The organism is Sorangium sp. So ce367 (assembly GCF_051520455.1).
GTDB classification, from domain to species: Bacteria; Myxococcota_A; Polyangia; order Polyangiales; family Polyangiaceae; genus Sorangium; species Sorangium cellulosum_B.
The window spans coordinates 3,047,897-3,092,500 of sequence record NZ_CP150334.1; the positions used below are offsets into that span (position 1 = coordinate 3,047,897).

The following is a 44,604-nucleotide window of genomic DNA, read 5'->3' on the forward strand; positions in this document are numbered from 1 at the left end:
TGCATCGACGACATCCGCCTGGACGACCCCCAGTTCAAGGCCGCCGCGCCCGTGGCCGAGGCCGCGGCGCCGAAGGTCGCCGTGAACCAGGTCGGGTATCTGCCCGGCGCCATCAAGATCGCCACCGTGAACAGCGCGGCGACCGCGCCGGTCGCCTGGGATCTGCTCGACGCCTCCGGCAAGTCGGTCGCCCACGGCCAGACCAAGGTCTTCGGAAAGGACGCCGCCTCCGGCGATCACGTCCACCTCGTCGACTTCACGGCCGTCAAGGCGCCTGGCCAGGGCTACGTGCTCAAGGTGGGTGAGGACAAGAGCTTCCCGTTCGACATCGGAACGGGCCTTTACCAGAAGCTCAAGTACGACGCGCTCGCGTATTTCTACCACAACCGGAGCGGCATCGAGATCAAGATGCCGTTCGCCGGCAAGCCCGAGCTGGCGCGCCCGGCGGGGCACCTCCACGACAAGAGCACGCGCTGCCTGAAGGACAGCGGCTGCGACTATGCGCTCGACGCGTCCCGCGGCTGGTACGACGCCGGCGACCACGGCAAGTACGTCGTCAACGGCGGTATCTCGGTGTGGACGCTGCTCAACTGGTACGAGCGCACGAAGCACATCGGCGCCTCGAGCGCCGACTTCGCGGACGGCAAGCTCAACATCCCCGAGGGCAAGAACGGCGTGCCCGACATCCTCGACGAGGCGCGCTGGGAGCTCGAGTTCCTGATGGGCATGCAGGTGCCGGAAGGCAAGCCGCTCGCCGGCATGGTCCACCACAAGATGCACGACGAGTCGTGGACGGGCCTCGGCCTCGCGCCGCACGAGGACAAGCAGGCGCGCTTCCTCCACAAGCCGAGCACCGCGGCGACGCTCAACGTGGCGGCCACGGGGGCGCAGTGCGCGCGAATCTGGAAGACGGTGGACGCGGCGTTCTCGGCCAAGTGCCTGAAGGCCGCCGAGCGCGCCTGGGCGGCGGCGAAGCAGAACCCGGCCCTCTACGCGCCGCCCGGCGGCGACAAGGGCGGCGGGCCCTACGACGACAAGGACGCCAAGGACGAGTTCTACTGGGCCGCGGCGGAGCTCTTCGTCACGACGGGGAAGCCGGAATATAAGCAGTTCCTGCAGGCCTCGCCGCTCAACGCGCGGTTCCCGATGGAGATCTACTGGGGGGTCACGGACGGGCTCGGCCAGATCTCGATGGCGATCGTGCCCGGCCACGTGGACGCGGCGTGGCAGCAGCAGATCCGCGGCCGCATCGCGAAGGCGGCCGACCAGTACCTCGCCATCGCGGACAAGGAGGGGTACCGGACGCTCGTCGCTCGGACGCCTGAAGGCAAGTACGACTGGGGCTCGAACTCGGCCGTGCTGAACAACATGCTCGTGGTGGCGCTCGCCCACGACTTCACCAAGCAGCCGAAGTACCTCGACGGCGTGGTGCTGGGCATGGACTACATCCTCGGGCGCAACCCGCTCGGGCAGTCGTACGTGACCGGCTACGGCGACAAGCCGCTCGAGAACCCGCACCACCGGTTCTGGGCGCACCAGGCGAACAGCAAGTACCCGAAGGCGCCGCCCGGCGCGGTCTCCGGCGGCCCGAACTCCTCGCTCCAGGATCCTTACGTCCAGAGCGCCGGCCTCAAGGGGTGCGTCGCGCAGCGGTGCTTCGTGGACAACATCGAGGCCTGGAGCGTGAACGAGATCACGATCAACTGGAACGCGCCGCTCGCGTGGGTGACCGGCTTCCTCGACGAGAAGGCGAAGCCATAGCCGCGTTGGCCGAGGGCGGGGTCTTTTGAACCGCCAAGTGCGCCAAGGACGCCAAGAGAAACACAATAATCTTGGCGTCTTGTGGCGCCTTGGCGGTTCCATCCTTCCGGCAGGGTGGGGGAGTTCCCCCACCGCCTGACGGCAGGCTCCGCCGGCCGCGGTGCAGCCGCCGGCGCGCCGGTGGTACCATCCGCTTGGTCCTCGTGGAGCTCCGACCCGACGCCGTCATCGCGGACAAGCTGCACCTGCTGAGGCCTCTCGGGCAGGGCGGGATGGGCGTCGTGTGGGCGGCGCGGCACCTCGCCCTCGACACCGACGTCGCGGTGAAGTTCATCCGCCCCGAGCGGGCGGCGGAGCGTCCTGCCCTCGTCGCGCGCTTCCAGCGCGAGGCGAGGGCCACGGCGCGGATCGCGCACCCGCACGTGGTGCAGGTCATGGACTACGGCGTCGTCGACGGCGCCGTGCCGTACCTCGTGATGGAGCTCCTGCGCGGCTTCTCGCTGGCCGAGCTCCTCGAGCGCGGCGGCCGCCTCAGTTTCGCCACCGCGAGGTCGCTCGTGCGGCAGGTGGGGAGCGCGCTCGAGAGCGCCCACGAGCTCGGCATCGTGCACCGCGACATCAAGCCCCACAACGTCTTCATCACGGAGGGGGGCCAGGGATACCCGCTCTTCGTCAAGGTGCTCGACTTCGGCGTCGCGAAGGTGGCGGGCGACGCGGCGGTGCCGGCGGCGAACCCCGCGCTCACCGAGACCGGGATGGTGATCGGATCGGCCCCGTACATGAGCCCCGAGCAGCTCGAGGGGAGCAAGGACGTCGATCTCCGCTCCGATCTCTGGTCGCTCGGCGTCATCCTCTACGAGGCGCTGACCGGCGCGCAGCCGTTCCAGGGCAGCTCGTTCGTCTCCGTCGGCGCGGCGGTCCTGAAGGGGAGGTTCCGCCCCGCAAGCGAGCAGAGGCCGGGCCTGCCGGCGTCGATCGACGACTGGTTCTCCAAGGCGCTCTCCGTCGATCCGACCTGCCGATTCCAGTCGGCGCGCGAGATGGTCGATGCGTTTCCGAGCCTGGAGGTCCGGACGGCGGACGTCGACGCCCCCGCGGGCCGCCATCACCCGGCCGCGTTCGCCACGACCGTGGCCGCGCCGGTCGCCCTTCTGGGCGCGCCCCACGGCGCCGACGAGCTCGCGAGAGAGCCTGTCACCTCAGGCACGCTCGCGAGCTCGAGCGCGCTCGCGGGCGACCCTGTGACGGCGGCCCCTGTCCCTGACACCGCGGCTGGCCACACCGTGCTCCACCAGCGCGCCGCGGAGCGGCCCGCGGCGCGGGGCCGCGGAGGCGGCGAGCGCGCGCGAGAGAGGCGCCTCCGCCGCGCCGCGCCGCTCGCCGCCGCCGCGTGCGCCGCGTGCGCGGGGGGGTACCTCTTCCTGCGCGAGCCGTCGGCCGGATCGGGCGGCTGCCCGGCCGGCATGGTGCTCGTCGAAGGCACCGAGTTCCAGATGGGCTCCGACGCGGACGCGGAGACGCCCAGCGACGAGACGCCGCGACATGGCGTGACCGTGGGTCGGTTCTGCCTCGACGTCACCGAGGTGACGGTGAAGGCCTACTCGGACTGCGAGGCCTGCGCTCGCCCGCAGAAGACCGTCGAGTCGGAGGGGCTCACGCCCAGCGGCCGCTCCTTCTGGAGCCAGTTCTGCAACGGCCCCGAGGCGCTGGACCACCCCATCAACTGCGTCGATTGGTACCAGGCGAAGGCGTATTGCGCCGCCTCCGGCAAGCGGCTGCCCACCGAGGCGGAGTGGGAGCTCGCGGCGCGCGGCGAGGACGCTCGGACCTACCCCTGGGGCCACGCGCCTCCCTCGGGCGAGCGCCTCAACGCCTGCGGGCCCGAGTGCAGCCGGATGCTGACGGAGCGGCTGGAGAAGGTAGGGAAGGGGCCGTGGCCTCGCATGTACAACGACGGCGACGCGGCCCCGGCGACCGCCCCCGTCGGACGATCGCCGGCCGGGAGATCGCCCGCCGGCGCCCTGGACCTGGCCGGCAACGTCTGGGAGTGGACCGAGAGCCATTATTGCCCTTACGACAGGGACGATTGCGACGACTCCCGCCGTGTGCTCCGCGGCGGCGGGTGGGATACGGTCGAGAGCCAGTATGTGCGCTCCGCACACCGCCGCCCGAGCGCTTCCACGGCGCGCGGCTGGAGCATCGGCTTCCGCTGCGCCAAGGACCCCTAGTACTACAGCCGCACCTCGACATCGATCTAGTTGGACCCAGGATCCGCCCATGGATCCGGGGGCAAGCGGGCTGCCAGCAGCGGCCGCGTGGGACGCGCTGGCAGCAGATTTTGAGGCATTTCACGCGCGATTCGCGGGGCTGTTCGCGCGCAGCGAGCCGCGCGAACAGGCGATCAAGTACGTGCGCTCGCTGATGGGGCCGGTGGCGCGCCGGAACGGTTGGCAGCTGGCCGAGGCCATCGGGGATCCGACGCCCGATCGCGTGCAGCGGCTGATGTACAGTGCGGACTGGAGCGCGGACGCGGCGCGCGATCTGCTGATGGACTTCACGATCGAGCAGTTCGGCGATCCGCAGGGCATCGGCGTACTGGACGAAACGGGCTTCCTTAAGAAAGGCACCAAGTCCGTCGGCGTTGCGCGGCAATACAGTGGGACGGCAGGCAAGATCGAGAACTGCCAGATCGGTGTGTTCCTCAGCTACAACGGCCCACGTGGACATGTGATCCTTGACCGTCGTCTTTACTTGCCAGGATCGTGGTGCAGCGATCCGGAGCGGAGGCAGGACGCTCACGTTCCGGAGGATGTCGCGTTCCGGACCAAGCCGCAGCTGGCGATGCAGATGCTGCATGGCGCCTGGCAGCGAGGTGTACCGATGGCGTGGGTCGCCGGCGATGAAGTCTACGGGGACGACCCCGTGCTTCGCGATGGCATCGCCGCGCAGGGCCATCGGTATGTTCTCGCGGTCGTCTCGAGCACGCCGGTGTGGCCCGAGCGACCGGAGGTTGCGGAGCCCCCTACCGAACGCGAACACCCTCGTGGTCCGCTCCGCACGCGCACTCGTCTTGCACCGGGCGCGCCGCACGCCTCCACTGTGGCGAAGGTGGTCGCGCAGTGGTCGCCGAAGCAATGGCATCGCCTTGCCGTCCATCAAGGCGAGAAGGGACCCATCGAGTACGACTGGGCCCGCGCGCGCGTCGTCGACAGTCGTCGGCGCTTACCGACCGACGAGATCTGGCTCCTGGCTCGCCGCTCGGTCTCGAATCCGTCTGAAGTGGCCTACTACCTGTCCAACGCTGGAGCCGCCACGCCGCTGGCAACGCTCGCGCACGTGGCCTCCACGCGTTACACGATCGAGCAGTGCTTCGAGGAGGCGAAGGATGACGTCGGCCTCGACCACTACGAGGTCCGCACGTGGCCGAGCTGGCATCGGTACATCACGCTCGGGATGATGGCCCTGGCGTGGTTGGCTTTCGTGCGCGCGAAGCTTCCCGCGGAGGGCGCGTTCCCGTACGCCCCGGCGATGAGCCCCGAGTTCGTGCCCAAAGCGGCGCGCCCGGGGCCGGGAAAGAACGCCGAGCGCATGCAGAAGGCGGCGCTTGACACGTCGGGGAAAAAAAGCGCGCCACGCCCGAAGAAAGCGACGCTCCGCCGACGCTGGCGCCCTGGAGCATTCCCGAAGTCCGTCGCCTAATGGAGCTGGTGCTTCCGTTGCCCGCCCATTCGCCCGAGTTCCGATGGGCATGGTCATGGTGGCGACGCCGAAAGCGCGCTCAGGCTCGCGCCTGCTGCTACCGGCGCCGCCGCAACCGGCCGAGCGCCCGCGCCCGGGCTCCCTAACCGCGGCTGTAGTACTAGAACACCGATCACGTTGAAACCCGGAGAATTTTCACAGGGAGGCGAGGAGGCGGGGAGGAAGAAAGAATGAAGTTCTTTCTCTTGCCGTCTCTCGCTCCCCGCCTCCCCGTCTCCCTGTGAATTCCTGCTTTTTCTCGTGGTTTCAACCCATTTGTCGCTCTAGAAGATCGGGAGTTCGCTGTCGGTCGAGGCGGGCACGATGCGCCGTGAGTCCCAGTGCTCGACGATGGCGCCGTCGTCGACGCGGAACAGGTCATATATACCGTAGGCGCCTCCGCCGCGCGACACTTCGGAGAGGGTGAATACGAAGTTTCCATCGGCGACGACGTGATGCACCTTGTGGTAGGTGAGGTAGTCCCTCTCCACGTACTCGATGAGCGCCGCGGGGCCGGTCGCTGTGGCATAGCGGTGCTCGACGTAGCTCGCGTCAAGGAACTCGGATACGCGCGCGTGCTCCCCGTCGACGAGCACGGCGTCGATGAAGCTCAGCGCGAGCGCGCTGTTCTGCGCCGTGAGCGCCTCGTCCTCGATCTCCGTCGGGCCGGCGGCATCCGAAGCCTCGGCCGTGTTGGAGTCCCAGTGCTCCACGATCTTATCGTCTTTGACGCGGTACATGTCGAAGATCACGCCGGCGTCCGAGTAGCGGCCATGCACGACCACCAGGTCGCACTCGGCCAGCGTGCGCAGGCGCTCGTAGCCGAACCCCAGCGACGCGACTTCATAGCTCATCAGGGTCCTGAACGCCGCGAGGTCGCTCGGCGCCCCCGGATGGTGCCGGAGGTACGGGTCGGCCCAGTAGCGATCGACCGCCGTGACATCCTTGTCGACGAGCAGCTCGTCGAGGGCCTGCCCGACGAGGGCCTTGTTCGCGCGCGCGAGCTCCGGATCACAGCCGCTTCCCCCCGCACCGCCCCCACCGACGCCGGCTGGGCTGCCGCCGCCCGCGCCGCCGCTCGCCGCCATCATCGTGTCACTGGCGGCGCCGCCGCGTCCGTCCGGAGGGTCGTCCCGCTCCCCGGAGCACGCCACGAAGAAGCAGATTGCTGCCAGTCCGAGCCAAGGAGCGAAATGCATTGATACCGCGTATCGCATCGCGCGCCGGGAGGCAATCCGCGGCGCGCGGACCTCGAATCGATCTCGCCCTCGCCGCGCCAGCCCACGGGCTGCCTCCGCGGCGCGTCGCGCGCTGATCCGTGACATGTCACGCTCGATCCGTGACATGTCACGCTCGATCCGTGACATGTCACGCTCGGGCATGACTGCTCGCCTCGCGCGGCGGAGCGAGCGCCGGGCGCCGGGCGAGGCGGTCGCTCGGGGACCAATCCCCGGCGACAAGGAGATGCTCTCAGCGCGGCGTAGGCAATGATCCACAGCCGAGTGAACCCGTTGAATCTGTTCGTTTATATAGGCGGATCCGTACCTTTTGTACGTTGTGTCGACTGCCGGTCGTCGGCGGAAAATTCTGGGTCGGAATGGCTTTGCGCGGGCTATCGTCCCGCCTCCTCCTCCCGTCTTCATCTCTCGTCCGGCGTGCGCGTGCGCACGTGCCCTCGCGTCCGCGGCGTCGTCGAAGCACGAGCCACGCTCGCGCGCCCTCGTTGAGCGATCGCCACCCCGCGTCCCGAGCTCACCCACCAGGAATGGAACTTGCTCTGGGCCTCGCTGCGCTCGCAACTCCGCGAGCGCGTTGTCCGCTGCGCAGCCCGGCACGTCGATCGCGATTGCGGCCGGGCGCGGCGCTTCTTTCAGTCCCGTGTTGAGACGCAGGAGAAGAGCATGATTTCTCGACGAAAACTGTTGACGGGCGCCGGCGCGCTCGCCGCCGCAGCGGCGTTGCCTGGCCGGCCCGCCTGGGCAGATGGCCCGGTGGGGGAGTCCTGGGCCCCGTATCCGAGCGTGGCCACGTGGGGTGGGCCGAAGAAGATCCTCGAGATCTTCCTCTACGGGGGGCTCTCCGCGTGGGAGTCGTTCCATGTCGATCTGCGAGATACCCTGTTCAAAGAGAACCTGCTCAGCGCATTCAATTCGACGGCGCTGCTGACGCACTGCGGAAGTACCCAAACTGGAGCGACCGTGCAGACGCTCGGGGGGATGAAATGGAGCGTCGCGACGTCCCCCCTGTGGAGCCGGCCCGACCTCCTGGCCCGTACGCGCGTCGTCACGATGACGCACGAGTTCTCCGCGCATCCTGTGGCGATCCCGCTCGCGCTCACGGGACGTCCTCTGGGCGATGCGCGCGCGGCGAGCCTCGGGGCCGCGATCAAGCGCCGCCACCCGGAACAGCACACATCCTACGTCCTGATGCCCGACAGCGGGCGCTTCTTCGGCGGAGACGACAAGGCGTTCTCCGCGTGGCTCTCGGTCGGCGCGCACGGCTCCGCGGCGCGGCCCGTGCTCGTCCCCATGAGCTCCGGCGTGAGCGAGATGGCCGACTGGGCCTCGCGGACCGGCGTCAACGCGGGAGCCGATGTGCTGACGAGCTACTACGCCGACCTCTATGAGACCAACCTCGACGGATCTCGATCTCGCGGGTACGGCGCTTACAGGGCCGCGCTCGACAGCCTGCCCGGGAGCCCGAGCCTCACGGGCGTGTTCAACTCGAGCCTCCGCGGCGAGGGCGCGTCGCTCGCGCATTGCTCGACGAACGTGCGCCAACCTGGAACGCCGTTCAACACGACGGCGGCATGCCTCGATATGGCGGCGTGGCTCTTCAACACGAAGGACACGCGTTACGTGGGCATGGTCGATGTCGGCCTCGGAACTGACACCTTTGCCGCTTACGACGGCCACGGGCATACCGCCGGCGTGACGTTCGGCAACTTGTTTCTGCTCCTCAAGGAGCTGTCTCGGGTGACGAGCACGGCCACGCCGCAGGCGAACCGCATCAGCGTCGACGACACGCTGATCATCCTCAACACGGAGTTCGGCCGCACCCCGGACCCGGAAGGAATCGCCGGCACGGGCCGCAACCACTACGGTCGAGGCTACGTGGTCGTGCTCATCGGTGGTCCCATCCAGCCCACGGCCTCGGGGGAGCCGAAGCTGATCGGCACCATGGACTGGACGGCTGGTCCTCCGGCCGGCAGATACACGCCGGCCAACCTCGCGTGCGTGGCCCTCACCGCGGCCGGCATCGATCCGCACGGCACGGACAACTTTGCGTTCCAAGAGCTGCCGCCGGGGATGCCGTCGTCGTACGAGCAGCCGTTCTTCCAGGCGTGAGAGGAGATCGTATGAAACTCAAGATGTTGGAGTCGGCGCGGGGAGCGCTCGCCGTGCTGCTCGCCGGTGGTTTGCTGGCGGGCTGCAGCACGACCGAGCCGCAGCCGCAAGAAGCCCCTCCCGGCGTGAGCCAAGCGGCGCTCGCGCCGGAGCCTACGTCCCCTGGTGGAGTGGACGCGGGCGACGCGGCCTGGGTCGAGCAGGTCGTCCCGGCGCTGCTCGGCAGGCCTGTGCGCAGCTTCGGCGAGCTCAAGTTCCTCACCGTCATGACCGCGCGCGTCGGCCGCGCCCGCATGGCCGAGGCGCTCATGGAGCATCCGGCCTTCGTCGATCGCTGGACCGGCGTGCTGCTCGACCGCATGCGCGTGGATCGGGAGGGGGCGCGCAGCCAGTCGGACTGCTTCTCCCAGCCGCTGCTGTCGAGCGATAACGACAAGATCAGGGCGGCGAAGGTCGTCCTCTACACGCGGCGCCTCGGGAACGCCACCTCCTTGTCGGATGCCGTGGCGGAGCCCCCTGTTCCGGCGTCCCCGGGCACGTACAACATGGCCGATGTCGTGCGCGGGTCGCTCCTCATGGACAACGTCTTTCCGGCCTACCGCGGGTTCGTCTTCGCGCTGGTACGCCAGTATGGAACCGATGATGCAATGCCGCACGAAAAGCAGCGCCAGATCGCGGATCATTTCACGCAGGTCTATGCGAACAAATCGATGGAATGCATGAAGTGCCATCGCACGCACTTCAGCTCGGTGTCGTCGTCGTCGGCGTCCCTCTTCACTCCCGGTTACGACTGGGCGAAGGGGCAGGAGGGGCGCGTCTTCTCGGGCCTCTCGGCATGGGCGACCGCCGGTTCGCCCCAGGCACCGACGGACGCCGACTGGGTAGGGTCGTTCCGTCAGTCCCTGGGGACGAACGTCCCCTTCGCCGGCTGGGACGGGGCGAGCTGCGGCAGCTTCTCGAACGACACGTCGACCCAGACACCGGGCGGGACCGGCCTCCTGCTCCCCGACGCGAGCAGCACGACGGTGTGGGCGCTCGATGATCGGCTGAAGGAGGGGTTCCTCGCGCTGCGGAAATCGTACGACTCCGGTGATCTCGACACGGGGGCGAACCATGCGAATCAAGGCCGCACGCTCGGCGCTTTCTGGCTCGCGGCCGCCTTCGCCAACGACGTCTGGAGGGAGTTCTTCGGCGCTCCGCTGACCATCTCGAACTTCACCTCACGCAACACGCACGAGCACAAACTGCTCTGGAACCTCGCCGAGAACCACGTCGTCGGGCGGGGCTGGTCGCTCAAGGGGTTGCTCACCGAGATCGTCACGTCGCCCTACTTCAACCGCTTGCCTGAATCGTCGGCGACGATGCCCAAGGTCTTCGAGCCGTTCATCGATACGCCGGCCCAGGACTACGTGGGCGACGCCGTTCATCGACGCTCCGCGGATCTGCTCTTTCGGATGAAGGCGTCGGCGCTCCAGTGGAAGGTCGGCGGCAAGCTCTGGGTCACTCACTTCCCCCAATCGACCACGTACCCGACGCCCTCCCAGGCGGAGGCGATGGGCCTTCATCTCTCGCGCCTGAGCACGGCGAACCCGACGTCATCGCAGTACTCCATGCTCGGGTGGGAGGCCTCCGCGGGCCGCTGCGATCGACCGGCGGCGATCTCGCGCGACTGGATCGACGCGCTCACCGACCGCGCCATGACCGGAGGGGTCACCGTGCGCGGCGCCGTCGAGGCGCTGCGCTTCCGCCTCCTCGGGCGCGGCCTCTCGGCCGGTTCCGGCGAGGCGACGGCTCTCAGCACGTTCCTCGGGAAATCGATGACCGCGACGTTTGCGAGCGCGTACACCACGGCGGCGCTGGGGAATGCCGCCCTGAGAGATCTCTGCGAGGTGTTCGTCAAGACGCCGCAGTTCATGCTGGAGGGCGTCCCCCACGGCGTCGGGGTCTCCGAGACCGACTTCGATTCGCCCCCGCAGCTCCAGGTGGGTGACATGAAGAACGACGGCACGCTCGCCGCTGACACGCCCTCCGCTGCCTGCGAGAGCTGGGTCGATCCGCAGACGGCGTTCGATGGCATCTCGGTCAACTGCGCGGACGAGTCGTTCCCTCAGAACATCGACTGGTCGAAGATCTGCCCCTCCGGGGGGTGCGTCTACCGAGAAGCGGTCCTGCCCGATCTGCCGCGGCCGTGGCCCTGCCTCAGTTGCTCGTTCGACTCGGACTGGTTCACGACGCTCCCGCCGCCGGTGGATCCGCGTGTGGTGACCGACCTGCCGATGCCGATGATGCCGGCGCGCGGCGGCGTCTTCCTGGCCTGGGCCGAGGGGGCGACCATCGTGCAAGTGAGCGGACAGGCGCGGTTCGTCTACGCGCAGGGGCAGAGCACGCCGGCTGCGCCGGGCATGGTGCTGCAGCTTGGCGACAGCCTGGAGCTGTGGGCGGGAGATAAATTCAAGGTCGTGGCGCCCAACGGGCAGGTATTCGAGAGCCCCACGGGAGGCATGCCCGCCAATCAGAGCGGGCAGACCTATCTGTTCATGGCCACCGGCCCGAACGGCCTGCCCGATCCCACGGAGATGACGCCGACAACCGTCGACATGAACACGGCGAGCACCATCAAGGAGGCGATGCGCCAAGCGGCGCGCAACGAGGAGGCGGGGTCCGTCTCGTTGTTCCACGACGTGACGTCCACGACGGGTAGCATGAGCCACATCGATCATCCGGCGCTCAACGGGAAGCCGAATCTTATCCTCCTCGTGGCACCCGTCGCCGGCACCGTCAGCAACGACCACCACGTGGGCGTCTGGTACGACACAGTGTTGCAGCGGTGGGCCGTCTACAACGAGGACCTCGCCGCGATGCCGCTGGGCGTGCGCTTCTCGGTCCGCGCGATGTCGCCCAGCGACAGCGTCTTCATCCATGAGGTCACGGTTGCCAACAAGCCCACGGGCTCGAGCTCGACCATCGATCATCCAGCGCTCAACGGGCGCTCGTCCATCGCCGTGCAGGTGAGCCGCCTCTGGAACCTGCCGGGATCACCGGGCGTTTACAACAACCATCCTGTGGGTGTCCGGTATGATACGAGCGTGCAGAAGTGGGTCGTCTACAACGAGGACCAGGGCACGCTTCCGCCCGGAGCGTTGTTCGCGGTCAAGCTGGGCGGCGACTTCAAGGTGACATCGAGCCCGGCGACACGGGTCGGTAACGCCCTCGTCATCGACGAGCCGAACATCAACGGTGTGCCCGACGCCCGCCTCTTCTTCACGCACAGCTTCAGCGGCACGGGCACCCTGCACACGAAGCGGAGCGCGCTGCGCTACGACACGACGCTCCAGAAGTGGACGATCATCAACCGCGACGGCACCACCGTCGCGAACAACCTGGTCTTCCACGTGCACCGCGGCTACTGACGGCCCTTCCCGTAGGTCCTTTCCGCGGCGAAGAGGGCCTGCTGCAGGGCACCTCCATGCGCCCTGCAGCAGGCCGAGTCGGTGCCGCTGCGCTCACGCCGGGCGAGCGCATGGGGCCGTTTCATAGCAACGCCATCGCTCCGATCCCGGATCTCCTCGTCCAGCAAGCGGTGGAGCTCGCACCGGTACTGGCTCGCTTCGCCCTTGCACCGCGGCGCAGGCGAACCGTTGCGTTCCGTCGTCCCCTCCACGCGCCCCCGACCCGCCGGAGAGGCGGCGACTGCCGCCGGAGCTTGACGGATCTTGTCACCCGGGCCGCTCGAGTTCACCGGCGACATCGATCCAGTTGAAGATGGAAAGACTGAAGTTTCCTGACATCCACAGAAGCGCTTGGACCTCCTGCCCGCCCAGGTCGCGCCGTGGCACACGCCGTCGAGCGCCTTCCGTTCCCGTGGGTCGAGCCTCATGACAGGCGAGTCGCCGCGCGGTGCGCCCGCGCCGCCGGCGACCACGAGCACGCGCGCGATGGAGGCAGCATGAAAACGAACCGGACTCGCCTGGGGATCTCTGCGCTCTTTGCCATGGCTTCCTTCGGGCTCGCGATCGCGGGCTTCACCGACACGACGGAACGCACGGAGGACGAGAGAGACGTGGACTGGAGGGCCTGCCAGCAGCTGCATGCCCGCGCCTCCGGCCAGGTGGAGCGTGTCCGGGCCGCTTACCGGGCATGCGCTTCCGACAACGATTGCGTCATGGTCGATACGAGCACCGAGTGCGGCGGCACCTGTGGTGAGGTGGTCAACCGGGCGGGCGTCCACCAGATGAGGCGCCTCGTCGTCCACCTCGACGCGACCGTATGTCGCGAGCATCGGAGGATGGGCTGCCCCTACGCCACGCCTGCGTGCCTCGCATCCAGGCCCGTCTGCGCCGCCGGTGCGTGCACGTTCGCCCCTCTATAGGCGACGTCGCGCGACCCGGCGTCACCGCGCTGACGCGGGCCGCCGCGGCGCGCCGAGAAGATGTCCCCGCAGGCCGTGGAGTGAGGGCTGCCTCATCGTCGATGCATGGAGGGCCGCGTCACCGCGTCAGGCGTCACGCGACCGCCGGGCGGGCGCGGAGGCCGGCCGCGACGCCTGCTGCTCGGCCGCGGCCTCCGCGAGTTGATCGCGCAGCCAAGCGTGCGCCGGATCGTCCGTGAGCCTGGGGTGCCAGACGGCCGAGAGCGTGAAGCCCGGGAGAGCGAGCGGCGGCGGCGCGACGACGAGCTTCAGCGCGGGGGCGATGTCCCGCGCGACCTCGCCAGCCAGGACGCCGATGAGGTCGGTGCCCGAAAGCAGGTGCGGCGCCATCAGGAAGTGCGGCAGCGTGACGTGGACGTCGCGCTCGAGCTGCTGGGCGGCGAGCGCGCGATCGACCACCCCGACGCGCCCGCCGTGCGGTGAGACGAGCAGGTGCGGCCGCGCGAGGAACGAGCGCAGCGTGCGCGGCGCGGGAGGCTGGCAGACGAGGGCGAAGTCGTCGCGCAGGAGCGGCCGGGACTCGAGCCCGGCCAGCCCGGGCCCCTCCACCGCGAGGCCGACGTGGACCTCGCCCGCGTCGAGCGTCCGGGCGGCGTCGCGCGTCTCGAACGGCAGCACCGCGAGCCTGGCCCCCGGCGCGCGCGCCCGGAGCCGCCGGACGAGCCGCGGCAGCAGCACGTACGCGGCGTAGTCGTTCATGCCCACCCGCAGCTCGTCGCAGAGCGCCGCGGGGTCGAACGCGGGGCGGCGGGCGAGCGCCGCCCGCAGGCGGTCCAGGGCCGGGCGCACGTCGCGCCGGAGCTGCTCCCCGCGGGGGGTCAGGAAGAGCGCGCGGCCGCGCCGGACGAGCAGGCGATCGCCGAGCAACGCGCGGAGCCGGCCGAGGGCATTGCTCGTCGCGGGCTGGCTCAGGCCCACGCGCTTGCCGGCGGCGGTCACGCTGCGCTCCTCGAGCAGCGCCTCCAGGACGACGAGAAGATTGAGGTCGAGCGCAGAGAGATTCACCGCGTGAATACATAGCATCCGGTGCATCCATTGGACTGGCGGACCGCGCGCCCGCACGTTGGGGCCTGTTCAACGCGGAGGGACAGCACGGATGAGAGCTGCATTGTTGGGGCCGGGCCCGGGCGCGGGCGGCGCTGTGATCGGCGAGCGGGAGCTCGGCCCCGTTCCACGCGGGCACGTGCGCGTGCGCGTCGCGTTCGCCGGGGTAAACCACATCGATCTGCTCCTCGCCGACGGGAAGCTCCCCCTCACGCCGAGGCCCGTGGGGCTCGGCCTCGAGCTCGCGGGCACGGTCGAGGCGCTTGGCGAGGGCGCGCGCGGGCCGGCGGCGGGCGCGCGCGTCGTCGCGATGGGCACGCCGCACACCGGCGCGTTCGCCGAGCTCGCTGACGTCGAGGCGCGCCGGGCCGCGCGCGTGCCCGACGGTGTGCCGCTCGACCGCGCCGCCGCGTCGATCGTCAACTACGCGACGGCGTGGGTGCTCCTGCGCGAACGCGCCCGGATCGCCCCCGGCGAGACGGTGCTCGTGCACGGCGGGGCCGGCGGCGTCGGGACCGCCGCTCTGCAGCTCGCGCGGCACCTCGGCGTGCGCGCGGTGGCGCTCGTCGGCGACGCCTCCAAGGTGGATCATGCGACGCGGAACGGCGCCGCCGCCGTGATCGTCAACGGCCGCGAGGACGTCGCGGCGCGGGTGCGCGCGCTGACCGATGGGCGCGGCGTCGACGCAGCGCTCAACGCGACCGGCGGCGCGACGCTCGCGCGCGATCTCGGCTTGCTCGCTCCCTTCGGCCGCCTCGTGTCCTTCGGCTTCCTCGAAGGGCCGCCAGGCGTCGAGCTCGGCGCCGCGCTCGCGGACGGCTTCGGACGCAGCGTATCGCTCGCCATGAGCGACCTGTTCACGGTGGTCAATGAGGCGCCGGAGCGGTTCTCGCGCACGATGGGCGAGGTGCTCTCGCTCGTCGAGAGCGGAGCGCTCGAGCCGGTCGTTCACGCGACATGGCCGCTCGAGCGCGTCGCCGACGCGCTCGATGCGCTGCGGGCGCGCGTTGTTCAGGGGAAAATCCTGCTGCGCTGCGCTGCCTGAGGACGCGGCGACGGAGGCGCCGCGCCGGGGGCCGAGGTGCAGAGGTGCCGGCTCAGGCCGCGCCTGGGGTGTGACACGATCAATTAGCACTTGCTAATTGATGAGTCATGACTAATGTATGGGGCATGGCCGAAGCCGCCGCGATCGACGCCGTCATGCGCGCGCTTGCCGATCCCACTCGGCGGACCGTGTTCGAGCGGATCGTCAGCTCCGACGAGATCACCGTGGTGGAGCTGACGCGGGGCAGCGGCGTGACCCAGGGCGCCATTTCCCAGCACCTGAAGTCCCTGAAGCAGGCCGGCCTGGTCGCCGAGCGCCCCGAGGGGCGCAAGGTCTACTACCGCGCCCAGCCGGAGGGGCTGGCGCCGCTGGTCGACTGGATGAGCCACTACGGCGTCTTTTGGCGCGAGCGATTCGCCGACCTCAGAACCCTCCTGAAGGAGATCGATCCATGAACAGTGCCGCCATCGTGGCCGACAGCCGAGAGATCGTCGTTGACGAGGTGTTTCCCCACACGCCCGAAATGGTGTGGAAGACGCTGACCACGCCCGCATTGATGGGCCGCTGGCTGATGATGCCGATCGGCTTCGAGCCGACCAAGGGCGCCCGCTTCACCTACCAGACCACGCCGGCCGGCGAGTGGGATGGCGTCATCCAGTGCGAAGTGCTGGAGGTCACGCCGAACGAGCGCCTGGTCTACACCTGGAAGGGCGGACACGCCACCAACGCCGGCTATGGCTCGCGCCTGGACACGGTCGTTACCTGGACGCTCACCAAGGTCAGCGGCGGCACCCGGCTGCGCCTCGCGCACTCCGGCTTCCAGACCCCGAAGAACGACCATGCGCTCCGCAAGATGAGCGAGGGATGGCCGAAGGTCCTCCAGAAGATCGACGCCATCACCGGCGAGAACGGCGCCGCGCCGGCGGAGGCCTCGAATGGATAGGATCACCGTCACGGGGTTTCGCTAAGCTCCGCCTGGCCGGACGGGCGCGGCTATCTGCTCGATCGCTTCACCGCCGCGGACATCCTGATGGCGACCGAGCTGAGGTTCATCCGGCACACCGACCTGGTGGCGTCGTTCCCCGCGGTCGACGCCTATCCTGACCGCGCCGCGCGCCCTCACGGCGCGAGGCGCAGCATACCCATCATCCGCGACTAGCAATCGGCGCGCTCAGACCTCCAGCGCGCTCTCGACGATGCGATGCACGAGGCCGTACTCCTGGGCCTCGCGCGCCGTCATCCACAGGTTGCGCTCGGTCTCCTGCGCGATCTTCGCGGGCGCCTGCCCCGTCGCCGCCGCGAAGATGCGGTTGAGCCGCTCGCGCGCGGCCAGGATCTGGGCCGCCTCGATCTCGATGTCCGACGCGGGGCCGCGCACGCCGCCGAGCGGCTGGTGCAGGAGGAAGCGCGTGTTCGGGAGCGCGAACCGGTTCTCCCGCCGCGCGGCGACGAAGATCAGCGCGCCCGCGCTGGCGACCCAGCCGGTGCCGATCACCTTGACCTCGGGCCGGATGAAGCGAATCACGTCGTGGATCGTGTCCCCCGACTCCACGTGCCCGCCCGGGGAGTGGATCAGGATCCGGATGGGCTTTTCGCCGTCATCGCTCGCGAGGGCGAGGAGCTGCGCGGTGGTCGCCTGCGCCAGCTCGCTGGTGATCTCCCCGAAGATCAGGACAGTCCGGCTCCTCAGCAGGCTGCTCTGGATCTTGTCGGGCAGCGCGCGGGGGAGCGCTTCTTCGTTCGGCATGGAATCCGGCGTGGAATCGAGGCGCGTCATGGCCCCGAGCTTCTGGCGGCCCTCGCCCGCGCGCCATGACCGCGAGGCGCGGAGTCATGCTCGCGCGTCTCGATCCGCGAACGAGCGCTGGACGAGCGGCCTCGGCGGGGGCAACCATGGGGCATGGCGGACGAGACGGAGGGGCGGCTTCCCCGCGGCGTGGTGGTCTCCCGGCATCTCGGCCACCCAGGCGCGCCCTGGCGCGCGGGCGCGGGTGATCCGCCGAGCCTCCACGTCGTCGTGCAGGGCGCCTTTCGCCTCTCGCAGGACGGCGTGTGTGCGCTGGAGCTCGACGCCGGCGACGTCGTGCTCCTCGGGTTCGGCCCGCGCGGCCCGGGGCCCCGCGAGCAGAGCCTCCGCTGCGTCGCGCCGCCGCCCGGGCGCGCTCCCGCCGAGGCGGAGCTGATCTCGGCGACCTACGCCGCCGCGCCCGGCGGGGGGCTCGCCGCGCTCGCGCCCGTGGTCCACCTGCCTGCGGGCGAGGTGCGGCGCGCGCCGGGGCTCTCTGCGGTCGTGGGCCTGCTGCGCGCCGCGCTGGCGGAGGCTTCCCCGGGGCAGGCCCGGCTGGCGCGCTCGCTGCTCGAGCCGCTGCTCGCCTACGCGCTGCACTGCCACGAGCATGTGCGCGAGGGGCGCGCGTCGCGCGCGCTCGACCGGCGCGGGGCGCGCGCCTTCGACCGTCGCGTCGCGCGCGTGCTCCGGCTCATGCAGGAGAAGCCGGCCGAGCGCTGGAGCGTCGAGGCGCTCGCGAAGGCGGCGGGCCTCTCCCGCGCCGCGCTGGCGCGGCGGTTCCTCGCCGAGCTGGGGGTCCCGCCGCTCCGCTACCTCGCCGAGCTCCGCATGCAGCGGGCGGCCGAGCTGCTCGCCGAGGGCGACGGCTCGCTGGCCGCCGTGGCGGCCGAGGTCGGGTACGACTCGGAGTTCGCGTTCAGCCGCGCGTTCAAGCGGCACACGGGCGAGGCGCCGGGCGCGTTCCGCAGGCGCAGCCGCTCCGAGGGGGCCGCGTTCCGCCTGCCGCCGGTCCGCGCCGCGGCGTGAGCGTTTCGCCTGGGCGGAGCGGGAGCCCGCGGGCTGTGTAGGGAAGGCTGCCTTGCGCCGCTGAACCGTCCCGCCTGCGATCGCTGAGCCGGCGGTACGAATCCACGCAGCGGCGGAGCGCCGAGCGCGCTGGCTGCGACCCGCGAGCCGGGGGCCTGCGGCAGCCGCGCGTCCGGGGGCCGTGAGGCGACCTGCGAGCGCAACCCCACCGGGGATACCCCTCTTCCGACGGGGCGCCTCGGGCCTGCGGCGGCGCGGCCGCCGGGGAGCGAGCGATGCGCGAGACGACACGTGATGTCAGCGGCGGCGGGCGGCGCGCATAAGCCTCTCTCGACGACGGCGAGGCGCTCGCGGCGCGCAGCGCATCCGGGCGCTCGCTGGTCCGTGCGATTCAACTCGGCATAGAACGAAGGAACCTATTCGATGAAACGAAGACTCTCATCGCTCGTCCTGCGCCATTCCGCTGTCTCCATCGCCGTGGTCTCCGCCGCCATGGCCGGCTGCGGGACGAGCGAGCCGGGCGACGAAGCGGCCGCGAACGAGGAGCTGATCGCGTCGACCCACGACGCGCTCCAGCTGGTCGGCACCCCCTGGCCCGGCGGCTGGATGCCGGTGTGTTATCGCATCGACGACCCGGTATCCAGCGCCGAGCGGCAGCGGCGCTTCGAGTACTTCGCCCGGGCCCGCGACGCTGTCGACAACTCGTGGCAGCGCGCGGCAGACATCAAGCTCGAAGACTGGGGCCCCTGCGGCTCGAACACGAACGGCTATCTCATCGTCCACCTCACCGCGGGAGGCGGCAGCCACAGCGGGTTCGGCTATCCGGGGCCCAGCGGCGCGCAGCACATGACGCTCGACACGACCGACGGCCGCGTCGAGGTCGTCGCCATGCACGAGTTCGGGCACGCGCTCGGGTTCTCGCACGAGTTCGACCGCGACGACTGGACGGGGCAATGCATGAAATGCACGTCCAACGCCCAGTGCGCGAGCGGAGACGGCAAGGTCTGCCTGCCGAGCGGCTACTGCGGCGTGGCCCACCCGGGGGCCAGCGACGCGACGCCGGTGGCCGACACCGACTCGATCATGGCGGCCACTTACTGCAGCAACCTGGCCGACACGAATCGCACGCTGTCTCCCTGGGACGTCATCGGCGCACAGAACGTCTATGGGCGCAAGCACGGCGGCTCGATCGTGGGGCTCGGAGGCCGCTGTCTGAACATCGATGGTGGCACGACCGAGTGGGGCAAGGACATCGTCGCGTGGCAGTGCATGGACGCCCCCAACGACACCTGGTCGAAGCTGCCGCACTCGTCCGGCGGGCACCACCTCCGGGCGACCATCGGCGGAGAGATGCTCGCCATGAACGTCGGCGGCGGCGTGGTCTCACCGACGTCCGGAACGCCGCTCATCTCGTGGGGCCTGATCGATGGCGCGCCCAACGAGCTGTTCTCGTTCGAAGGCATGCGCCTGCGGGCCATGGGCAACATGTGCGTCGTCGCCACCGGCACGACGGCCGGCTCGATGCTCGAGGTGCGCGGCTGCGGCGAGGTGCCGTCGGCGCGCGAGCGCTGGACGGCGACGGCGGCGAGCAGGCTTCAGCTGACGGGCACCGATCTGTGCGTCGACGTGCCGCCCGGCACCCCGCCCCTCGGCACGCGGCCGACGCTGAAGCCGTGCATCAACACCGCATCTTACCAGAGTTTGAGCTTCCTCGCCGGCGAGATCAAGGCGACGTTCGCCGTCGACCGTTGCCTCAACGTCTCCGGTGGCATGCCGGTGCCGGGCTCTCCCATCGTCTTGTGGGACGGTTGCGGCCGAGGCCTCTACAACGAGTACTTCTACCTGAACGGTCCTATCAAGTCGCTCGGGCAGTGCGTCGATATCTTCGGCGGCGCTTCGTATCCCGGCGCGCAGGTCGGCGTGTACGCGTGCCGGCCGGACGCGGCCAACCAGGAGTGGGACTTCCACTGGCGCTGACGGGCGACGCTCCGCCCGGCGCTGACTCTGCCAGCCGCCAAGAAATTCTTGGAGTATCGTCCCCCGCGATGTCGAGGACGCCGCCTGGGCTCCGACTCGTCTGTGAACGCGCGCCCGATGCGGGGCGCGCACGCTGAAAGGGAGCTGACGATGAAATACCTCCTGATGATGCACGTGCCGACCCGAGAGCCCTACGCGTTGATGAGCTGGCCGCCCAAGGACCTGCAGGCGCACCTCGCGTTCCTGAACAGCTTCAACGAGAAGCTCCGCGAGTCGGGCGAGCTCGTGGGGATCGAGGCGCTGACCTCGCCCGACCAGGCCAGGCTCGTGCGCGCCGGCGAGGACGGCAGGCCCATCACCGACGGCGTGTTCCCCGAGACCAAGGAGTTCCTCGCCGGCTTCTGGGTGGTGGACGTCGGGAGCCCCGAGCGCGCCTACGAGCTCGCCGCGCAGGCGTCCGCCGCGCCCGGGCTCGGCGGCGAGCCGCTCAACATGGCCATCGAGGTGCGGCAGGTGATGAGCGGGAGCGAGCTCCCCAGAGAGCTCCTGTGAGCTCCCCTCGCTCGGCGCGCTGATCGGGCGGCTCCGCCGCTTCAGCGCGCGAGGGCGATCACCTGCTCGAGCTCCCGGTGATCGGCGGCGTGAGCTCCGTAGTGCACATCGAGGAGCGCGCCGTCGGGGCCTCGGGCTCGACGACGCGGCGGGGCGCGAGGTTCACTCCTCGTCGTAGAGCTTGGCGACGGCCGTCAGGTTCTCGTCGCGGAGTCCGCCCGCGAGGCCGCGTTCGAACACCTCGCTCGCGCCTCGGCTCACCGGCAGGTCGCCGCCGACGCGCTCCGCTGCCTCGAGCGCGTACCGCAGGTCCTTTGCGGCGAGCGCCACCGGGAACATGGGCTCGAATCGACGAGCCAGCACCCCCGTCGCGGCGCCGCTGGCGGCGGGGCTCAGGACCGGGAGCCCCTCCAGCGCTTGCATCAGCGCCGCCGTATCGAGCCGCGCGCGCGCCGCGAACCCGAGGACTTCGGCGAGCGCCGCGACCTGGACGCCGAACAAGGTGTTCACGATGAGCTTCGCGTACGCTCCCGCGGGCGAGGCGCCGACGTGCTTCACCGCGCCGCCCATGCGACCGAGGATCGGACGGAGCGGCTCCAGCACCGCGGCGTCTCCGCCGGCGAGGAAGGTCAGGTTGCCCCTCTCGGCGTGTGGGCGAGAGCCGACGACGGGCGCGTCGATGAACTCGAGCCCAGCGTCCTTCGCGCGCCCGGCGAGCGTCGACACCCAGCCTGGACTCAGCGTGCTGCACTCGACGATGACCGCTCCGCTGCGCATCCCGCGCAGCGCGCCGACATCGTCGTCGAGCCACACGGAGCGCGACGCTTCGTCGTCCGTGACCATCGCGAAGACGGTATCGGCGTCTCTGGCGGCATCGGCCGGCGTTCGCGCGGAGAACGCGCCCAGCGACGGCGCCCACGACGGTACTCCCGAGCGGCTCCAGACCTTGAGCTCGATGTCGTCGTTCACGAGGCAGGAGGCCATCCGCCCGCCCATCGCACCGAGGCCGAGGAACGCCACCCTCATGCGCTTGCCCATCGGGTCCGAGCCTCGTCGAGCGCACGACGCGATCGGTTCGCGTCACGGAGGCCGGTCAGCGTCTGATGGCCCGCGCCCGGGAGCTGCTCGCGGCGTTCGACGAGCTGAGCGGCGAGTTCAACGAGAGCGACCGGGAGCCGCGCGGCCGTGTCCGCGTGAGCCTCCCCGTCGTCTTTGGTCGGCTCTTCATCGTCCCTCTGGTCGGCGACTTCCTGAGACGCCACCCCGCGGTGAGCGCAGAGCTCGTGATGACCGACAGGTACGTGAGCCTCGTCGACGAGGGGTTCGACCTGGCGATTCGCGTCGGCGTCCCCGCTGACACGAGCGCCCGCGGGCGGAAGCTCGCCGACAGCGGTCGCGTGCTCGTCGCCGCGCCGTCGTACCTCAGGGCGCGCGGTCGCCCGAACGCCCCGAGCGACCTGCGGACCCACGAGTGCCTCGTTCACGGCGAGGCGAACGCGTCGACCGTTTGGCGCTTCGGGAGGGAGCCTGGCAAAGGCGTCCCGGTCCCGGTCCGTGGTCGCTTCGCCGCCAACAACAGCGAGGCGGTGGCGCTCATGGCGCGACAGGGCCTCGGGGTGGCGCTGCTCGCCGACTGGCTCGTGCGCGACGATATCAAGCGCGGCCGACTCGTCCCGCTGCTCGAGGGCTTCGTGACGCCGCCGGCTCCCGTCTTTGCGCTGAGCCCCCCTGGACGGTTCTCCTCGACGACGGTCCGCGCGCTGACCGAGCACCTCGCCGCAGGGCTCGCCGCGCGACTGGAGCGAAAGACGGGTTGAACCAGGGCCGCTTTCACGCCACAGCCTGCGGCGGGCTCGACGACGGCATGCCCAGGCCGGATGAGCTCTTACGGGCGGGTGCGCTCGCCGATGGTCAGGAGGACGCGGCAGCCGGCGCGCTCGCCGCTGCGGACCTCGAAGGCGTGGCCGCCGTCGCCGGCCAGGGCCCAGTGATCAAGCGTGAGCGGGCCGCAGCGCTGCGCCGGCGGGTCGAGCAACGCGGTGTTGCCGTGGACCGCGAAGGTCCAGGTGCAGCCGTCGCCGTCGGTGGCGGCAGCGGCGTGCGGGCCGGTGCGCTCGATTGCGATGCTGCCGAGCTGGGGCTCGTAGCTCGGCGGCAGCGGGTTGCCCTCGGCGTCGGCGCAGGCGACGGTGGCGACGTTGGTGCGGGTGACCGGATCGGGCGGGACGTAGGCCCACGAACCGACGAACGCGGCGGCGGGATCGTCGTCGGCATCGGGGTCGACCCAGGTGCGCTTGCCGGCGGTGAGCACGAAGTCGCAGTCGGCGCCGCCGGGGCGGTGGCTGATGGCATCGACGACCTCGGCGGCGCCGGCGCCGTCGCGGGCCAGGGTCCAGCCGGTGATGGTGTAGCTCGATCCGATGACCGGGTTATCGCAGGTCGCCTCCGCCGATGCGAAGCTCGCGCGCTCGTCGTCGGCCTCGCGGAAGCTCCACGAGCACCCCTGATCGGTGCGGCCGGCGAGCGTCTGGTCGCCGTCACGGGCCAGCACCAGGTGGCCGATCTGCGGGATGTCGAGCTCCATCGCCGGGGCGCCGCCCTGGGCCGGGCAGGACAGGTGAGCCATGTTGGTGCCGCTGGCGCGGTCGGGCAGGTCGTAGTTCCAGGTGCCCTCGAAGCCCGAGGGCGACGAGGATTCGTTGCAGGCCGAAAGCAGCGGGACGAGAACGAACAGGATGAGATTGCGCATGGTGGCCGGCAAGACCACGCAGCGGGTCGTCGTGTGACATCCGGGCCGATGTCACATCGGCGCCGGCCGCGCTGTCCATGATCGAGGCAAGCCAAGAACCATGAGACCCGACGTCGAGATCCACCGCCGCTTCCTGTTCGCGATCGCCTACCGCATGCTCGGCAGCGCGGCCGACGCCGAGGACGTGGTGCAGGAGGCCTACATCCGCTACCTGGCCGTGCCCGAGGCCGAGGTCGAGTCGCCGAAGGCCCTGCTCGGCACCATCGTCACGCGGCTATCCCTCAACCTGCTGGACTCGGCGCGTCGCCGGCGCGAGACCTACGTCGGCAGCTGGCTGCCCGAGCCGATCTGGAGCGAGGCCGACGCGCTCGACGCCTCCTCCCCCTTGGCCCGCTGGCAGTCGGTGTCGATGGCGTTCCTGGTGCTGCTGGAGCAGCTCTCGCCGCTCGAGCGCGCGGTCTTCGTCCTGCACGAGCTGTTCGACTACGACTACGCCGAGATCGGGCGGATCATGGAGCGCACGCCCGCCGCCTGCCGCCAGCTCGGGTCTCGTGCCCGCGAGCACCTCGAGCGGGAGCGGCCGCGGTTTCCGCCCACCCCCGAGGCCCACCGCGAGCTGGTCGCGCGCTTCGCCCGCAGCGTGGGCTCGGGCGACCTGCGCGGGCTGGTCGACCTGCTCGCCGAGGACGTCGTGCTCGACGCCGACGGCGGCGGGCGATTTCCGGGCGCCGTGCTGGCGCCGTTGCGCGGCCGCGAGGCGGTGGCGGGCTTCGTCGCCTCGACGCCGCGGCTTCCGGCCGGCCCCTTCGACGCGTCGATCGGCGACATCAACGGTGAGCCGGCGCTCGTCTTGCGCGGCCGCACGGACGCAGCGATCCGTGTCGTCATCACGCTCGAGATCGACGGCGGCGTGGTGCGCGCCATCCGGGCGATGGCCAATCCCGACAAGCTGCGGTGGCTCAACGCCAGCCGCGATCATTGAGCGGGTAGGAAGTCCAAGCGCCCCATGGGACGCTCATCCCGAAAGGAACACTCTCGATGAAAACGGATCGCGAAGGCCAGAGGATCGCTGCTTCGAACGAGGCGCCCCGCGGCGCGCGCTTCATCCACGCCGCGGGGGCGGCGCTCCTTGCGGCGCATGCGCTGGTGGGTTGCTCGAGCGAGCTCGACGCCCCTGCCGGCCATGGCGGCAGCGGCGCTGGCGGAGGGAGCGGTGGCGAGGGCGGCAGCGGCGAGGGCGGCGAGGGCGGCAGCGGCAAGGGCGGCGAGGGCGAGGGCGGCGGCGCTGGCGGCGCTGGCGGAGAGGGCGGCGGCGTCACGGTGTCGGCCGAGTTCTTCGACGACTTCAGCTACAGCGGCATCGCCGACGACGGTCTCAAGAGCCGGTGGTGGGTACGGACGACCGACGGAGCGCCCGGGGTCGCCGGCGCACAATGGCTGTCGTCCAATGTGTCGTTCATCGACGATCCCGATCTCGCCTCGAACAGGCTGCTGCGGCTCGAAGCGACCTCGCGTGGATCGGGAGCGAGCACCTCGCACGCGGAGATCCAGTCCAACGACGACAGGTTCCGCTTCGGGACCTACTCCGCCAGGGTGAGATTCCGCAACACGCCCCTGACCGGGACCCGGCACCTCGGCGACAAGCTGGTCGAGACGTTCTTCACGATCAGTCCATGGATCAACGACCCCGAGGTCGATCCCAACTACTCGGAGCAGGACTTCGAGTACATGCCCAACGGCGGGTGGGGGCAGGGCGATACCAGCACGCTGTGGCTGACCTCGTGGGAGACGGCCACGCTCGAGAATACGCAGTCGAACCAGGTCGCGGGGGACCAGTCGGGCTGGAAGAAGCTCCTCCTCCAGATCGACGCGTCCGGTATCCATTACTACATCGACGGCGCGCGGCTCTGCACGCACGACGCAACCTACGTCCCCGAGACGGACCAGCACCTCGACTTCAACCTATGGTTCGACGAGCTCGCCGCCGGACAGACCAGCCCGCGGACGTACGCCGAGGACGTCGACTGGGTCTACTTCGCGAAGGACGTCCTCCTGTCGCAGGCCGAGGTGGACGCGCAGGTGGCCGGTTTCCGGGCATCATCGCTCGCCCTCGTGGACACCCTGCCCTAGCACCCGCGATCGCTGACATGCTCGCCAGCCCCTGACCTCGCGATGGCCTTCCGAGGAGCGAGCGCCTGTCGGCTACAGGCTGCGTCGTGTGACGTCCTGATCCGGAGGGACGCTCAGCCCTTCCCGCTCGTCGTCCCAGGCAACCGCGCTGATCTTCCAGCCGGCGGGCGTCTTGACCAGCTGGATGGACTTCGTGCCCCTCGCCTCGAAGCGCTGCCCCGAGAGCAGCCCGGACTTGCGATACACACAGAAGCGCTGCGCGATGTTCCCGAAGAGGTCCGTCCTCCCCCAGAGCTCCTCCTCGGAGAAATCGACCAGCTCCCCGCTCGTCAAGAGCTTCTCCCTGGGCTCGATGAACGAGCGCAGGTCGTAGATCGTCGGTGGTTCTCCGCAGGTCTTGATGATCACGCCCTCCGCGAGGAAGAGCGCGCGCAGCGCGTCGAGGTCCGGTCGGACTCCACCCTTGTTGCCAAAGGCCTGAAAGAACGCGTGTACGACGGCGTCGATGGCGCGCTCGTCCTCGCTGCGGGTCATGGCAGGCCGGCCTCCATCAAGGGGTCTTCAGAGATCACCTACGAACGCCCGACGATCGCAAAAATTCGGCGCGCCGCCGTGCGCGGCGAGGCGCGCGTGCTGCGAGCAAACGAGCGCGCCTCCCGTCCATCTCCAGCCCCAGCGTATACCAGACATGGGGGCTTGCCGGAAGCCCCCAGGCATGCCGCACCATGCTGCACCATGAAGATGCCGAAGCACGCCGTGGTGATCGCGGGTGGAGGTCCGACGGGGCTCATGTTGGCGGCCGAGCTAGCGCTGGCGCGGATCGACGTCGCCGTCGTCGAGCGGCGCGAAAGCCAGGACCTCGCCGGCTCGCGCGCGGGCGGTCTGCACGCACGCACGATCGAGGTCTTCGATCAGCGTGGCGTCGCGGAGCGCTTTCTCTCACAGGGGCAGGTGATGCAGGTCGCTGGCTTCTCGTTCATCCCTCTCGACATCAGCGACTTCCCCGTTCGCCGCAACCACGGGCTCGCGCTCCGCCAGAACCGGATCGAGCGCATCCTGGCCGACTGGGTCTCCGAGCTGCCGGTGAAGTTCTATCGCGGGCGTGACGTGACGGGGTTCGCGCAGGACGATACGGGCGTCGACGTCGAGCTGTCTGACGGCGCGACGCTACGAGCGAAGTATCTCGTCGGGTGCGACGGCGGTCGCAGCCTGGTCCGCAAGAGGGCGGGCATCGACTTCGCCGGATGGGACGCGTCGACGAGCTACCTGATCGCGGAGGTGGACATGGTGGACGAGCCCGCGTGGGGCGTCCGCCGCGGCGAAAAGGGCGTCAACGCGCTGGGTAAGCTGGAGGACGGAAAGCGTGTCGGCGTCGTGCTCGTGGAGCCGCACGCCGGCAAAGCTGACACGCCGACGCTCCAGGACCTGCGCGATGCGCTCGTCGCGGTCTACGGCACCGACTTCGGTGTTCGCAATCCGACCTGGCTATCCCGATTCAGCGACATGGCTCGGCAAGCGGCGTCCTACCGAGACCGGCGTGTCCTCCTGGCGGGCGACGCGGCGCACGTGCACGCGCCGGCAGGTGGACAGGGACTCAACATCGGCGTCCAGGACGCCGTGAACCTGGGATGGAAGCTCGCTCAGGTGGTGAGCGGCACGTCGCCCGACAGCCTGCTCGATACCTATCACGCCGAGCGGCACCCCATCGCTGCCCGCGTGCTGCGCCTGACCATGGCACAAACCGCGCTCGGTCGCGGCGACGATCGAACGGAGGCCCTGCGCGAGACCGTGACCGAGCTGCTCAAGATGGACGAGCCTCGCAAGCGCTACGCCGCGATGATGTCTGGCCTCGACATTGGCTACGACCTCGGTGAAGGACACCCGCTGCTCGGACGTCGCATGCCCGATCTCGACCTGGTCACCGAGAGCGGACCGCTGCGAGTATTCACGCTGCTGCACGAGGCAAGACCGGTCTTGCTCAACCTCGGCGAGCCGGGGGCCTTCGACATCACTCCCTGGGCCCCTCGTGTTCGCCTGCGTGAAGCTCGCCCAGCTGGAGTGTGGGAGCTCCCGGTGCTCGGCGCGGTACCTGCGCCGACTGCTGTCTTGATTCGACCCGACGGACACGTCGCGTGGGTCGGAGAAGGGACGGACAACGGCCTTCGCGACGCCCTCACCACCTGGTTCGGCCCGCCCACCCAGCGGAGCGCCACGGCGTAGAATACCCCGGCAGCGAAGCGCACGAATGCGCTCGACGTCGACAGTGAGCGGTATCACGAATCCCACGGCGAGGAGCACATCGAGTGCCCAGCTTGCAAGGGGCGTCGGAGCCGGTCCGGTCAGGGGCGGGCTCGCTGCGGCCCCTGGAAGCACACCACCCTGTCGGTCGCCACGCCATCGCCGTCCGCCGGGTGGGCGCAGGCGACGAGCTCGTCGTGCCCGCACCCGCTCACCTGGAACACGTCGAGATCGTCGAGCCTCTTCCTCGTCTCCGCGTCCTTCTCGGCGCGGTCTGCGTTCCACTTGGCGAGCCGTCCCGGGTCGTCCTTCACCTCGGCCGGCGGGGCCTCCTGCGATCGGCCGCCGAGCACGACCGTGCCCCACTTGACGTCGGTACGCTCGCGCACCTCGACCCTGTCCTCCGGGCAACTATACCTCTTCGCGAAGTCTTCGCTGGCGCCTGTCTTGAGCCGCTTGCAGCCGGCGCTGGAGAGCATGGCCAAGATAACCAAGGGGTAGATCGAGAGCACCGCTCGCATTGTCCAAGGCTACACGAGCCAGTCTGCAGGCGGCAACTCGATCTACCAGCATGCCGTGCGCATCGTGCGAGAGGACCGCATACGGTGCGGAGCTGCGCGGGCACGGCGACGACGCGCATGCGTGGCGCCTCGCGCTCGAGCGCGCGCAAGAGCGGCGGGAGCTGCCACACCTCGGCCGTGTCGGAGAGCCCCAGGCGGAGGGGGCGCTCGCACGCCTTCGGGTCGAAGGTCGGCGGCGTCAGCGCGGCCTCGATCAGGGCGCCGAGGTGCGGCTTCAGCGACGCGCGCAGCCCAGGCGCTCGTCGACGCCTTCGTTCGCCTCGCCGAGAGGCGCGGCGTCACCCCCGCGGCGAGACCTCGCACGGACACCTGAGGAAGCTGAAGGCAGAGGCGAAGAGAGAGGCGGTCCGGGGCAAACGGTGATCACGTGATCACGTGATCACGAGGGGCGGTGAGCGTGAGCGCCGAGGAGGCTCCGGGTGAGCGGCCCCCCGTCGACGAGCAGCTCGTGCAGCGCCTCCTTGAGGTGCTCCTCGTCGACCGCCGTGCCGCGCCCCGCGTCGGCCGCGAACAGCGCCGCCCGCCTCAGGAGCTCGCGGATGAACGCCGCGCTCACCCCCTCGGTCCGCGCGATGAGCGGCGCGAGGTCGTCGTCCTTGAGCGAGAGGCCGCGCCCGTAGAGCGCGAGCAGCTGCCGCCGGCAGTCGGCGTCCGGCAGCGGGATCTCCACGGCGAGATCGATCCGCCCTGGCCGCGCCGCCAGCGCCGGCTCCAGGGCCTGCGGGCGGTTGGTGGTCAAGACGAAGATCACGTCGGTGTCCTCCGCGAGGCCGTCCATCTGGTTCAGGAGATCGAAGAGCAGCGGTGAGCGGCAGCTCGTGTCCGCGCTCTCGCGGTCCTGGGCGATGATATCGACGTCCTCGAGCACCACGAGGGAGGGCTGGAGCGACCGCGCCATCGCGCAGGCCTCCTTGAGGAGCTTCACCCCGAGCCCGGTGACGAGCAGGGTGGTGCGCTCGCGCATCTGGCCCGCCAGGTACATCGCGGTCAGGGTCTTGCCGGTGCCCGGGGGCCCGTAGAGGAGCAGCCCGCGCTTCAGGTGTCGCCCCGAACTGAGCAGGATCTCTCTGTGCCGGGAGAAGCCGATGGTCGACCGCTCGAGCCGCGCGAGCAGCGCTGCGGGCAGGATGAGCGCGTCGCGCTCGATCCGCGGGAGGCTCTGGAGCTCGATCTTGGTCGCGGCCGAGAAGCCCTCCGTGGTCTCGCTCAGGGTGACGACGCGGCTGCGGTAGACGTTGAGCCGGCGCATCAGGACGCGGAGCTCGGCGAGGAGGCGCTGGGCGCGCTCGTTGTCCCCCGCCATCAGCTCGACGGCGAGCTGGCTGCGCCGGAACCCGGCGTCGCTGGGGCCGCGCACCAGGAGCGCGAAGCGGTCGCCCCCGCGGGCGAAGAGATAGAGGCCGCCGACGACGCACGCGATGAGGCGCTCCGCGTCGAGGTGGACGTTGCGGTACTGCACGGGCCCCTGCGAGGGCGGCGGTCCGCCGATCCCGGGCATCGCCGGGGGCGGCGAGAGGAGATCGGGAAGGCTCACCCCCCGGAACATGTCGCCGCCGGAGACTCCGAGCAGCTCGGAGGTGAACCCGCCGTCGCGGAGGTGGGTATCGATTGCGAGCTGGAAGTTCGGGTGATCCGAGGCCGGAAACTCCTCGGCGACAATGGGGAGGGTGCGGGGGTCGGCGCCGAAGTGCCCGCGGAGGCGGCCGAGGAAGAACGGCTCCTGCGCGGCCTGGGCCGCCGCCATCGCGCCCATCAGATCCGTGAGGGAAGGCGTGGGGGGTTGGGGCTTATCGTTATCCATATCCATGGTCTTGTCGCCAGCGTGGGGTGGACGATCTCACACGAAGGAGTGAACTCGATGTTCCGTTCCTCGAACGCCGCCGTTCCAGAACGCCCCTGGCATCGTTCCGGCCATCTTCGCATACTCCGGACGTAATCCTCAGGGTCGCGGCGGCGTCGTGCCCACCTACGCCGCGTCGAACCCGAACGCCATCTTCGATCGAGTGCGAAGGCCGGGCGGGAGCAGTACCGCACGAGGCGGTCTTCTCGAAAATGCCGTCGATTGCCAGCGTGTGAAAATGGACGTGAACGTTCAAGCTCGAGCCGAATCTCTGAGGGAACTCGACCGAGCCCGTTCGTGCGCCGGCGATGCTCGCGAGCCGCGTGGTCACGCGGGCGATCTCCTCCGCGAAGATGCGCTCCATCGCCGCGAGGACGTCGGACCTTTTGGCCGCAAGCGCACGCAGCTCAAACGGCTTGCTCGGCGAGACCACGCCCGAGCTCGCGTCGTGACCTCTGCTGTGGGCTGAATCGCTTGCCCCGACAGGGGTCTCGCGACAGCGTTGCCGTCGTGAAGATCCTGGTGCTGGGCGGTTCGATGTTCCTGTCCAAGGCGGTCGCGGCGGAGGCCGTCGCCCGCGGCCACGACGTCACGTGCGCCAACCGTGGCACCTCCGGGTCAGTGCCCGAGGGCGCGGCGCTCGTGCGTTGGGACCGCTCCGAGCCGGTGCCCGCCGACCTCGCGGCCACGGCGTACGACGTGGTCGTCGACGTCGCCCGGGTGCCGTCGTGGGTGCATGCCTCCGTGGACGCCTTCCCCGACGCGCACTGGGTCTTCGTGTCGACCGTCAACGTCTACCCGGACCCTCACGAGCAGCCCGGACGACCGGCTGCAGGTGATCGACGTCCGCGACCTGGCGGCGTGGATCGTGACCTGCGCCGAGCAGCGGACGACCGGCGACTACGACGGCGTCGGCGAGGTGCTGCCCGCGGGCGAGCTGCTCGCCCGGGTGGCTGCCGGCGTCGGCGCGACGCCGGAGCTGACCGAGCCGGCCTCCACTAACGTCGAAGAGGAGGAGGCCCTGGGAGGCGCGATCGTCGTCGGCGGGCTCATCACCGCGGGCGTCGGCGCCACCTCCATGATCATCGGCGGGCGCAAGGTGCCTGTCGCGCCGGCGAAGAACGCCGCCTCCGCCGCGCCCGAGCTCGTGCTCGGCCCGCGGTACGCCGGGCTCCGCTGGTCGATGTGAATGCCGGCGCGCCGCGCGGCGAGCGCCCAGAAGCTCACGCCCGATCGGAGACCGGAGCACGAAACGGTCCCGCTGAAGTCCGCGACGTGGACCTCGCTCCCGTTATCCTGCCTTCAGTCGGAGAGGCCGAGCCGGGGAGCTCGATGTCCGGTTGCGCCGGCCAGCGGCCACCTGTTCGACGATCGCAGGGAGAGCCACATGATGAGTCCACCGAAGCAGCGCCTCGGGCGCCTGTTGCTGCTCACGATATTCCTCGCCGCCCTCGCGGGGGGTGGTCGAGACGCCTGGGCCGAGCCGGCAGCGGCGCACGCGCGGTCCAGCGGCGCGGCGCAGCCGCTGCCCGCGGGCACGCCGGCGCTGACAGCCGCCGTGCCGCAGGCCCGCGGCCCGGCCTTGGCGCCCGTCGCGGACGCGGCGGCGCCGACACCGCCGGCCCGCCCGCTGACCCGGATCAATAGCCCGGGGATGCTGGTCGGGGGGTTCGTGTCGAGCTTCTTCGGCGTTATCAACACGATCATCGGGATCGTGTCCATCACGGATGACACCAGCGCTGGCGACCCGGCCGACGACCCCTACGGGTTCGAGGAGATCAACAACACCGTCGGGAAAGGGTTCCTCGTCCTCGGGATCGCCGGCCTCGGGGCCGGCATCCCGCTCGCCATCGTCGGCGGCCGCCAGGTGCCCATTCCGCCCGAAGAGCGCCGCGTCTCCACCACGCCCGAGATCGTGCTCGGCCCTGGGTACGCCGGGCTCCGCTGGTCGATGTGAGCTCCTGCGCGGCGCGGGGCGCGCTGGCCCGGGCTCACTCCGGATCGACGCGGTACACCGTGCCGCCGAAGTCGGCGACGTAGACTTCGCCGGCGCTGTCCTTGTTCGTGGAAAGCACGCGCATCCGCCCTGAGAGCGCCGGCGGAGCGCACGGCGACGCGGGTGCGGGCGATGCGGGCGCGGACCTCGCTCCCGTCCGGGGGCGCGGTGGTCAACCCCGGACCAAGGCCCGGACAACCCTCGGCGTGGCTTCGGCAACACCGCGCGCGTGGGGGAGCGCAGCGTGCTAGAGAACCGGTCATGAGCGGCGATCGCGAGCCGGAGGCGGGGAGCTCGGCCTCCGGGACGGCCGCGCGGCGCTCCGGCCGGGTGGAGGCGAGCAACGTCGAGCGAGAGGTCAAGGCACCAAAGCCGATCCACGTCTTCGGTCACGTCGTCGAGCTCATGGTCGTCCTTGGCGTCGTGTGGGGCATCGTCTCTGTCCTTCTGCGAAGCTGCCAACTCGTTGATTGGTGAGGTGTCGCCCAGGTTCGTCCCTGGTTCGCCGCTCGCGCGCCTTTGTTCCAGCGGCGCCTCGCCCGAACACGCTGCTCCACCTACCACCGCCGCTTCCACCCCTGGCACCAGCCCGACCATGACCTCGAGCACACCTACCTTCGTCGATCTCGTTCTGACCCTCCCTACCGGGCTCACCCTCCAGGCCGATACCCGCGAGGAGGTCTCCTCCCTCATCCCGGGGAGCCCCGCCGTGGAGCACTTCCGGAGCTACCAGGACGCCTCCGGACAGGGCCTCTATTTCTTTGCCTGGGAAGGTACACCCACGCGCGACCGAGGCCCCATGAAAGCCGCGGAGACGTGGAAAGTCCAGGTGGGCTCCGCCGATGCCACCGTCAGCCGCACCAGCCACTTCTTCGGCCATGAAAAGGAGGTCCTCGTCGCCCACTTCGAGGGTCCTCCTCCCGCGCGCCGCAGGCACATGATCTACACCACCCGCCTCGACCGCGCCGCGTTCGATGCCCTGCTCGCGGCCATCCGTTTCTCCCCCAAGTGACATGCGGAGAGCGGCGCATGACAGCCCTATAGGCTGAGTCTTCCCGAGCTCCTACCAGAGCGACACCGAGCGGCGCTCTAGGGGCAGAAGGCCGGAACGCAAACCAGGTCAGCGCCGCTGCTGTCGCACTGCCCCGAGGCGCAGTCGCGGCCGCTCTGGCAGGCTTCTCCGTCGTCGAGCAGCGCCGCGCAGAGCCCCGAGCTTTGCCCCTCGGGGATGTCGCAACGCAGACCTTCCTTGCAGGAGAAGGTGAGGCAGGTGGAGCCCTCGCTCCCGTCGCCCAGGGCCACGCACTCGCCCTCCGAGCAGTACGCGGCCCTGGGGTCGCAGAACTCGACCCCTCCGCAGCTCTCGCCCGGCATGCGGCGGTTCAGCCTGGTGCAGGACATGCCCGCGGCGGCGTCGAGGCAGACGGCGCCGTCTTCGCAGACCTCGTGCACGTCGAAGCACTCCGCGCCCGCGGCCGTCGGGCGCACGCAGGTGCCCTCGCCGGCACCCGAACCCGACGCCTTGCACCAGAGGCCGGCAGCACAGGTCGTGAGCTCGCCGGTGCCGTCGTCGTTCACGACCAGCCCGCAGGGTTCGTCGGCCCCGGCGCTCGTCTCGCTGACGCTGAGCGATATGCAGCTGCCGTCGACGCAACCAGCTCCGTCGGCGCCGGCTGCGGAGCAATCCTGGCGGCTGTCGCACGCGGCGCCGGGTGAACCGTGCTCCTGACACGTGCCGCCGCAGGCGCTGCCAGCCCCGCCACAGACCGCAGAGCCGGCGCACTCGACATCCTGGCGGCAGGCGCCGCCGATCGCGACGTCCCCTTCGAACACGTCTTTGCACACGAGCTGGAAGGCGTCGCCGAACTCCTCGGCTTCGTAGACTCCGCAAAGCTCGGGGACGCGATTCACGCAGCGCCGGGCGGCGTCGGCGTCGTAGGAGAGGTCGCCGTCGGTGACGCCCTGGATCCAGGGGTTCACCATGGCAGCCACGCTCGACAGCATCCCCGCGGTGCATTCGTCTACCGTTCCGCTCAGGGCGCGCAGCGCGAGCGCGTCCTCGTTGGGATCGAGGCAGCCGTGCAGCAGCTCGCACGAAGCTCGCGTGAACGCCTCGACGAAGCCGTCCATCGCGAGCGGCCCGGCCGCGATCGTGCCGCCTTGGCCCGAGCCCCCTGTTCCGCCCTTCGAGCTCGAACCGCCGCTGCCGCCGTCATTGCCTTGCTCGCCCTCGCCGCAGGCGAAGGCGAGCAGGCAGCACCAGAGGCCCAGGCAACAAAACCCCCTGAAGCGAATTCCCATGTCCCTCAGGGTCTCACGGCGCCTCGACCCGACAAAGAAAAACGGGGCTGCGATCACCATGACCGCAGCCCCGTGACGGTCGGAGCTCGGGAGGAATCAAAGCCGCGAGCCGGGCAAGCCGCTCGAGGCAACCGCTACGACGACAGATCCCCCGCGCGCTCGGTCGAGAGCGGCAGCTCGACGCAGAAGGTCGAGCCCCGGCCGACCTCGCTCGACACGCGAATTCGGCCGCCGTGCGCCTCGACGATGGTGCGGGTGATGTAGAGGCCGAGCCCGAGCCCCCCGTAATGCTTCGACGAGACGCCGCGGCGAAATCGTTCGAAGAGCTGCGCCTGCACTTCGGCCGAGATCCCGATCCCACGGTCGGTCACCGAGAGCCGCGCGACCCGATCTTCCCGGGTGATGGTGATGTCGATCGGCTGGCGTTCACCGAATTTGATCGCATTGGTGAGGAGGTTGGTCACGACCTGCTCCAGGCGGTGCGGGTCCCACCGGCCGATGACCGGCTGCTCCGCGCGCACGGCGACCACGCTGCCTGACTGCGCGATCTGATCGCCGAGGTGGGCGACGAGCTCGTCGACGAGCGCGCGCAGCTCGACGGGCGCCGTATACAGCTCGAGCCTCCCCGCCTGGATCCGGGAGACGTCGAGCAGCATATCGATGAGGTCGGTGAGGCGCTTGACCTGGCGGCCAGAGAGGGCGACCGCGGATCGCACGCGCTCGACGTCCATGCCCCGCGCGAGCCTTTTCCCCAGCGATTGAATGGCGAGCTGCAGGCTGGTGAGCGGGGTGCGGAGCTCGTGCGAGGCGATAGAAAGGAACTCGTCCCGCAGGTGCACGGCCTCCTCCGCTGCCGTGCGCGCCCGCCGCTCGTCCAGGAGGAGCTGATCGCGCTGCTGCTCGGCGCGCACGCGCGCGGTGATGTCGCGGAAGCTCCAGACCCGCCCGACCACGCGCCCGCCGAGGCGCTGGGGCTGCGAATAACGCTCGAAGACGCGCCCGTCCACGAACGGGATGGCATCGAAGCTGGACTCCTCGGGCGAGGCATAGAGAGCGCGGATCCTTTGCAGAAACGCCTCGGGATCGAGGACCTGGTCGCAGACGAACGTACGGAACGTGTCGTCCGACCCGGTGGAGAGGATCTCGTCCGGGATGCGCCACATCGCCGTGAACCTGTGGTTCTGACACAGGACGCGCTGCTCGTCGTCGACGACGAGGATGCCGTCCGCCGTCGATTCGAGCGTGGCCTCGAGGAGCGAGAGGGAATGGCGGAGCACCTCCTCGGCGCGCCGTCGCTCCGCGTTCTCCTGCTGCAGATCCGCATAGAGGCGCGCATTTTCGATGGAGTTGGCCGCCTGGGCGGAGAGCAGCCGGATCACCTCGACGCGATCGGGCGTGAAGGCAGAGCGGGTGAGGTCGTTTTCGAGATAGATCACGCCGGCGAGGCGGCCCTTGTAGATGATGGGCGCGGCGAGCGAGGAGCGCGGCGCACCGCCGGCGAAGCAGGGATCGCGCCCGAACGGCCCGTCGATCGCGAGGTCGTCGAGCAGGACGGTCTCGCGCGTCCGCGCCACGTACGTGACGACGCTGGCGGGCAGGTCCTTGCGGCCCTCGAGGGGCGCCGCGCCGAGCACGCGGACCGACGCATCCCGGATGTGGTGCTCGGCCACGACGACGAGCCGCCCGTCACGCAGGAGCAGGAGGACGCCGCGCCGCGCGCCGGCGTTCTCGACCATGATGCGCATGAGCGCGTCGAGCAGGCGGTCGAGGACGATCTCGCCCGAGATGGCCCGAGAGGCCTTGAGCACCGAGCCGACGTCGAGCGCGGCGCCGGCCTGCGGGCTCCTCTCGCCGCGGAGGCTCTCGCCCGGGACGAGGTCGGGGTACGCGTTCTCGAGGCGCCGCATCGCCTCCGTCGCGCCCCAGCGGCCGTACGCCCTGTGCGCCTTGGTCAGGTAGGCGCCGGCGATGGTCTCCTTGCCGAGCGCGCGGAAGCAGAGGCCCGCGAGCTCGTTGCCGAGCGCCTCGTCGTGGAGATAGCCGCCGCGCTGCGCGAGAGCGATCGCCTCGTCGTAGCGGTCCCCGGCGGCGCGCGCGTCGCCGCGGACGCGCTCGAGCTCGGCGAGGAGGAGGGCGCGGCGGTGCGCCAGGTTCTCCGGGCAGAGGTCCGCCCAGCGCGAGAGTTTTTCGGCGGAGACCTCGGCGCGGGCGAGGAAGAGCGCGCGCTCCGCCGGGGAGACGACGTCCGCCGCCTGCGTGAACGCGATGCCTGCGTAGCAATGGAACGCGGGGTTGCCATGCCAGGCCGCCACGGCCGGGATTTCGATGTTCGGCAAGAGCGCAGCGCGCGCCGCTTCCTCGAACGCCCCCTGGAAGACGCAGAGGATGACGATGTAGAAGTGGGCGAAGAAGAACGAGGCCTGGTTGTCGATGCGGCGGGACTCCTCGATCACCTCGTCGATATCGACCCACGCCCCCTTGAGCGTGGCGGGGCGCTCGGTCTCGACCGAGAGCTGGTGCGCGATCTGTCCGACCGCGCCGACCGCCCAGGTGATGGCATTGAACTCGTCGAGCTTGCGCGTCGGCTGGTAGCTCCGCGCCTCGGCGAGGAGGTCGGAGAGCGGGAGGCCGCGCAGGAGGCTGTTCGTGATGCCATTGGCCGTGTTGTAGAACGACCAGATGTACTGGCCCGTTTCGAGCCCGGCGTGCATCCCGGCGACCAGCGACGCCTTGCAGGCGGCGTAGCCCTCTCGCCAATGCTGCACGAAGGCGCCCCACATATTGCGGAGCATCGCCTCGGACTTCTTGTCCGTGTAGCGGTCCGCGAGGTCGATGGCGGCGCGGCCGAAGCGGTAGCCGAGCGCGATGTCGCCGCGGGCGCAGAGGAGCATCCCGAAGTTCATGCAGCCGAAGATCGAGTTCTTCGAGAGCCCGTGGCGCAGCGTGTTCTCGAGGATCTTCGCGACCGTGATGCCGAGGTCGTTCGAGGCCAGGAAGTAGCAGGGGAGAAAGAGCTCCTGGAGCACGTCCTGCATGGCGAGGATCTCCGGGTCCGCGAGCGGCGGCAGGCCTGGCAGCGCCTCGATCGTCCTCTCCCGGACGAGATCCATCGTCGCCCGCACCTGGGCGTCGAGCATGGCGTCGTCCGGGAAGAGAGGCAGGTCGATCCCGAACGGGCGCAGGGCCGCGAGCCCCTCCGCGAGCGCGGCTGGCAGGTCGTTCTTGAGCACCTGCACGTTCATCTTGAGCCGCAGCACCTCGGTGCGATCGAGCCGGCTCGCGGCCCGCTCCAGGCCTTCGGAGAGGATCGCGAGGGCGTCGTCATGCTGGCCGCAGAGCGAGAGCATCAGGGCGGCTCTCTTCGCGTAGTCGAGGCGGAGCGGGTACTGTGACGCCCAGGCGTCCTCCGGAAGGTGCAGGAGGCCGAACTGCAGGTAGCGCAGCGCGGCGCCGAAGGCGGCCGAGTCCTCGGCGCGGCATGCGGCCTCGAGGCTCATGCGGGCGAGGTGCAGGCGCTCCGCGGGGTCCGACACGAGGTCGCCTGCGCTGTTCAGGTGGCCGACGACGTCGAAGAGGCTCTGGCTCTCCGAGAGGTCTAGCTTGCCCGCGAGCAGCCGGCCGATCCGGAGGTGGAAGGCGGGTCGGTCCGCCTCCGGGATCATCGCGTAGGCGCCCTCCTGGACCTTGTCATGGGCGAAGCGGTAGCCGCCGCGTCCGGCGATCACGAGCCCCTCGCTCACGGCGGGATCGAGGCGGGCGTACGCGTCTTCCGGCGAGCACTCGTTCACCGCGGCGAGCACGTCGAGGTCGAACCGGTTGCCGATCGCCGCGGCGAGGTTGAGCGCCTTCACCGTCGCCGGCGGCAGGCGCGCGATGGTGCGCACCATGAGGTCTGCGACGTTGTCCGTGTACCCGAGCGCGTCGATCGCGGCGAGGTCCCAGCGCCAGCCTGATCCGGCTGCGTACGCGAGGACGCCGTGGTCGTGCAGCGGCCGGACGAGCTCCTTGACGAAGAACGGGTTGCCGCCGGTCTTCTTGTGCACCGCATCGGCGAGCGGCCCACAGTCGCTGCGCTTGAGGCTATCCGAGAGCATCTCGATCAGGTGCGGGCGCGCGAGCGGGGTGAGTACGATGTTGCGCACGACGAGCCCGGCTTGCTTGAGCTCCTCGATCGCCAGGATGAACGGGTGCCCCGGCGATACCTCGTTGTCACGGTAAGCGCCGCAGAAAAAGAGGGCATCGAGCGAGTCGTCGGCGAGGAGCGCGCGGAGCAGCCCGAGGCTCGCGGGGTCGATCCACTGAAGATCGTCGAGGAACAGGACGAGCGGGTGCGCGCGCCGCGCGAACACCGAGACGAACAGCAAGAAGCACCGGTTGAGGCGGTTTTGCGCCTCGATCGGGCCGAGCGCCGGGACGGGCGGCTGCGGGCCGATCACGTGGGAGAGCGACGGGATGACGTCGCAGACGACCTGCGCGTTCGGCCCGAGCGCCTCGAGGAGCGCGCTCCGAAAGCGGAGGATGCGCGCATCGCTCTCGGTGAGGATCTGCCGCACGAGGCCGTCGAACGCCTGGATCACCGCGCTGTAGGGCGCGCCGCGGTTGTATTGGTCGTATTTGCCGCTCGTGAAATAGCCCTTTTGCCGCGCGAGCGGCTTCAAGATCTCGTGTACGAGCGAGGACTTCCCGATCCCCGAGTAGCCGGAGACGAGGACGATCTCACGGCCCCCCTCGAGCGCGCGCTCGAACGCGGCGGTGAGCGCCTCGATGTCATGCTCGCGGCCGTAGAGCTTCTGGTGGATCCGGAAGAGGTCCTGACGATCGCGCTGGCCCGCGACGAAGGGCTCGATCGTCCCCGTGCCGCGCAGGGCCTCGCGGCAGTGCTCGAGGTCGGCGAGCAGGCCCTCGGCGCTCTGGTAACGCTCCTCGGCGTTCTTCGCGAGCAGCTTGAGCACGATGTCGGAAACGGCCTCGGGGATGGTCGGATCGACGCAGGACGGCGGCGTGGGCGCGAGGGCGAGGTGCGCGTGAATGAGCTCCATCGGGTCCAGGGCCTCGAAGGGGCGCCGACCCGTGAGCATCTGGTACAGAATGACGCCGAGCGCGTAGAGGTCGGTCCGGTAGTCGACGCCGCGGTTCATGCGGCCTGTCTGCTCGGGGGAGACGTAGGGCAGCACGTCGGCGATGACCGCCGGCGCGTAGAGCCGCTCGTGCGCGTGGGTGATCTCGGCGTCGACGCCGAAGCCATTGATCTTGACCGCGCCGCGCGCGCCGACGAGCACGTTTTGCGGGCGCAGATCGCGGTGGACGAGCCCGGCCACGTGCACCGCGGCGAGACCTTCGGCGAGCGCGGCCGCGAGATCGAGCGCCTCGCCGACCGGCATCCTGCGTGACGGGCGCGCGGCGAGGATCCGCGCGAGATCGCGGCCCGGGAAGTCCTCGAGGACGACGATCAAGGAGCCGGCGAGCGCCTCGACGCCGCGCAGGGCGACGAGGCGGGGCGAGGCGAGGCGCGCGATGCGCTCGTACTGGTGCTTGAAGCGCACGACCTCGGCGCCGGTCGATCTTTCCGCGCACAGGACTTTCAGCAGAACCGGGACGCCGTCGCCCTCGTGGTATGCGCGGTACAGGGCAAAATCAGCAGTTTCCTCGATTTTCTCGCGGAGCGCGTAGCCTCTCTCGACGATCATCGAAAACCTTGCTCGCTCGCACGTCAACGCGACGCACGACGACCAGCTACTTATATATTCCAACGGGTGTGACTTGGCACCGGCGGAGTTTGGCCCACGCCCAGCTCGCGCGGCTCTTGGGTGTGCAGGCGCGTGAGGTCGTCAGGAAACTCCGAACGCCCCCTGGAGTCCGGGCGCCTGGCGCACCCGTTGGCGGCCAGGGGTCTCTCGGGAGGGGCGCTATGGGCAGCGTGGACGTGGTGCGTCCGAGCTGCGGAACAGGAGCGGCGTCGAAGTGGGCCGCCGGTGGCACCGGAGGGGTGAGCAAGCTTGGACCGAACGTCGAGCCCGCCCCTCGCGTGGACTCGCTGCCGGAGCCTTGTTGCGCGTCAACGGACCCAGGATCGAGCCCTCGACGCCGACGATGCGACCCTCGGTATCGCGCCGGTGGCACAGGGGGGCGCCTCGTCGTGCGTCCGCCGGAGGGGCGACCGTTGATGGTTACTGCCGTCCGCTTCCCTCGGCAGGCGGGGTGCCGCGCAGCGCGTAGCCGATGTGGGCCATGTAGTCGGCTTTGCCGATCTGGACACCCTGGTTGCGCAGGATGTCGTAGGCCGTGACCAGGTGGAAATAGAAGTTGGGGAACGCAAAGTCGCGCAGGAACTGCTCGCCTGTGAACTCCACCGACAGGTCGGTCGCCAGCGGAAAGGCGATCGTGCGCGTCTCCGCGCCCCGGTAGCGGTCGGCCGCGACGGACTCGACGTAGGCGATGGTGCGCTCGATCCGGGCCTTGAAGCCGGCGAGGTCGGCGTCGGCCTCGGCCTCGGCCACCGCCGGCGGCTCCTCGCCCACGAGCCGCGCGACGCCGAAGCGGGCCTGGTCGCAGACGAAGCGCACCTGCATCGAGAGCGGCAGCATATCGGGGGCGAGCCGGATCTGGGCGAGCGCAGCACCGTCGTGGCCCTGCGCCGCTGCCTTGTCGAACAGGGCGGAGAGGTTGCGCAGGAAGGGTACGAAGGTCCCGGTCGTCAGGCTGTGCAGGGCGATGGTCATGGGCGTCTCCTTGGGTCTCGGTCGGTCGGCGGCCTCTCGGCCGCGCTCGCGTCGGCGTGCACGCAGGTCGTGAAGCCGAAGCCCGGCGGCGCCCAGAGTACCCTGTCCGGGCGCCCCCCGGGGAGTTGCCTTGCCCTCTCCCCGAGGCGCGCTCCCCCCGTCCCGCGCGCCCCGATCGGATCAGCACGCGCCCCCTCTGAATCTTCAGGATATCGACTTCGCGGAGGAGCCATTCCGTGAGCGACAGCTTGCGCGTGGTGCGGTGGATGAGGCTCGCGCCCACGCTCTTCTCGAGCTCGGCCAGGCGCTCGCTGACGACGGACTTCGACAGGCGCAGGCGTCGCGCCGCCAACGCTGACCGTCTGTCACTCGGCCCCTGGGACGCCGCGCGCCGGACAGGAGAGAAGGATCATGGGACGTTTGCAAGACAAGGTGGCTATCATCACGGGCGCGAGCGCTGGTATCGGCGAGGCCACCGCCAAGCTCTTCGCCGCCGAGGGGGCGAAGGTCATCCTCGGGGCGCGGCGCGAGAGCGAGCTCGCACGCCTGGTGAGCGAGATCGAGAAGAGCGGCGGGCGCGCCGCCGCGCTGGCCGGCGACGTGCGCTCGGAAGACTACGCCAAGGCCCTCGTGGCGCGGGCGACAGAGAAGTTCGGCAAGCTCGATATCGCCTTCAACAACGCGGGCGTCCTGGGCGAGGGTGGCCCCAGCACCGGGGTCTCCGAGGCCGGCTTTCGCGACACCCTCGCCGTGAACCTCACCGGCGCTTTCCTCGGCGCCAAGCACCAGATCCCCGCGATGCTCAAGCACGGCGGAGGGTCGGTCATCTTCACCTCGACCTTCGTCGGCTACACCGTCGCGTTCCCGGGCACCGCCGCGTACGCCGCGAGCAAGTCCGGTCTGATCGGCTTGACGCAGGCCCTCGCCGCCGAGTTCGGGCCGCAAGGCGTGCGGGTCAACGCGATCCTGCCGGGCGCCGTCGACACCGCGATGTACCACGAGGCGAACAGCACGAAGGAGTCGCAGGCGTTCGTCACGAGCCTCCACGCCCTCAAGCGCGTCGCGACCCCGGAGGAGGTGGCCCGCTCCGTGCTCTACTTCGCCTCGGACGACGCCTCCTTCGTCACCGGGACGGCCGCGCTGGTCGACGGCGGCCTCTCCATCACGCGCACCTGACCCGAGGAGGCCAGGGGGAGTCGGGGCGAGGAGGCGAGGGGAGTCGGGGCGAGCCCCGCCGGGCCGACGTGAGGAGAGGCGGCCGCGCGGGCTGGTGCGCGCTTGCGGACACAACTTCCTGGCGAAATTTCCGACGCGCGGAGCCACGCGCGCTCACTCCCCTTGCTGAGTGCGCTTGAGGAAGCGCAGCAGCTTGCCGCGCGAGACGCCGAGGCGCTCCGCGGCCGACGTCACGTTGCCCCCGGCGGCCGCGAGGGCGGACTCGACGCGCTCCTGCGTGAGCGCGGTCTTCTGTTCGTCCGGCGCCTTCCCCAGCGCCTCCTCGACCGCCCACAGCCGCAGCCCGGGCTCGTGATCGAGGCGGCGCACCTCCGCGAGGGCCGCGTCGAGCCCGCGCACGTTGCTCGGCCAGGGATCGAGCAGCAGCCGCTCCATGGCCTCGACCTCGACCGCTTCGGCCGGGAGCGCGACGCCCGCGCGCCGGGCGAGCTCGCAGGCCACGCTGAAGAGGTCCTCGCGCCGCTCGCGGAGCGCCGGCACGTGGATGCGGGCCATCGCGAGCCGCGCGAACAGGTCGCGCCGGAACGCCCCGCGCTCCACCATCTCCTCGAGGTCCCTGTGGGTCGCGGCGACGACCAGCACGTTCACGTGGACCGGCCGCTGCGCCCCGACCGGCAGCACCTCGCGGTTCTCCAGGAGCCGCAGCAGCTTCGCCTGGAGATCGGGATCGAGCTCGCCGATCTCGTCGAGGAACAGCGTCCCGCCGTCGTGGGCCACGACGATCCCGGGCGCTGCGCTGCGCGCGTCCGAGAACGCCCCCGCCACGTGGCCGAACATCTGGGACTCGAAGACGCCGCGGGCGACGCCGGCCACGTTCACCGCCGCGAACGGCGCCGCGCGCCCGAGGGCCGCCGCCGTGGCGCGCGCGACGAGCTCCTTGCCAACGCCCGTCTCCCCTTCGATGAGCACGTTGCCGGGGCGGCTCCGCGGCAGGCCCGCGAGCGGCTGCGCGACGCCGCGCAGGCCGTACGGCCCGACGAGCCCGCCCACGGGCGGCGCCGGATCGAGCGGGCCGAGGAGCTCCTCGCGGAAGACGAACAGCACCCGCCCGAGCCTCAGCACCGCGCCGTCGTCGAGCGGCGTGAGGTCGCGCGGCGCGAGCCTCGACCCGTTCACCCACGTGCCGTTGCGCGACCCGACGTCCGCGACGCGCAGCGCGCCGCCGGCGCGATCGATCCGCAGGTGCTTGCCAGACACCTCCTCGTCGGCGAGGCCGCGCTCGGCGAGCCAGGCGCGGCCGATGACGGTCCCGGAGTCGGGCAGCGCGAACGCCATGGGCCGCGGGAACGCGCACACGAGCGCTGGCCGGCGCCTCCCGGCCTCGGGCCGCACCGGGCTCCGGTGATCGAGGGTGCTCGACACGTCCTTGGCCATTCTCCTCGCAGGGTGCCATGCACCTCCGGAGCGTGGAAGCGCCGCGCTAAGGGGCGACGGAGATGTCGTTCGCCCGGAGAGCAGCGCGGCTCCCCGCAGAGAAGCGCGGCTTCAGCGCCTCAGAGAGACCGCCCGTCGAACCCGCACATCGGGTCTCCCGGGTTCGTGCACTTGGGCTGCTGGGGCCCCACCCCCACCTGCGGTCGCGTGCCCGGCGCTGCAGGTCGGGCGAGCGCCTCCCGCAGGTGGGCGAGCGCGCTCTCGTAAGCGCGGAGCGCGCCCTCGTCGGCGCCCGGCGTCCTCGCGCGGGCCGCGGCGACCTGGGTCGCCGCCGTGGCCTCGGGCCGCCGCCGCTCCGCGGCCCATGCGGCGAGGTCCGCGTGGCGCCGATCGAGCGCCGCGATCCTCTCGAGCGCGTCGAGCCGTGTCTCCAGCGCGTCGAGCGCGTCCCCGAACGCCCGCAGCCGGTTGTGGTCCAGCGCCCGCGGATCGAGGGCGTTCCGCGCCGCCTCCGCGGTCGCGCGTGCCTCCTCGGCGTCGCTTGCGAGGGGGCGGCCGCGCAGCGCCGCGTGGCGCCGGTCGAGGGCCGCGAGCTCGGCCGCCCTCGCGCTCTCGCGTTCCTCTGCCAGCGCCGCCTGCGCATCACGGAGCCGCTGGGCCTCTTGCTGGAGGCCCGTCACGTGCTGCGCGACCCCGTAGGCGGCCGCTGCGCCGCCGCACAGCGCGAGGCCG

At 70.4% G+C, this 44,604-nt stretch carries 36 protein-coding genes and 1 pseudogene (2 of these 37 only partly in view); 22 read left to right on the plus strand and 15 right to left on the minus strand.

The annotated features are described in order from the left end of the window. The 3 genes from WME97_RS11895 to WME97_RS11905 all read left to right on the plus strand — a co-directional run. Window positions 1–1,761 carry the 3' portion of a glycoside hydrolase family 9 protein gene (locus WME97_RS11895; RefSeq protein WP_437552020.1) on the plus strand. 612 nt of this gene lie to the left of the window's left edge, so only the last 1,761 of its 2,373 coding nucleotides appear in the window; its start codon lies off the left edge, out of view; its stop codon occupies window positions 1,759–1,761. A gap of 203 nt (window positions 1,762–1,964) precedes the next feature. Then, window positions 1,965–3,989, plus strand: a complete 2,025-nt coding sequence (locus WME97_RS11900; RefSeq protein ID WP_437552021.1) for a bifunctional serine/threonine-protein kinase/formylglycine-generating enzyme family protein — start codon at window positions 1,965–1,967, stop codon at window positions 3,987–3,989. Window positions 3,990–4,038: 49 nt separating this feature from the next. Further along, window positions 4,039–5,460, plus strand: coding sequence for an IS701 family transposase (locus WME97_RS11905; RefSeq protein WP_437544868.1), 1,422 nt, complete (start codon window positions 4,039–4,041; stop codon window positions 5,458–5,460). A gap of 323 nt (window positions 5,461–5,783) precedes the next feature. Here the strand turns inward: WME97_RS11905 and WME97_RS11910 are convergent, their stop codons facing one another. Continuing rightward, window positions 5,784–6,881: a nuclear transport factor 2 family protein gene (locus WME97_RS11910; protein WP_437552022.1), complete on the minus strand. Its 1,098-nt coding sequence runs from the start codon at window positions 6,879–6,881 to the stop codon at window positions 5,784–5,786. 519 nt (window positions 6,882–7,400) lie between these two features. Here WME97_RS11910 and WME97_RS11915 point away from each other — a divergent pair. The 3 genes from WME97_RS11915 (at window position 7,401) to WME97_RS11925 (ending at window position 13,215) form a co-directional block, all read left to right on the plus strand. Then, window positions 7,401–8,846 carry a DUF1501 domain-containing protein gene (locus tag WME97_RS11915; RefSeq protein ID WP_437552023.1) on the plus strand — a complete coding sequence of 482 codons (1,446 nt, stop codon included), beginning with the start codon at window positions 7,401–7,403 and terminating at the stop codon, window positions 8,844–8,846. A gap of 11 nt (window positions 8,847–8,857) precedes the next feature. Further along, on the plus strand, window positions 8,858–12,256 hold the full coding sequence (locus WME97_RS11920; protein ID WP_437552024.1) for a DUF7452 domain-containing protein: 3,399 nt from the start codon (window positions 8,858–8,860) through the stop codon (window positions 12,254–12,256). Window positions 12,257–12,792: 536 nt separating this feature from the next. Beyond that, window positions 12,793–13,215 carry a hypothetical protein gene (locus WME97_RS11925; protein ID WP_437552025.1) on the plus strand — a complete coding sequence of 141 codons (423 nt, stop codon included), beginning with the start codon at window positions 12,793–12,795 and terminating at the stop codon, window positions 13,213–13,215. 126 nt (window positions 13,216–13,341) lie between these two features. On the opposite strand, the gene WME97_RS11930 is transcribed toward WME97_RS11925, so the two are convergent. Further along, window positions 13,342–14,280, minus strand: a complete 939-nt coding sequence (locus tag WME97_RS11930) for a LysR family transcriptional regulator (RefSeq protein ID WP_437552026.1) — start codon at window positions 14,278–14,280, stop codon at window positions 13,342–13,344. Between the two features lie 91 nt (window positions 14,281–14,371). On the opposite strand from WME97_RS11930, the gene WME97_RS11935 reads away from it, so the two are divergent. The 4 genes from WME97_RS11935 to WME97_RS11950 all read left to right on the plus strand — a co-directional run bounded on the left by WME97_RS11935 (window position 14,372) and on the right by WME97_RS11950 (window position 16,523). Beyond that, entirely contained in the window at window positions 14,372–15,364 is a 993-nt protein-coding gene (locus WME97_RS11935) for a quinone oxidoreductase family protein (RefSeq protein WP_437552027.1), read from the plus strand. Window positions 15,365–15,489: 125 nt separating this feature from the next. Next, window positions 15,490–15,819, plus strand: coding sequence for an ArsR/SmtB family transcription factor (locus WME97_RS11940; RefSeq protein WP_437552028.1), 330 nt, complete (start codon window positions 15,490–15,492; stop codon window positions 15,817–15,819). Next, window positions 15,816–16,307: an SRPBCC family protein gene (locus tag WME97_RS11945; RefSeq protein ID WP_437552029.1), complete on the plus strand. Its 492-nt coding sequence runs from the start codon at window positions 15,816–15,818 to the stop codon at window positions 16,305–16,307. The genes WME97_RS11940 and WME97_RS11945 overlap by 4 nt, the downstream gene beginning before the upstream one ends. 87 nt (window positions 16,308–16,394) lie before the next feature. Next, window positions 16,395–16,523, plus strand: a complete 129-nt coding sequence (locus tag WME97_RS11950; RefSeq protein WP_437552030.1) for a hypothetical protein — start codon at window positions 16,395–16,397, stop codon at window positions 16,521–16,523. A gap of 12 nt (window positions 16,524–16,535) precedes the next feature. On the opposite strand, the gene WME97_RS11955 is transcribed toward WME97_RS11950, so the two are convergent. Further along, window positions 16,536–17,141 carry an ATP-dependent Clp protease proteolytic subunit gene (locus WME97_RS11955; RefSeq protein WP_437552031.1) on the minus strand — a complete coding sequence of 202 codons (606 nt, stop codon included), beginning with the start codon at window positions 17,139–17,141 and terminating at the stop codon, window positions 16,536–16,538. Window positions 17,142–17,264: 123 nt separating this feature from the next. Between WME97_RS11955 and WME97_RS11960 the strand changes: the two genes are divergently transcribed. The 3 genes from WME97_RS11960 to WME97_RS11970 all read left to right on the plus strand — a co-directional run bounded on the left by WME97_RS11960 (window position 17,265) and on the right by WME97_RS11970 (window position 20,708). Next, complete coding sequence (locus tag WME97_RS11960; protein ID WP_437552032.1) at window positions 17,265–18,179, plus strand: helix-turn-helix domain-containing protein; 915 nt, start codon at window positions 17,265–17,267, stop codon at window positions 18,177–18,179. 423 nt (window positions 18,180–18,602) lie between these two features. After that, window positions 18,603–20,156 (plus strand): M12 family metallopeptidase, encoded by a 1,554-nt coding sequence (locus WME97_RS11965; protein WP_437552033.1) that lies wholly within the window; start codon window positions 18,603–18,605, stop codon window positions 20,154–20,156. A 150-nt stretch (window positions 20,157–20,306) separates the two neighbouring features. Further along, entirely contained in the window at window positions 20,307–20,708 is a 402-nt protein-coding gene (locus tag WME97_RS11970) for a YciI family protein (RefSeq protein ID WP_437552034.1), read from the plus strand. Window positions 20,709–20,870: 162 nt separating this feature from the next. Here the strand turns inward: WME97_RS11970 and WME97_RS11975 are convergent, their stop codons facing one another. Beyond that, complete coding sequence (locus WME97_RS11975; RefSeq protein ID WP_437552035.1) at window positions 20,871–21,746, minus strand: NAD(P)-dependent oxidoreductase; 876 nt, start codon at window positions 21,744–21,746, stop codon at window positions 20,871–20,873. A 65-nt stretch (window positions 21,747–21,811) separates the two neighbouring features. On the opposite strand from WME97_RS11975, the gene WME97_RS11980 reads away from it, so the two are divergent. Next, on the plus strand, window positions 21,812–22,525 hold the full coding sequence (locus WME97_RS11980; protein ID WP_437552036.1) for a substrate binding domain-containing protein: 714 nt from the start codon (window positions 21,812–21,814) through the stop codon (window positions 22,523–22,525). Window positions 22,526–22,593: 68 nt separating this feature from the next. On the opposite strand, the gene WME97_RS11985 is transcribed toward WME97_RS11980, so the two are convergent. Beyond that, window positions 22,594–23,457 (minus strand): hypothetical protein, encoded by an 864-nt coding sequence (locus tag WME97_RS11985; RefSeq protein WP_437552037.1) that lies wholly within the window; start codon window positions 23,455–23,457, stop codon window positions 22,594–22,596. Window positions 23,458–23,557: 100 nt separating this feature from the next. Between WME97_RS11985 and sigJ the strand changes: the two genes are divergently transcribed. Both sigJ and WME97_RS11995 read left to right on the plus strand, forming a co-directional pair. Next, window positions 23,558–24,439, plus strand: coding sequence for an RNA polymerase sigma factor SigJ (gene sigJ / locus WME97_RS11990; protein ID WP_437552038.1), 882 nt, complete (start codon window positions 23,558–23,560; stop codon window positions 24,437–24,439). A 56-nt stretch (window positions 24,440–24,495) separates the two neighbouring features. Beyond that, on the plus strand, window positions 24,496–25,587 hold the full coding sequence (locus WME97_RS11995; RefSeq protein ID WP_437552039.1) for a glycoside hydrolase family 16 protein: 1,092 nt from the start codon (window positions 24,496–24,498) through the stop codon (window positions 25,585–25,587). 72 nt (window positions 25,588–25,659) lie between these two features. On the opposite strand, the gene WME97_RS12000 is transcribed toward WME97_RS11995, so the two are convergent. Continuing rightward, window positions 25,660–26,121, minus strand: coding sequence for a DUF4440 domain-containing protein (locus tag WME97_RS12000; protein WP_437552040.1), 462 nt, complete (start codon window positions 26,119–26,121; stop codon window positions 25,660–25,662). A 207-nt stretch (window positions 26,122–26,328) separates the two neighbouring features. On the opposite strand from WME97_RS12000, the gene WME97_RS12005 reads away from it, so the two are divergent. Continuing rightward, the gene (locus tag WME97_RS12005) at window positions 26,329–27,807 is read left to right on the plus strand and encodes an FAD-dependent monooxygenase (protein ID WP_437555364.1); all 1,479 of its coding nucleotides are present in this window, start codon (window positions 26,329–26,331) and stop codon (window positions 27,805–27,807) included. 119 nt (window positions 27,808–27,926) lie between these two features. Here the strand turns inward: WME97_RS12005 and WME97_RS12010 are convergent, their stop codons facing one another. The 3 genes from WME97_RS12010 to WME97_RS12020 form a co-directional block, all read right to left on the minus strand. Then, window positions 27,927–28,310 (minus strand): hypothetical protein, encoded by a 384-nt coding sequence (locus WME97_RS12010; protein WP_437552041.1) that lies wholly within the window; start codon window positions 28,308–28,310, stop codon window positions 27,927–27,929. A 475-nt stretch (window positions 28,311–28,785) separates the two neighbouring features. Further along, window positions 28,786–30,207, minus strand: a complete 1,422-nt coding sequence (locus WME97_RS12015; RefSeq protein ID WP_437552042.1) for an AAA family ATPase — start codon at window positions 30,205–30,207, stop codon at window positions 28,786–28,788. Further along, window positions 30,200–30,610, minus strand: coding sequence for a transposase (locus WME97_RS12020; protein ID WP_437555366.1), 411 nt, complete (start codon window positions 30,608–30,610; stop codon window positions 30,200–30,202). The genes WME97_RS12015 and WME97_RS12020 overlap by 8 nt, the downstream gene beginning before the upstream one ends. A gap of 471 nt (window positions 30,611–31,081) precedes the next feature. Between WME97_RS12020 and WME97_RS12025 the strand changes: the two genes are divergently transcribed. The 4 genes from WME97_RS12025 to WME97_RS12040 all read left to right on the plus strand — a co-directional run bounded on the left by WME97_RS12025 (window position 31,082) and on the right by WME97_RS12040 (window position 33,254). Next, window positions 31,082–31,435 carry a hypothetical protein gene (locus WME97_RS12025; protein WP_437552043.1) on the plus strand — a complete coding sequence of 118 codons (354 nt, stop codon included), beginning with the start codon at window positions 31,082–31,084 and terminating at the stop codon, window positions 31,433–31,435. Between the two features lie 198 nt (window positions 31,436–31,633). Then, window positions 31,634–32,203 (plus strand): hypothetical protein, encoded by a 570-nt coding sequence (locus WME97_RS12030; protein ID WP_437552044.1) that lies wholly within the window; start codon window positions 31,634–31,636, stop codon window positions 32,201–32,203. 300 nt (window positions 32,204–32,503) lie between these two features. Continuing rightward, window positions 32,504–32,719: a hypothetical protein gene (locus tag WME97_RS12035; RefSeq protein WP_437552045.1), complete on the plus strand. Its 216-nt coding sequence runs from the start codon at window positions 32,504–32,506 to the stop codon at window positions 32,717–32,719. A 118-nt stretch (window positions 32,720–32,837) separates the two neighbouring features. Next, on the plus strand, window positions 32,838–33,254 hold the full coding sequence (locus WME97_RS12040; RefSeq protein ID WP_437552046.1) for a hypothetical protein: 417 nt from the start codon (window positions 32,838–32,840) through the stop codon (window positions 33,252–33,254). A 77-nt stretch (window positions 33,255–33,331) separates the two neighbouring features. Here the strand turns inward: WME97_RS12040 and WME97_RS12045 are convergent, their stop codons facing one another. From WME97_RS12045 to WME97_RS12060, 4 genes and pseudogenes are all read right to left on the minus strand, one after another. After that, window positions 33,332–34,543 carry a hypothetical protein gene (locus tag WME97_RS12045; RefSeq protein WP_437552047.1) on the minus strand — a complete coding sequence of 404 codons (1,212 nt, stop codon included), beginning with the start codon at window positions 34,541–34,543 and terminating at the stop codon, window positions 33,332–33,334. Between the two features lie 134 nt (window positions 34,544–34,677). Then, the gene (locus tag WME97_RS12050) at window positions 34,678–40,230 is read right to left on the minus strand and encodes an AAA family ATPase (protein WP_437552048.1); all 5,553 of its coding nucleotides are present in this window, start codon (window positions 40,228–40,230) and stop codon (window positions 34,678–34,680) included. Window positions 40,231–40,710: 480 nt separating this feature from the next. Continuing rightward, window positions 40,711–41,262, minus strand: a complete 552-nt coding sequence (locus WME97_RS12055; protein WP_437552049.1) for a DUF1993 domain-containing protein — start codon at window positions 41,260–41,262, stop codon at window positions 40,711–40,713. A 232-nt stretch (window positions 41,263–41,494) separates the two neighbouring features. Beyond that, a pseudogene (locus WME97_RS12060) lies at window positions 41,495–41,614 on the minus strand (helix-turn-helix domain-containing protein); the annotation flags it as partial. Between the two features lie 59 nt (window positions 41,615–41,673). Here WME97_RS12060 and WME97_RS12065 point away from each other — a divergent pair. Beyond that, on the plus strand, window positions 41,674–42,438 hold the full coding sequence (locus WME97_RS12065; RefSeq protein ID WP_437552050.1) for an SDR family oxidoreductase: 765 nt from the start codon (window positions 41,674–41,676) through the stop codon (window positions 42,436–42,438). Window positions 42,439–42,591: 153 nt separating this feature from the next. On the opposite strand, the gene WME97_RS12070 is transcribed toward WME97_RS12065, so the two are convergent. After that, entirely contained in the window at window positions 42,592–43,872 is a 1,281-nt protein-coding gene (locus tag WME97_RS12070) for a sigma 54-interacting transcriptional regulator (RefSeq protein WP_437552051.1), read from the minus strand. A 119-nt stretch (window positions 43,873–43,991) separates the two neighbouring features. Continuing rightward, on the minus strand, window positions 43,992–44,604 hold the 3' portion of the coding sequence (locus WME97_RS12075) for a hypothetical protein (RefSeq protein WP_437552052.1). 407 nt of this gene lie beyond the right edge of the window; 613 of the gene's 1,020 nt are visible here — the last part of the coding sequence; its start codon lies off the right edge, out of view; the stop codon is at window positions 43,992–43,994.

What these genes read in the sequence shown, in the direction of transcription:
- WME97_RS11950 (WP_437552030.1), top strand. Translation starts at nt 16,395, where the DNA reads ATGGCGACCGAGCTGAGGTTCATCCGGCACACCGACCTGGTGGCGTCG.
- WME97_RS12070 (WP_437552051.1), bottom strand. Translation starts at nt 43,872, where the DNA reads ATGGCCAAGGACGTGTCGAGCACCCTCGATCACCGGAGCCCGGTGCGG.
- WME97_RS11955 (WP_437552031.1), bottom strand. Translation starts at nt 17,141, where the DNA reads ATGACGCGCCTCGATTCCACGCCGGATTCCATGCCGAACGAAGAAGCG.
- WME97_RS11980 (WP_437552036.1), top strand. Translation starts at nt 21,812, where the DNA reads ATGGCCCGCGCCCGGGAGCTGCTCGCGGCGTTCGACGAGCTGAGCGGC.
- WME97_RS11970 (WP_437552034.1), top strand. Translation starts at nt 20,307, where the DNA reads ATGAAATACCTCCTGATGATGCACGTGCCGACCCGAGAGCCCTACGCG.
- sigJ (WP_437552038.1), top strand. Translation starts at nt 23,558, where the DNA reads ATGAGACCCGACGTCGAGATCCACCGCCGCTTCCTGTTCGCGATCGCC.
- WME97_RS11935 (WP_437552027.1), top strand. Translation starts at nt 14,372, where the DNA reads ATGAGAGCTGCATTGTTGGGGCCGGGCCCGGGCGCGGGCGGCGCTGTG.
- WME97_RS11945 (WP_437552029.1), top strand. Translation starts at nt 15,816, where the DNA reads ATGAACAGTGCCGCCATCGTGGCCGACAGCCGAGAGATCGTCGTTGAC.
- WME97_RS11960 (WP_437552032.1), top strand. Translation starts at nt 17,265, where the DNA reads ATGGCGGACGAGACGGAGGGGCGGCTTCCCCGCGGCGTGGTGGTCTCC.
- WME97_RS11940 (WP_437552028.1), top strand. Translation starts at nt 15,490, where the DNA reads ATGGCCGAAGCCGCCGCGATCGACGCCGTCATGCGCGCGCTTGCCGAT.
- WME97_RS11985 (WP_437552037.1), bottom strand. Translation starts at nt 23,457, where the DNA reads ATGCGCAATCTCATCCTGTTCGTTCTCGTCCCGCTGCTTTCGGCCTGC.
- WME97_RS12040 (WP_437552046.1), top strand. Translation starts at nt 32,838, where the DNA reads ATGACCTCGAGCACACCTACCTTCGTCGATCTCGTTCTGACCCTCCCT.
- WME97_RS11925 (WP_437552025.1), top strand. Translation starts at nt 12,793, where the DNA reads ATGAAAACGAACCGGACTCGCCTGGGGATCTCTGCGCTCTTTGCCATG.
- WME97_RS12015 (WP_437552042.1), bottom strand. Translation starts at nt 30,207, where the DNA reads ATGGATAACGATAAGCCCCAACCCCCCACGCCTTCCCTCACGGATCTG.
- WME97_RS12020 (WP_437555366.1), bottom strand. Translation starts at nt 30,610, where the DNA reads ATGGAGCGCATCTTCGCGGAGGAGATCGCCCGCGTGACCACGCGGCTC.
- WME97_RS11915 (WP_437552023.1), top strand. Translation starts at nt 7,401, where the DNA reads ATGATTTCTCGACGAAAACTGTTGACGGGCGCCGGCGCGCTCGCCGCC.
- WME97_RS12055 (WP_437552049.1), bottom strand. Translation starts at nt 41,262, where the DNA reads ATGACCATCGCCCTGCACAGCCTGACGACCGGGACCTTCGTACCCTTC.
- WME97_RS12000 (WP_437552040.1), bottom strand. Translation starts at nt 26,121, where the DNA reads ATGACCCGCAGCGAGGACGAGCGCGCCATCGACGCCGTCGTACACGCG.
- WME97_RS12050 (WP_437552048.1), bottom strand. Translation starts at nt 40,230, where the DNA reads ATGATCGTCGAGAGAGGCTACGCGCTCCGCGAGAAAATCGAGGAAACT.
- WME97_RS12065 (WP_437552050.1), top strand. Translation starts at nt 41,674, where the DNA reads ATGGGACGTTTGCAAGACAAGGTGGCTATCATCACGGGCGCGAGCGCT.
- WME97_RS11995 (WP_437552039.1), top strand. Translation starts at nt 24,496, where the DNA reads ATGAAAACGGATCGCGAAGGCCAGAGGATCGCTGCTTCGAACGAGGCG.
- WME97_RS11905 (WP_437544868.1), top strand. Translation starts at nt 4,039, where the DNA reads ATGGATCCGGGGGCAAGCGGGCTGCCAGCAGCGGCCGCGTGGGACGCG.
- WME97_RS11920 (WP_437552024.1), top strand. Translation starts at nt 8,858, where the DNA reads ATGAAACTCAAGATGTTGGAGTCGGCGCGGGGAGCGCTCGCCGTGCTG.
- WME97_RS12030 (WP_437552044.1), top strand. Translation starts at nt 31,634, where the DNA reads ATGATGAGTCCACCGAAGCAGCGCCTCGGGCGCCTGTTGCTGCTCACG.
- WME97_RS12045 (WP_437552047.1), bottom strand. Translation starts at nt 34,543, where the DNA reads ATGGGAATTCGCTTCAGGGGGTTTTGTTGCCTGGGCCTCTGGTGCTGC.
- WME97_RS11965 (WP_437552033.1), top strand. Translation starts at nt 18,603, where the DNA reads ATGAAACGAAGACTCTCATCGCTCGTCCTGCGCCATTCCGCTGTCTCC.
- WME97_RS11910 (WP_437552022.1), bottom strand. Translation starts at nt 6,881, where the DNA reads ATGCCCGAGCGTGACATGTCACGGATCGAGCGTGACATGTCACGGATC.
- WME97_RS12035 (WP_437552045.1), top strand. Translation starts at nt 32,504, where the DNA reads ATGAGCGGCGATCGCGAGCCGGAGGCGGGGAGCTCGGCCTCCGGGACG.
- WME97_RS11975 (WP_437552035.1), bottom strand. Translation starts at nt 21,746, where the DNA reads ATGGGCAAGCGCATGAGGGTGGCGTTCCTCGGCCTCGGTGCGATGGGC.
- WME97_RS12005 (WP_437555364.1), top strand. Translation starts at nt 26,329, where the DNA reads ATGCCGAAGCACGCCGTGGTGATCGCGGGTGGAGGTCCGACGGGGCTC.